The organism is Actinoplanes campanulatus, assembly GCF_014647795.1.
Lineage (GTDB): Bacteria > Actinomycetota > Actinomycetes > Mycobacteriales > Micromonosporaceae > Actinoplanes > Actinoplanes campanulatus.
In genome coordinates this window covers 1-57671 of record NZ_BMPW01000019.1, presented here as the reverse complement: position 1 = coordinate 57671, position 57671 = coordinate 1, and the positions used below count along the sequence as shown (strand labels likewise).

Annotated in this window: 39 protein-coding genes and 2 pseudogenes (1 of these 41 running past the window's edge); 9 read left to right on the top strand and 32 right to left on the bottom strand. The window is 67.0% G+C overall.

All coding sequences use genetic code 11. From position 1 onward, the window contains the following. The 14 genes and pseudogenes from IEZ13_RS31740 to IEZ13_RS31680 form a co-directional block, all read right to left on the bottom strand. Positions 1 to 800, bottom strand: partial view of a type IV secretory system conjugative DNA transfer family protein gene (locus IEZ13_RS31740; RefSeq protein WP_229795309.1) — the 5' portion only. 1063 nt of this gene lie to the left of the window's left edge; 800 of the gene's 1863 nt are visible here — the first part of the coding sequence; the start codon lies at positions 798 to 800; its stop codon lies beyond the left edge, outside the window. Then, positions 797 to 2371 (bottom strand): hypothetical protein, encoded by a 1575-nt coding sequence (locus IEZ13_RS31735; RefSeq protein WP_229795308.1) that lies wholly within the window; start codon positions 2369 to 2371, stop codon positions 797 to 799. The genes IEZ13_RS31740 and IEZ13_RS31735 overlap by 4 nt, the downstream gene beginning before the upstream one ends. Next, the gene (locus IEZ13_RS31730; RefSeq protein WP_183223084.1) at positions 2368 to 3882 is read right to left on the bottom strand and encodes an SCO6880 family protein; all 1515 of its coding nucleotides are present in this window, start codon (positions 3880 to 3882) and stop codon (positions 2368 to 2370) included. Before IEZ13_RS31730 ends, IEZ13_RS31735 begins: the two co-directional genes overlap by 4 nt. Positions 3883 to 3896: 14 nt before the next feature. Beyond that, positions 3897 to 6080 (bottom strand): hypothetical protein, encoded by a 2184-nt coding sequence (locus IEZ13_RS31725; protein ID WP_183223083.1) that lies wholly within the window; start codon positions 6078 to 6080, stop codon positions 3897 to 3899. An 8-nt stretch (positions 6081 to 6088) separates the two neighbouring features. After that, positions 6089 to 6457, bottom strand: a complete 369-nt coding sequence (locus tag IEZ13_RS31720; RefSeq protein ID WP_183223082.1) for a hypothetical protein — start codon at positions 6455 to 6457, stop codon at positions 6089 to 6091. Next, positions 6457 to 7527: a MinD/ParA family ATP-binding protein gene (locus IEZ13_RS31715; RefSeq protein WP_183223081.1), complete on the bottom strand. Its 1071-nt coding sequence runs from the start codon at positions 7525 to 7527 to the stop codon at positions 6457 to 6459. The genes IEZ13_RS31720 and IEZ13_RS31715 overlap by 1 nt, the downstream gene beginning before the upstream one ends. Positions 7528 to 8374: 847 nt before the next feature. Then, positions 8375 to 8475 (bottom strand): annotated as a pseudogene (locus IEZ13_RS47005) (IS5/IS1182 family transposase); the annotation flags it as partial. A 97-nt stretch (positions 8476 to 8572) separates the two neighbouring features. Beyond that, positions 8573 to 8926, bottom strand: a complete 354-nt coding sequence (locus IEZ13_RS31710; protein ID WP_183223080.1) for a hypothetical protein — start codon at positions 8924 to 8926, stop codon at positions 8573 to 8575. A 133-nt stretch (positions 8927 to 9059) separates the two neighbouring features. Continuing rightward, positions 9060 to 10223: a histidine decarboxylase gene (locus tag IEZ13_RS31705; RefSeq protein ID WP_183223079.1), complete on the bottom strand. Its 1164-nt coding sequence runs from the start codon at positions 10221 to 10223 to the stop codon at positions 9060 to 9062. Continuing rightward, on the bottom strand, positions 10220 to 11476 hold the full coding sequence (locus IEZ13_RS31700; RefSeq protein ID WP_183223078.1) for a cytochrome P450: 1257 nt from the start codon (positions 11474 to 11476) through the stop codon (positions 10220 to 10222). Before IEZ13_RS31700 ends, IEZ13_RS31705 begins: the two co-directional genes overlap by 4 nt. Positions 11477 to 11527: 51 nt before the next feature. Continuing rightward, positions 11528 to 13303, bottom strand: coding sequence for an asparagine synthetase B family protein (locus tag IEZ13_RS31695; RefSeq protein ID WP_183223077.1), 1776 nt, complete (start codon positions 13301 to 13303; stop codon positions 11528 to 11530). A gap of 57 nt (positions 13304 to 13360) precedes the next feature. Further along, a complete protein-coding gene (locus IEZ13_RS31690) occupies positions 13361 to 14050 on the bottom strand; it encodes a hypothetical protein (protein WP_183223076.1) in 690 nt (229 codons plus the stop codon). Between the two features lie 7 nt (positions 14051 to 14057). Next, a complete protein-coding gene (locus IEZ13_RS31685; RefSeq protein ID WP_183223075.1) occupies positions 14058 to 14711 on the bottom strand; it encodes a hypothetical protein in 654 nt (217 codons plus the stop codon). Between the two features lie 32 nt (positions 14712 to 14743). Next, positions 14744 to 15562 carry a L,D-transpeptidase gene (locus IEZ13_RS31680; RefSeq protein ID WP_189285761.1) on the bottom strand — a complete coding sequence of 273 codons (819 nt, stop codon included), beginning with the start codon at positions 15560 to 15562 and terminating at the stop codon, positions 14744 to 14746. Between the two features lie 490 nt (positions 15563 to 16052). On the opposite strand from IEZ13_RS31680, the gene IEZ13_RS31675 reads away from it, so the two are divergent. After that, the gene (locus tag IEZ13_RS31675; protein ID WP_183223073.1) at positions 16053 to 16748 is read left to right on the top strand and encodes a hypothetical protein; all 696 of its coding nucleotides are present in this window, start codon (positions 16053 to 16055) and stop codon (positions 16746 to 16748) included. 115 nt (positions 16749 to 16863) lie between these two features. On the opposite strand, the gene IEZ13_RS31670 is transcribed toward IEZ13_RS31675, so the two are convergent. Next, the gene (locus IEZ13_RS31670) at positions 16864 to 17268 is read right to left on the bottom strand and encodes a helix-turn-helix domain-containing protein (protein ID WP_183223072.1); all 405 of its coding nucleotides are present in this window, start codon (positions 17266 to 17268) and stop codon (positions 16864 to 16866) included. Between the two features lie 795 nt (positions 17269 to 18063). On the opposite strand from IEZ13_RS31670, the gene IEZ13_RS31665 reads away from it, so the two are divergent. Beyond that, the gene (locus IEZ13_RS31665) at positions 18064 to 18918 is read left to right on the top strand and encodes a helix-turn-helix transcriptional regulator (RefSeq protein ID WP_183223071.1); all 855 of its coding nucleotides are present in this window, start codon (positions 18064 to 18066) and stop codon (positions 18916 to 18918) included. Between the two features lie 251 nt (positions 18919 to 19169). On the opposite strand, the gene IEZ13_RS31660 is transcribed toward IEZ13_RS31665, so the two are convergent. Further along, complete coding sequence (locus IEZ13_RS31660) at positions 19170 to 21641, bottom strand: phage/plasmid primase, P4 family (RefSeq protein ID WP_183223070.1); 2472 nt, start codon at positions 21639 to 21641, stop codon at positions 19170 to 19172. A 261-nt stretch (positions 21642 to 21902) separates the two neighbouring features. On the opposite strand from IEZ13_RS31660, the gene IEZ13_RS48000 reads away from it, so the two are divergent. After that, a complete protein-coding gene (locus tag IEZ13_RS48000; protein ID WP_373293055.1) occupies positions 21903 to 22202 on the top strand; it encodes a helix-turn-helix transcriptional regulator in 300 nt (99 codons plus the stop codon). Positions 22203 to 23249: 1047 nt separating this feature from the next. Here IEZ13_RS48000 and IEZ13_RS31655 read toward each other — a convergent pair. The 11 genes from IEZ13_RS31655 to IEZ13_RS31605 form a co-directional block, all read right to left on the bottom strand. Next, positions 23250 to 25979, bottom strand: coding sequence for an RNaseH domain-containing protein (locus IEZ13_RS31655; RefSeq protein ID WP_203833978.1), 2730 nt, complete (start codon positions 25977 to 25979; stop codon positions 23250 to 23252). Positions 25980 to 26013: 34 nt separating this feature from the next. Beyond that, complete coding sequence (locus IEZ13_RS31650) at positions 26014 to 29280, bottom strand: DEAD/DEAH box helicase family protein (RefSeq protein ID WP_203833979.1); 3267 nt, start codon at positions 29278 to 29280, stop codon at positions 26014 to 26016. Continuing rightward, entirely contained in the window at positions 29277 to 30518 is a 1242-nt protein-coding gene (locus tag IEZ13_RS31645) for a restriction endonuclease-related protein (protein ID WP_203833980.1), read from the bottom strand. Before IEZ13_RS31645 ends, IEZ13_RS31650 begins: the two co-directional genes overlap by 4 nt. A gap of 52 nt (positions 30519 to 30570) precedes the next feature. Continuing rightward, a complete protein-coding gene (locus tag IEZ13_RS31640; RefSeq protein WP_183223068.1) occupies positions 30571 to 31341 on the bottom strand; it encodes a hypothetical protein in 771 nt (256 codons plus the stop codon). 421 nt (positions 31342 to 31762) lie between these two features. Further along, complete coding sequence (drmC, locus tag IEZ13_RS31635; RefSeq protein ID WP_183223067.1) at positions 31763 to 32482, bottom strand: DISARM system phospholipase D-like protein DrmC; 720 nt, start codon at positions 32480 to 32482, stop codon at positions 31763 to 31765. Further along, a complete protein-coding gene (gene drmB, locus IEZ13_RS31630; protein ID WP_229795307.1) occupies positions 32472 to 34532 on the bottom strand; it encodes a DUF1998 domain-containing protein in 2061 nt (686 codons plus the stop codon). Before drmB ends, drmC begins: the two co-directional genes overlap by 11 nt. After that, positions 34529 to 38191, bottom strand: a complete 3663-nt coding sequence (gene drmA, locus IEZ13_RS31625) for a DISARM system helicase DrmA (RefSeq protein ID WP_221245836.1) — start codon at positions 38189 to 38191, stop codon at positions 34529 to 34531. Before drmA ends, drmB begins: the two co-directional genes overlap by 4 nt. Before the next feature lie 23 nt (positions 38192 to 38214). Next, on the bottom strand, positions 38215 to 42294 hold the full coding sequence (locus tag IEZ13_RS31620) for an Eco57I restriction-modification methylase domain-containing protein (RefSeq protein ID WP_183223065.1): 4080 nt from the start codon (positions 42292 to 42294) through the stop codon (positions 38215 to 38217). Continuing rightward, a complete protein-coding gene (drmD, locus tag IEZ13_RS31615) occupies positions 42294 to 45416 on the bottom strand; it encodes a DISARM system SNF2-like helicase DrmD (protein ID WP_229795306.1) in 3123 nt (1040 codons plus the stop codon). Before drmD ends, IEZ13_RS31620 begins: the two co-directional genes overlap by 1 nt. Positions 45417 to 45696: 280 nt before the next feature. Then, positions 45697 to 46005, bottom strand: a complete 309-nt coding sequence (locus IEZ13_RS31610) for a MazG-like family protein (protein WP_183223064.1) — start codon at positions 46003 to 46005, stop codon at positions 45697 to 45699. 81 nt (positions 46006 to 46086) lie between these two features. Next, a complete protein-coding gene (locus tag IEZ13_RS31605; RefSeq protein ID WP_183223063.1) occupies positions 46087 to 46311 on the bottom strand; it encodes a KTI12 family protein in 225 nt (74 codons plus the stop codon). 484 nt (positions 46312 to 46795) lie between these two features. On the opposite strand from IEZ13_RS31605, the gene IEZ13_RS31600 reads away from it, so the two are divergent. After that, positions 46796 to 47932, top strand: a complete 1137-nt coding sequence (locus tag IEZ13_RS31600) for an HNH endonuclease (protein ID WP_183223062.1) — start codon at positions 46796 to 46798, stop codon at positions 47930 to 47932. A gap of 201 nt (positions 47933 to 48133) precedes the next feature. On the opposite strand, the gene IEZ13_RS31595 is transcribed toward IEZ13_RS31600, so the two are convergent. Further along, positions 48134 to 48532 carry a hypothetical protein gene (locus IEZ13_RS31595; protein ID WP_183223061.1) on the bottom strand — a complete coding sequence of 133 codons (399 nt, stop codon included), beginning with the start codon at positions 48530 to 48532 and terminating at the stop codon, positions 48134 to 48136. 241 nt (positions 48533 to 48773) lie between these two features. Between IEZ13_RS31595 and IEZ13_RS47995 the strand changes: the two are divergent. Continuing rightward, a pseudogene (locus IEZ13_RS47995) lies at positions 48774 to 49088 on the top strand (methyltransferase); the annotation flags it as partial. Positions 49089 to 49323: 235 nt separating this feature from the next. Here IEZ13_RS47995 and IEZ13_RS31585 read toward each other — a convergent pair. From IEZ13_RS31585 to IEZ13_RS31570, 4 genes are all read right to left on the bottom strand, one after another. Continuing rightward, a complete protein-coding gene (locus IEZ13_RS31585; protein WP_183223060.1) occupies positions 49324 to 49755 on the bottom strand; it encodes an ASCH domain-containing protein in 432 nt (143 codons plus the stop codon). Then, positions 49755 to 51824 carry a GNAT family N-acetyltransferase gene (locus IEZ13_RS31580; RefSeq protein WP_183223059.1) on the bottom strand — a complete coding sequence of 690 codons (2070 nt, stop codon included), beginning with the start codon at positions 51822 to 51824 and terminating at the stop codon, positions 49755 to 49757. Before IEZ13_RS31580 ends, IEZ13_RS31585 begins: the two co-directional genes overlap by 1 nt. 462 nt (positions 51825 to 52286) lie before the next feature. After that, on the bottom strand, positions 52287 to 53321 hold the full coding sequence (locus tag IEZ13_RS31575; protein ID WP_229795305.1) for a tyrosine-type recombinase/integrase: 1035 nt from the start codon (positions 53319 to 53321) through the stop codon (positions 52287 to 52289). Continuing rightward, on the bottom strand, positions 53318 to 53761 hold the full coding sequence (locus IEZ13_RS31570; RefSeq protein ID WP_183223058.1) for a hypothetical protein: 444 nt from the start codon (positions 53759 to 53761) through the stop codon (positions 53318 to 53320). Before IEZ13_RS31570 ends, IEZ13_RS31575 begins: the two co-directional genes overlap by 4 nt. Before the next feature lie 440 nt (positions 53762 to 54201). Between IEZ13_RS31570 and IEZ13_RS31565 the strand changes: the two genes are divergently transcribed. From IEZ13_RS31565 to IEZ13_RS31550, 4 genes are all read left to right on the top strand, one after another. After that, positions 54202 to 54588 carry a hypothetical protein gene (locus IEZ13_RS31565; protein ID WP_183223057.1) on the top strand — a complete coding sequence of 129 codons (387 nt, stop codon included), beginning with the start codon at positions 54202 to 54204 and terminating at the stop codon, positions 54586 to 54588. Further along, positions 54578 to 55594, top strand: coding sequence for a tyrosine-type recombinase/integrase (locus tag IEZ13_RS31560; protein ID WP_183223056.1), 1017 nt, complete (start codon positions 54578 to 54580; stop codon positions 55592 to 55594). The genes IEZ13_RS31565 and IEZ13_RS31560 overlap by 11 nt, the downstream gene beginning before the upstream one ends. A gap of 326 nt (positions 55595 to 55920) precedes the next feature. Next, positions 55921 to 57122 (top strand): IS3 family transposase gene (locus tag IEZ13_RS31555; RefSeq protein ID WP_372441906.1). Its coding sequence is split into 2 segments (ribosomal slippage): positions 55921 to 56212 and positions 56212 to 57122, totalling 1203 coding nucleotides; the frame shifts between segments, so codons are not numbered across the junction. Between the two features lie 67 nt (positions 57123 to 57189). Next, positions 57190 to 57534: a nucleoside/nucleotide kinase family protein gene (locus IEZ13_RS31550; protein ID WP_183223055.1), complete on the top strand. Its 345-nt coding sequence runs from the start codon at positions 57190 to 57192 to the stop codon at positions 57532 to 57534. Positions 57535 to 57671: the final 137 nt, after the last annotated feature.

Below are 57671 nucleotides of genomic sequence, written 5' to 3'. Positions count from 1 at the left end.
CGCGGAACGCCGGGGATCTCACCTTGCGGTTCGAAGATGTGCGTCGGGCCGATCGTCGACCGGTGCTGGTAGGTGATCGAGGCGACGTCGAGGCGGGTCGAGGTGGTCAGCACCGCGCCACGGGCGTCGACGACGGTCGGGATCACCAGCCGGGTGGTCTTGCCGCCGTAGCGCGGGACGGCGGCGGCGAACCTGGTGTATTCGTTCGCCAGATACAGCGGCTCACCGGAGACGGCATCGTTGCCGAGGAAGCGGGCGACCTCGAGAGGGTCGCTGCGCCGCTGCTCTTTGGCGGCACGGGTGGTGTCGTCGTCGGCGTCGGTGATGGTCAGGCCGGGCCGCACGATGTCGACCCGTGCCAGCACCGCCGGGGCAGTCAGCGACGCGTCGATGGTCTTCTTGCGGGCGAATCCGGCCCGCCGGACCCGGGGCCGGGCGATCCGGGCCAGGCCGAAGAACCAGCCGAGCAGCGTGCTCAGAAACAGCAGCAGCCACAGCGGGTAGAGCAGCCAGGTCGGTGCGACCTCCGCACGGGCCGGCGCCGGCCAGGCCTGGGCAGGATCGCCCAGGTGTACCAGGACGCGGAAGGCGATGCCGGGCGCATCACCGAGCCCGGAGTCCGGCCAGGCCAGGTGAGCCAGCAGACCGCCGATCTGCCCGGCCAGCCACAACGACAGGATCCCGGTGGTGGTGACGATGACGGTGATGACCAGCAGCACGACGCGGACCCAGATGTCGGCGCGCATGTGGCCTTGCTGTGGCGGGCGGTGCCCGGGCGCGGACAGCGGTGCTTTGCTCATCGGCCGGTCCGTTCGCCGGCGGCAACCGCTTCGAGGCGCTCGTCGAACTCCTGCGCGGTGAGGTCGTCGGCGGGCTCGGTGGCCTCCATGCGGCTGTCGGTGTGCACCATCGCCGTCTCGATCGACGACAGCTGGTGCTTGACCACGTAGGAGCGCACGCCGATCTTCCACAGGCCGACGCCTTGGCGCAGGTAGCGCAGCAGCCCGGTCTCGGTGTCGGAGGTGCCGAGGAATTCGCGGGCCTGTTCGAGGCTGCCGGTGGCCTGCCGGTAGGAGACCCGGACACCGCAGTCCTCGATCAGCCCGCGGGCGATGCGGACCTGTTCGGAGTCCGCGGCGCCGGAGGCGGCCAGGTCCGAGAACCGGTGGAAGGCGAGGATGTTGGCGATGCCGAAGGCGCGGGCGAGTTTGAGTTGCTCGCGCATCCGGCGGATCAGCGGTAGATGCCGGGCCACGAGGGCGAATTCGTCGTAGACGCACACCCTCGGTGGCGCGTCCGGCGCCGATAGCTCGGTCTCGAGCCACGACTGGGCACAGGTCATCGCCATCGCGGTCATCGCATCGGACGCGCGGATCGTGCGTAGGTCGAGCACCGCTCCGGGCTGGGCGAAGTCCAGCTTGGCCGACGATTCGGCCGGGCCGTCGAAGACGCCGCCGAGCGCGCCGCCGATTAGCCGCTCGAGGGCGAGGCGCACCCGGCGGGAATCGGCGACGAACACGTCTGTCGGGTAGTGCAGCTGGTCGAGGCGGTGCTGCCACAGCTGTGGGTTCCCGGCTGCGGCGAGCACGGTGCTCAAGGTGGGGGTGGCCATGCGGCTGGTGGTGGCGTCGCCTTCGCGGGTGACCGCGTCGACGGCGTACTCGATCAGGCTGCGTTCGGCTTCCTGCAATGGCCCGCCGAGCTGAATTTCGAGTAGCCCTTCCAACAGGAGAAGGCGCCGGGAGCGTTGCAGTTGCAGCCACTGCTGTTCGGTCTGCTCGGGGTGGCGGCGGATCCCGGCGAGGGGGTTCATGACCACCCCGAGGCCGGGCCCGAGCCGGACGGGGGTGATGCCCGCGGCGGCGGCGAGGTGTTCGTATTCGCCTTTGACGTCGCAGCAGTAGAACTTCGTGCCGAACGGGATCCCCCTGAACGCGAGGGTTTTGAGCAGGCTGCTCTTGGCCGTGCCGATCTCGCCGGTCACCGCCATGTTCGGCGCCGACAGGGCTTTGTGCCGGTACAGCTCGTGCAGGGAGAAGGTGAACGCGCTGCGGCTGTAGACCTCCATGCCGATCAGGGGGCCGTCGATCGGCAGGCCCGGATCGGTGACGAACGGATACACCGAGCACAGCTGAGCGCTGGTGGTGACCAGTGGCGGCAGGCGCAGCCGCCAGGCGACCCGGCCGGCCGCGCGGCCGCTCTGGCCGCGCCAGCCGGTGCGGGCCGGGCCGAGCAGTCGTTCGGTGTCGCGGTCGACGGCGCGTTGCTGGCGCTGGTATGCCTGTTCGGCGTGGGCCAGGTCGCGGGCTTCGGCGACCTGCTGGATCTGGTCGGTGAGCGATCCTTCGCGGCGCAGCCGGCGGGTGCTCATGCGAACCACCCCCGCATCGGCTTGAGTCCGCGGGCCAGCGGGAGTGCTCCGGCCAGGAAGGCCTGGTCCTGTTCCCCGGCCAGCGAGACGGCCTCGCAGCCGGAGCGCGACAGGATCCGTTTGACGGCGCGCACGTCGCGGTCGAGGTCCTTCTCGCTGGCGGCGGTGACGGTGACCAGCAGCGCGTACCGGTAGCGGACGTGGCCGCGGGCCTGTTCGGCGTCGATCTGCTCGACCGCGCGGGCCTCTTCACGTTCGGCGGCGGTCTGCACCAGCCGCAGCTTGCGTTTGGTGAGATCGTCACCGGCCTTGGCGACCTTCTCCCTGCGGGTCGCGAGCGCGGCGAGCTGCGCCGGGACCGGCTGGGCGACCAGCGTGACCGACCGCCGGCACGTGGTGCGCATATACAGAGGTGTCAGCCAGGTCGGTGGCACCTGCTGGCGCGGCATCTGCGCCACCCACAGCGTGCGCGAGTAGCCGGAGTCGTGCTGGTAGGTTTGCCAGCCCAGGGTGCGGGCGGCGACCGGGCCCGCCAGGCGTGGGGCCACCCCGGCCGGGGTGCGTCCGCCACCGGCGGGGGTGCTGCCGCGCAGGTCGACGACTTCTTGATCGTCGGGGTCGAACTGGGTGTGGATCACCGCGGCGTACCCGCGCGGTGATAGCCAGCCGCCGGTGGTGACACCGGCCTCGGCGACGGCAGCCTCGATGCCGGTGAGCCGGTCCAGGATGACCGTGGCGATGGCGGTGTCGGTGCCACCGGCATCAGTGATCTCACCGGACAGCCGGGCGACGTCGAACACCACGCTGAGATGGATCTCGTGGCGTTGCGCGGCCGGTGCGGCGGCCGCGGTCAGCTCGGCCAGCGACTCGTACGCGGCCGAGGTGGTATCCACAGCCCTGTGGATGAGGAATCGCTGGGCGCGGTTTCCGGAGTCCGGGACCGCGCGGGCGGTGACCGCCCACCGGATCAGGCCGGCATCGGCGTACTCGCTGCCGAGGATGTTGAGGACCTGCGCCCAGTCGGTCAGCCGCTGGGTCTGCACGTCGCTGTCGGCCAGGATCAGGTTGCTGCCGAAACACAGCAGCGCCGCGGTCACCGTCTTCTCCTTGCGGTGGTGCAGCAGCCCGATCTCGGTGGTGCCGTCCGCTGCGATCGCGGGCAGCCACCGGTAGGCGGCAGCCGGGCCGGGCAGTTCCAGGTGCTCGCCGACGGTGTTGGCCCCGTACGGGCCGCCGCGGAACTGGTGCTGGCGGGTCCAGCGCTGGATCAAGGCCGCGATCACGACGGGCGTCCACTCGGTGATCCGTCGGCCTTTGAACCGCAGCAGACCGAAGGTGATCAACAACAGGCCGAGGGCGAACATGCCGATCGCCGCCGGCTTGTTGAACGCGAGCAGATTCAGGCCGACGACGGTGGCGATCAGCCCGGCGACCACCATGCCGATCTGCGACCAGGTGAATCCCAGTACGGCGCCCCGCGACGAGCGCGGCGGAAACTCAAACTTCGTCATGGATGTCTCCCAGGTCAGAGGGGCACGATCGGGGCGTCCGCCACTGCGGAGGCACCCCGCGCACCGCCTGCTTTCGCCGCCCCACCACCGGACTCGCCGGACCCGGAGGCCTGCTCGTTGCTGTGCTCGCCACCGGAAGCCGGTGCTGACGTCTCGTCGTTGTGCCCGTGGGGTGCCGTCCCGGCCGGGTCGCCGCTGGCCGCAGCACCCGAGGACTGCCCGTCCGCCTGGCCACTGCCGCTGGCAGCCGCATCACCAGGGGTCGCAGTCGTGCCCGCATCGGTGCTGCCGTCCGCGCCGCTACCGCCGGAGCTCACACCCGCCGGGTCCGACCCGGCGGCTGCCTGCGGTGTCAGCGGAATCGATCCGCCACCGCCGTCACCAGGCGCAGTCAGCTGGCCGCTGGACAAGGTGTGCTGGGCGCTGCTGTTGGCGGCGCGGACGCCATCGGCTTCCTGAGCGTTCGGGTTCTGCTGGGACTCCGCGCCGGCCTGACCGTCTTGGCTGCCGGGTGCGTCGGTCACCGGTTCACCGACTCCGCCGCCGTCCTGGCCCTGACCGGCCGCCTGCGCCACATCGCGGCCGGGACCGGCGCCGATGCCGGTCATCTGCCCGGCCGGGTTGGTCGGCATGCTGGAGGCGTTCGCGTCCATCACACCGGCGGCGTCATCACCACCTCCGCCGCCACCGCCGCCGCTGTCATCGCCGCCGGCGCTCTGGGCCCCCTGCCGGAATCCGTCGATGGCGTTCGCGCCGATCATCAGCGGCCCTCCGAGCGCGGACAGCATCCCGTGGGCGTTGACGTCGGAAAGGTAGCCGTCCCACATCGACGTGAGCTTGAGCAGGATGAACGGCGCGAGAACCATCAGCCAGATCAGCAGCATCGACTGCAGGACGGTGCTGAGGTCGTCGGACTCGTAGGCCGAGCGGCCTCCGTAGATCCACAGCTGGACGATCCAGTATTTGCTGCTGGCCAGAGCGTTGACGGTCCAGAACCAGCGGCGTGGCCAGTGCCGGGTCTCGTCCATGACGAAGCCGGTCATCGCCATCGCTCCGAGCAGCGCGGCGCCGGTGGTGAGCACGCCGCGGAACAGCATGATGATGAACAGCAGGATCAGCCCGACGATGCCCAGCAGCCCGAACAGTCCGGCCAGCAGCAGCGTGCCCGTTCCGGCGGTCAGGTTGGTCAGGGCGGTGACCGGCTTGGAGGCGTCCCACGACTTGTTGGCGTTGGCCTCGAGGGCGGCCACCGCCGCCTGGTCCCAGGCCGCCACGATGACGTAGGCCAGACCGCCGGCGAAGGTGATGCCGAGTACGGCCTTGACCAGGCCGCCGAGTGTCGCCAAGGGTGTGGGTCCGCCGCGCAGCCGTAATCCGTTGACGATCGTCGCGATGATGAAGAACACGAAGATCAACATGACGAGGGTGCCGGCGACGGAGTTGTAGACGCCGTAGAAGGCCCGGTCCGGGCTGGCGATCGATGTTTCGGTGAAGACCAGCTCAGCCAGCTTGCTGAGCAGGTACACCTCGGCCTGCACGATCGCGTCGACCAGACCCTGGATGCCGGCGCGGATCCCGTTGGAGACCGCTTCCTTGGTGCCTTCGGTGATCTGGCAGCCGACTTCGACCTTCCCGCACTCCTTCGGCTGCGGGCTGGGGTCGTACGCTGCCGCCGTCCACGCGGCAACCTGCTGGGAACATTGCGTGTGTTTGTCGCGCCACAAACCGAAGCGGGTGGCGTCCTTCTCGTTCTTCATCTGCTCGCCGAACAACCCGCATTTGACGAGAGCGGCGAGACCGTCCTTGTCGCTGGGCCCGTCCATCAGTACCGACGCGGTGCCATCCGCCGGCGGCGAATCCACGGTGACCGACGCGGCAGCGCACGAGGCGCGCTCCTCGTCGTTGGTCGCTTTGCTGCACTCGGTCACCCAATGCGAGGTGCTTCCGGCCGGCGGCGTCTCGACACGCACCGCCCACGGCATGCACCAGGCGACCGATCCGGGGGCTTTCTGCGCACACGCGGCGTCCACAGGAGCCCGTGGTGCGGCATCGACGACCTGGGCCGACCCGAGAAGAACTGCCACACCGGCCAACACGGCGAGCAGCACACGCCACAGGCGTAGGCCCGCAACCACGGTCGTCGTGCCGGGCCGGCCGCTGCGCGGCGGCGGGCTCGACCGGCTCTGGAGAGTGGACATCGCGGCCATCACTTGGCCAGCAGCACGGCGACGATGGTGGTCGCCGAGCCCACGATCACCGCGACCAGCCCTGCCTTCCACATCATGCTTTTGCCGCGGTCGGAGATGATGTGGGCGCCGAAGATCGGCCCCACTCCGAAGGCAATGGCGCCCGCGAGCAGCCCCGATAGCGCCGCGATCACGCCCAGGAAAAGCAGGCTGTTGGCGAGGTCATAGAAGATCCCGGTCTTTGGTATCGCTCCCGGATCAGGCCGGATCTGGTCCCAGTCGAAGTCGAACGGCGTCCCCGTCGGTGTGGGCGTCGGGTCAGCCGGTGCCTGCACCACAGCCGTGTGCAGCCGGGCCGCAAGCTCGTAACCGATCGTCGTCAGCGGCATCAGGCACGCTCCTCGGAGAAAGGAGCCAATGCAGGGCGATCGGCGGTGCACCGTTGCAGCACGGCGTCAGCGACATGCACCAGCGCGGTACGCGTGCGTCGGCGCAGCAGCCGCGGATCGATCGGCTCCGGTTGGGCAAGGCGCGGGTCGTACGGCACAGTCAGCACCGCCCCCGCGACGTCATCGGCCTGCCGCGCCACCGCGCGCACCTGCCGCGGTACCGATGGTGAGGTGGCCATGATCACCAGCACGCTGTCGCGGGCGACGCGGGCGTTACCGGTAGCGGTCAGGTGGGTCAGCAGCCGCAGCGAATGCCGCAAACCGTCCGTGGTGGCCCGGCTGACCAGCACCGGCACCGTCGCCGCGGCGAGGCTGCGCCACACCGGACCCGTCGCCGCGGGGGCGAGATCCCAGATCGTCAGCGCGAACAGCTGCCGCAGCCGATCAGCCAGGGCGCTGGCCTCGTCCGGGTACGGAGGTCGCCGCTCCTTGCCTTCGATCTCACCGACCAAAGCCAGAAGCCCGGACGGACCGCGCTGGACCCATCGCTCGACGTCCGCACGGCTGGTGAGCGAGCCGAAGTCGCGCACGGTGTCCCAGACAGTGGCCCAGTTCTGACGGCCGACTCTGGCACCGAGGCCGTTCCACGGCGCAGGCACCATGTCCACGGCGAGCACCGGTTCCGGCACGGCCAAGGCAAGCAGCCCGCCCAGCGCCGCAGCCAGAGTGGAGCGGCCTACGCCGCCGTCGGCGGAAGAGATGGCGATCGCCGCGCCAGGACGCAGCGCCGCAGCATGACGCCAAGCCCGCTCGGTGACATCCGCGGGCCCGAACTGGTTCGGGACCGGTCGGGGCTCGTGCACCGTCGCTCGCTGCGCCGGAGCGCTCGAGGCACCGCCGTGAACCTCCGTAGCCTTGAAGGGAAACGGCGGTGCGGGAACAGCCGCGACGGCGCGGGCCGGCGGCACTGCCGTCGGAAGATGATGCGTGGTTGTTCCCGCGCCGGATTCAGCGCTGGTGTCGAGATTGCGGTCGCGGGTGAACTCAGACGGCGGGTCAGGCAAAGGCATGCGTTTTCCCCCCGGAAGCTGATCGATGACCGGTGGCGGGCCGGCAGCATTCCGATGGGGTCGAATGCCGCCGGCCAGCTCCCTGGCACGACCGCCTTCAGCGGCGGCCGGTGATCGGCTTTTCAGCACGCCCGAGGCGAACGTCCTCGCGTCATGGCGTCCCGTCAGGCAGCCCCGGCGCAGCTGCGCACCCTTACGGCACAGCTACCTGGCACACCGCCAGCGCGCCCCCCGCGCGTCCGGTGACCGCCATCAACGGGCGTTGATCACGTGATCGACGATGCCGCTCGGAACAGCTCGCGAATAGTTGTCTGCGGTTGTCTGTGGTTGTCCCGCACTCGTCCGTATTGCTTCTGACCTGCTCTTACGGCGGCTATCTGGCATTCATGGCGCGGGGCCGGTAAACGCCACCTTCGCCGAGTGGGCAGGAGCCGCCGGCCCTATGATTCGACTTATCAACGGCTTCGCCGTGGGCGCGATTCGCACTTCCCGGCGATGGATGATTTCCTCGCGCAGGGAACGGCCGGTGCACAGCCATTACACGAGCTCGGCGGCTTCCGCGGAAGCTAGCGAGGCGAAAAGATGTACCGGTGCAGAATCGAAGCAGCAGCGGTCGTCCCGTGCGCGCTGTCGGTGACGGCCAAGCCGACCACGGCGACCATCGCCGACGCCCACCGATACGCGACTGGCGGCTTCCGTTGGCCTCGACTGGTTGATTAATTTACCTGCCACGCACCGCCTTGTCGGTGCAAGCAATTCCACCTATTAGCGGGCAGTATGACCCCTCGTCGTGGGTATCGTGGCGACGCGGCGAATAGTCGATGTAAACCGAGCCTCTTCCTCCTGCTTAGCGGCTGTTTCCGACGTGGCACAGGACGATGATGACCCGCACGATTGCGGTCGCTTTGCGTGGGCAGCAACGCAGCTTGACCAGATCCTCCAGGTTTTACTGTTCAGCCTGGAGCCTCGCCTCATCGATCACTCACACTCCAGCGGCCAGGACTGCTTGCAAGATCAGATTGAGAAAGGCTCAACGATCGGGACGTCATTGTGTTGGTGTTGATTCCTCTATCCGGATGGCAAAACGGATTGCGCAAAGCAGCACTAACGACACCCACGACAGAACGGGCCGACCCCAATAGATCAACCATCCGCCCATATCCATGATGGCGTCAGAGGGAGGATCGTTCGCGAGAATGCTCCTGATACTTAGAACGACACAGATGGCAAGCGCGGCCAGTAGGGGCCAGGGGAGCATGACGAGGGCGGTTGCGGGCGGCCTGAGCATGCCGGGCAGCAGCAAGCTGATGAGCATGCTGCCGAGCACCCCACCTAACAGAACAGGAGTGAGCTTCCAGCCTTCCTCGGTAATGAAGCTGGCGACATCTCCGATCCCCATTTCAAGTCCCTTCGCAGTAGCCATCTGCGAGCGTGTCGGTCAATTCCGAAGGTGACGGTCTCATAGGTTCGGTCAGCTTGAAGGTGGGCTCCAGAAGCGGCACGTGGGTCAGCACTCCACTCATCGGACCCCTTCATGGTCTTGTGGCAGACCGGTGCTCGCCGAGCTCATCGGCGAACTCATCGATCTGGCGGATGGTGACTCCGGGCATGCAGATGAGGTGTGACCATCCAGCGGTGCTGGGCAGCCGCCATCGAGTGCGTACGGCGTCCGGCGGCTCGCGCAGCATCACGGTGAACGCGCCGGGGTTGCGCCAGTGGGACCAGCCGAGGTGTTGCAGGCGTCGGCAGGCGTAGGTGGCGACGTCTCTCGCACGGTGGGTGCGGTCCGACAACCCGGATGTACCTAGCGTATCTAGGGCGTAGGCCAGCATGACCGCGCCGAGACCGTTGCGAGATCCGCTGATGGAGGTGTCGGGTGCGCCGGTGTACCGGATCGCCGCGGGCAGGTCGTCGGGGCCTCGCCGGGTGAGGACGACACCGCAGACCAGCGGTGTGCCAAAGAACTTGTGGCCGCTGATGCTGATGCTGTCGGCGCCGTCAGCGAGGTCGAAGGCAGGGCGGTTGGCGGTGACTGCCAGCGGGACGCCGGCGAGGGCGGCGTCGCTGTGCACGTACCGGTGGGTTACCCCGGCAGCGTCGAGCGCCTGGTGGATGCGGCGCACGTCGTCGACGGCCTCGGTCATGGTGGTGCCGATGGTCGCCGTCACGATCGCCGGTCGGCTGCGCCACTGGCCGGCCTGGCGCTGCAGGTCGGCGTAGTCGATTTCCCCGTTGGGCAGGGTGGCGACGGTGACGCTGGGCAGGCCGAGCAAGTGTTCGGCCTTCGCGACGCTGTAGTGGGCGGCGGCGCTGTGGAAAGCGACGGCATTGGGCAGTCGGGTACGGCCGAGCCACAACCCGTAGTGGTTGCCTTCGGTTCCGCCGCTGGTGACGTATCCGGTCCAGCCCAGCGGGGCGCGGAACAGCTGTGCGAAGTAGTCGAGCAGGTCGCGTTCGATGCCCTTGGCGTGCATCGGCTGCAGGCCGTCAGTCCAGGGATCACCGAGGTTGTTGAGCAGTACGCCGAGCAGGGGTCCCAGAGGCCGGTAGTCGATGTCGGTGGCGGCGGGGAATCCGATGCTGGTCTTCGCGGCCGTGGTGAGCTGTTGCAGCAGCAGCTCGAAGCGGGGCGTCATCGTGGGCCGATGCGTGGCGGCCCGCAGCCACCGGCGGGGCCGGTTCAGGTTGATGGTCATGGCTGTCCTCCGGTAGCGGGGTCGTGGCTGAACGGGCAGACGGCGACGGCCGGCAGGCCCGCATGGCTGAGCAGGCGGATGTCCGGCGCGAACCGGTAGCGGCTGGCGGCGATCCGCTGGTACGGCAGCCGCCGGGCGAGGACACGCAGGGTGGCGCGCAGTTGCAGGCGTGCCAGGGCTGCGCCAAGGCAGTGATGTGGTCCGGCGCCGAAGCTCAGGTGCTGCGACAGCCTGGCCCGTCCGGGATCGAACTGGTGGGGGCCGGGGTAGATGCGCGGGTCGTGGTTGGCGCTGCCGATCAGCAGCAGGCAGCGGCTGCCGGCGGGGATGGTTATCTCGTCGAGGGTGACGTCGGTGGCGGTGACGCGCAGCAGGCCGGCGAGGGCGGACGTGTGTCGCAGGCTCTCTTCGACGTGGGTGGTTAGGTAGTGGTCGTTGTCGGCGAGCCGTGCCCACCGGTGCGGGTCGGCCTGCGCGTGGTCGATGGCGTAAGCGAGGGCGCTGCTGGTGGTGTGCCAGCCCGCGACGGTCAGGTGAAAGACCAGCGCGGCGATCGTGTCGACGTTCAGCCGGGTGTCGTCGCCGTCGCGGTGGCGCAGCAGCTCGCCGATCAGTCCAGGGCCCGGGTCGCCAAGGTCAGCGCGGGCGGTGACGACGGTCCGGCACCAGCCCAAGAACCCGCGTAGGGCGTGTTCCCTGCCCGGCGATGCCGCAGCTGCCAGACCATCGGCGGTCGGCTGCCGGAGCCAGTTAGCCCAGTCTGGAAGGCTGTCGGCGGTATCGCTGGGCAGCCCGAGAACATCGAGGATCACCAGAAGGGGCAGACAGGCGGCAACCCCCGACACCAGGTCGACGGGGTTGCCGGTGAGGGTGGCGGTGAGATGTTCGGCGTGGGCCGTAACTGTGGCGGCCCACTTCTGGCCGGCCCGCTCGGGGGTGCTCGGGAACATCTCGCGCAGCAGAGCGCGGATGCGGGTGTGCTGTGCCGGATCGGCGCCGCCGAACAGGGCGGGCACGTCGAGGCCGGCCCACACGGCGGCGGCGTCAGCCAGCGGGCGGATCGGTGCCAGGTGCGTGGCGGTGAAGAACAGTTGCGGTTCGGTCAGGGCGATCCTGACGTTGTCGTGACCGGCGATCAGCCACAGACCGAGCTCCGGATCGTGGAAGATGCGGCTGCTGGTGAAGCCGTCCAGCGCGTGCCGTATCTGATCGAACTCGGTGCTGCCGTGGGTGTCGCAGGGATCGAGGCGCATGGTGAGGTTTCCCGTGGATGATGAGCGCCCGCTGCTCGGGCGCAGGGCGGCTCAGTTGATGGTGATGTGGTGGCGGGCGAGCCACGCGTTGGTCTCGATGAGGTAGGCCAGGGTGGTGTGCCAGTCCCGGACCGGGGTGGTCGCGGCCGCTGTCAGCAGATGCTCGACGCGACCCCGGTGCAGCAGCCCGTGCAGAGGTGCAGCGTGGTCAGTGACGATCGCGTGCAGGCGCTCACGGTGGGTTTTCTCCCAGGCCGCCAGCAGATGCGCGCCCGGGAACGGGCGTTGCGGTGGCCAGCTGACCGACGGTGGCAGCAGGTCGGCGGTGGCGTGGCGCAGCAGCCCGTTGGGGATGCCGAGCAGGTGCCGTAGCGGCCATGGGGTGTTCCACAGCAGTTGAGCCAGCAGCCAGTCCGCGATCGGGGTGTGCACGGTGACGCCGACCCCTGCGGCGAGTTGGTCGAGGCGGACCAGCTGTGACGGCAGGTAGTGGGTGATGGCCAGGTGGTGCATGATCCGGCGCCGGCGGTCGATGACGTCTTCGCCGTCGGTGGCCGGGATTTCCTCGAGGGCCTGCTGGAAACGCATCGTTCGGTAGCCGCCGGGAATCAGGTGCCAGCGGGCGTCGTCGTTGAGCAGATCGGTGGCCGCAAGCCCCGACGGCAGCCACGGAAACTCGTCATGGGCTAGTGCCTGCGGGTCATGCAGCCAGCGGTAGCCGCCGACGACCGCATCGGCGCCCAGGCCGCAGACGGCGCTGGTGTGGCCACGGCTGGCGACATGCTGCAGCGCCGCCATCAGCGGGGCGTCGAGGTTCGTCGGGCCCGGGAAGTCGAGCGCCAGCCGGGCGCTCGCGGCGGCGTCGAGCAGCCGGTCTGTGCCCGTGGTGATGATGGTGTAGTCCATGCCGAGATGCGCTGCGGTACGTGCGGCCGCGGTGATGTCGGCGCCGGCACCCGGCGGTTGGTCGCCGGGTTCGGCGAGTGTGAGCGAGTAGCCGCTGCCACGGTTGGCGTCTGGTCGGGACTGGAACGCGGCGGTGACGGCGGAGGCGATACCGCCGGACAGCAGGACCGCACCGGCGGGGCGCTGCCGCAGCGGCAAGGTTTTGTCCGCCAGCGCCTGCCGCAGGCTGTGGGCGGTCCCGTCGAGGTCCTGGCCGTGCTCGTCGGCCTGCAACTGCCAATACCGGTGCAGCCGGATACCAGCCGGGGTGGCGCGCAGCAGCTGGCCGGGCAGCAGCTCGCGGACGTTGCGGATGATGCCGTGACCCGGCGTGCGGGTGGGGCCGAGGGTGAGCAGTTCGTTGAGGCCGTCGGCGTCGACGATCGCAGGCACGTCGGGGTGCGCTAGCAGGGCGGTGGCCGTGCTGGCGAACAGCAGGCCGTGAGGCTGGGGCATCCAGTAGAGGGTTTTGGTGCCGAGTGGGTCGCGGATCAGCAGTAGTTGCCGTGCCTGGTTGTCCCAGATCGCGATGGTGTAGGTGCCGTCGATGCGGTCGACCAGGGCGGCGCCCCACTGGCGGTAGGCGTGTAGCAGCACCTCGGCGTCGCTGCTCAACGGGCGGGCCCGCTGGTACAGCTGTTCCTCGAGGCGGATCCGGTTGGTCAGGTGGCCGTCGATGAGCAGCATCAGATCGGGGTCGCGGCGTTCCGGGTGGCGCCAGTCGGCGTAGCCGCTCGTGGGGCCGCGGCGGGCGAGGGCGGCATGCCGGGTCGCGTGAGCCAGCCCGTCGCTGGTGGGCGCGAGCGCGTCGGCGAGGGCGCGCAGGATCTTTTGCTGATCGCGCAGGTCTCGGGCGGTGTCGGTCCAGCCGGTGATGCCCATGCCAGAGTTCTCCTCGCGGTCCGGGGGTATCAGTGCAGGTGGTGTGAGGGCAGCAGGTCAGGCGGCGGCCGGGCGGCCGGCGACAGCAGGACGCTGAGCTGCGGGTCGCAGGGAGGGCCACAGCGGCGGCCCCGCCGGGAGCCGGACTGCTTCGCTCGGTTGGAATCCCTCGGCCATCAGCGCACCGAGCTGCACCTGGTTGGCGGCGTAGGCGAACGTGGCGACGCCTACGCGGTCCAGTCGCTGCTGGCGATGAGCCAGTAGGGCGACGGCGTCGGCCGGGTCGGGTGCGGCGAGTACGGCAAGGTGCAGGTGTGGGATCGGTGGCGTATGGCGGCCGGCGATGTCGGCGAGCAGCAGCACGGCGTCACTGTCGGGGCCGCACACCTCTTGTAGGCGCTGCAGTTGGTCAGGCGCTGCCGGTAGCGGCCGGGTCCGGTCGAGCCATATCGCCACTGCTCGGTCACCCGCGAGCAGGTCGACGAACCCGTTCTGCAGGGCCCGCTCGATGAGTAATACGAAGCAAGCGCGTAAGGCGGCTGGCCGACGGCGGCGGTCGGGTAGTAGCCAGCCGGCCACCGGCTCGTCCTGGGTGTAATGCGCCGCCACGGCGGCGACGGCAGGGATGTCGGCACGGTTGATGCAGGTGATCGCCGGGGCGGCAGCCGCCGGGTACTGCGGCGCGGGTCGGTGCCGCGGAGGGACGTGGCTGGTCAGGCACGTGGTGGCTTCGGTGCCGGGGTGCACGCCGAGCTCAGCTTCCGGCCGACAGGATGCCGGCCTGGGTGACGACGCCAATCTGGTGGGGTCGGGTGTTCGAGATCCGTCCGGGGAACCCTGGCCAGCCGGCGGTGTGGTCGGTCAGGTCGGGGGCCGTCGGTGGTGGCCGGTCCTGCTGTGGTGCGCAGGTTGCCGAGGCGATGTTGATGACGGTGCCGTCTCCGGAGTGAACCCGGATTTGCATGCCGACCACAGTGGTCGAACCATCCTGGTTCTTGGTGCGCACGTCGTAGGCGACGGTTGCCGTGCCGTTCACATCACCGGTGACGTCGACAGCTCGCGATGTCACGGCGCCCTGACGGCAGTGGGCGATGACGGCGGCTGCGCGGATGGCTCCGCCGAGCACGGTGATGTCGGTGGCGACAGCGTCGGCGTGCCCTTCGCCTGCGATGGCGTGGCCCCATCCGACTTCCAGCCGGCCGTCGGCCGATCGCGCGCCGCCGGTGTTCTCGCTGGTTCGGCTGGAGGAACTGTAGGCGTTCGGCCCGGCAGACAGTGGCTGATCGCCGTAGGCGAAGGCGACGAAGGCGGCGTCGTAGGGCGCCGGTGAAGGGGGGACGGTGGCCAGCAGGGCGCCGCCGCCGGTCAGGGCGGTGGCCGCGAGCAGGGCGTACGGGGACACAGTCATCGAGTGACTTCCTTCTCGTGAAGGTGGCGGGGTCAGCGGTAGACGCGCACGAGTGAGCCGAGCGGAAGACGGGTCAGTGCGTCCATGGCCTCGGGCGGTACGCGAATGCAGGTCCGGCAGTCTGGAGCGCGGGCGTCGGCCTGCACTACCGAGGAATGGATGGCTACGGTGCCGACGGAGCCGGTGCAGGCCGACGGGGTCGGACCGTGCATGCCGAGGGCGAGAACCCTGGCCGGCGCGCTGTGCGGTGTGCCGGCCAGAACGAAGGTGCGTCCGGCTGGTGTCGGTATCTCTGCGGTGCCTGGCCAGGCTTTCCAGCTGCGGGCCAGATTCCCGTTGGTGAACAGTTGGAGCCTGTGGGACCTCCGGTGCAGGCGCAGTTCGTACGGAGTCACCGTGAGATCGAGTTCGGCGGTGCGGATCCAGCCGCTGGCGTTGCCGGGGTGTGAGGGCAGCAGGACCTGCACCCAGCCGGGTTGCTGGGCGATGACGGGCAGCCAGGTGTCGATGCCGTTGTGCTGGGGCGCGAGCCAGGCGATTGCGGCAGTGGCCGGGGCCGCGTAGACGTGTACCGGCTGCCGGTTGTGGGCGATGACCCCCGCCGTGCCGTCGGCGGCGAGATCACGTGGCGCGGTGTCGAGCCGCTGCGACGGCGTCACCTCTGGCAGTGCCGCGAAGTCGCCGATCTCAGCCGTCGACAGTATCGACAGCGGCGCCGCCGAAGGCGTCCTGTGATACGGGTCGCTGCCAGTGAGGCGGTCGCTGATACCGCGGCGCAGTAGCAGGGGTGTGATGAGTGCGAGCCCGGAGGCAGCGCACACCACGGTTCGTGACCATCGGTTCTGCGGCACCAGGCGGTGGCGCAGGACGTGGGTCAGCGGATGGGCCCGCAGAGACCGAACCGGCGGCTCGAGCCGTCCGGAAGCAATTGCGGGTTTCATGCCCGTCGCGCCTCGTCGGCGCCGTAGGCTTGCCGCTCGGCCCGGCGGCACGCCACGACGAGCCGAATTCGGCACACCTGGCGTCGGGCCGGTGGCGGCAAGCGCCGAACACGGGCGTCGACGCGCCCGCCGGGCTGGTGTTCGAAATTTGGCACATCGGGTGCCGGGGGCGACGTCTGGCCCCTTCCGGTGGCCTCGTTTAGAGTTCGTTGAACTTTGATCACGTCTCGACCCTCGGCCACCGGCGGCGCGATCGATAGATGTCTCCGGTTGTCTGGGGTTGTCCCGCGAAGACAACGGACGTGATCTGAAGTGGCACGGGCATCGGTCGAGAAGCGGCCGACACGTGGTGTTGGCGTCGAACACAGACGCGACTGTGAGTACCCCGGGGGACGAGGACATGAGTGCGATTACGCACGACCTGTTGCAGCGCGACACCAGACTTCCGGAGCCGGTTCGGCAGGCTCTGAATGAGTACGGCAGGGCCTGCAATCTGGCCGCGATAGCCGTCAATCAGGCGTTCACCATTGCGGTGCAATACACCACCGCCCGGGAGATGCGGGCAGCGGACGATCCAGCCGATCCGCAGGCACCATCGGCGAGACCCTTACCTCAGGCGCAGGTCATCGCCGATCTGGAAGCGGTCGCTGACAACTTCCATGCGCAAACCTTGGTCGCGTTAGCGCGGGCAGCCGCCTCCTACGCTGCTTACGCAACGCAGGTCGCTGTTGCCGCCGTCGCCGGTCGACCTCTGCCGCTGCCGGGCTCGGAACAGATCAGGCCGTCCGATCTGATCTGCGCATTGGATCATTTCGTACCGCAGGTCCGGTTTCCCTCCCCAGCCGAAGATCCGCGGCTGGCGGAGCAGAATGATGCGGTTCGGAGCGCCCACGAGGCACTGCGCCAGGTGATCTCGCACCAACTGTGGGGCCACAACGCCCAGGCGTACGACGATCCGTCCGCTGTCAGGGCAGGTGCAGACCAGCCGCAGGGAATCGCTGAGGCGTTTCCCGAGACACTGCACCGCTATGCGGCGACAGTGGCGTGGGCACTCGGCGTCGTGCTGGGAACTCGTGAAGAAGGCGACGCCGGATAGACCGGCGCCGCCTCGATCATGTCGTGCGCGGGTGGGGAAAGCCCGCGCGTCGGATAGCGGGGGGACTCGCGCCGTTGAGGCGCCTATGGCTGTTGATGGACCGAAGGCAGACAGCTCACCAGAGGAAGTCGGGATCCTCCGCCAGACCGAGATCAGCAACGGTGGCACCTAGTGCTGCGGCGAGCAGCCGCCTGTTGAACTCGTCAGGCTCTTTGTGCCCGTTCTCCCACTTGCTGATCATCGCCTTGAGAGAGATCAGCTCGGCGGTACCGCCGTGATCTACGGCGATGTCTCGCATCCGTTGCGCGAGAACCAATTGCGTCCAACCCTGCCGCATGCGCAGCCGCCGCAGGCGGCGCCCGAAGCTGAGCCCGGAGAGCGCGCTGTTCTCCTCGCTTCGGGATACCTGCATCGCTGATTTGTCTCCCCCCGCTGGCACGACCCGTCTCGGGTCGTCGGCAGACTCTGTGTACCTTTCCGGATGGGCCGATTCGGCAGAATCGGCCATGAGCATGGTCACCACGGCATCCCCCATGGTCGTTAGTGGTCAATCAACCGCATTGCCGCGACCGTGCGTACACAACCTCCTTTCCGTCGTGCCCCAGTTATCGAACCGCTTCTCCCAGGTTGAAGAGCGCTCTCCACGCCAGGTCGAACCATCCCAGCCGCTAAACCCCCTGATAGCGGCTCGCGGCCGGCGGAACACCGGTCCAGGTGGAGCCACGCGCCGGCTCGACTCGACGAGGGGTCACAGCAGGCGTGACGGCGGGGGATCTTCCGTCCTCTGTGTGCCGAGACCACGGTAGGTGCCGAGAACCTCACCCGCAGCTGTAGCAGAGATCACATTCGCCGATTGCGTCGAGCCATCGACCGACGACCATGACACTGAGTCACTGGTCCGGAACGCCCCCTTGAGGCGCACCCACACCCGTCGATGCGTCGCCCAACGTGGCCTGGTCGCGTCGACATCCTGGCCTGCCACATCCCTCGCCTCCCGGAGCGAGCAGTGGGACAAGCCGAGTACAACCCGTCGCTGACCAGCACGAACAGCAGCAGCGCATCCCCCGCGTCAAGATCAAGCCAATATCCTGCACGGCGCCGGGCGCCGAAGCCAGCCATTGAGAATTCCGAAACTGGCAGTTGGTGAATTGTCAATCACACTGCGTGCACCGTTGCGGATCCGCAATACACAGCGAACACACAGGCGAGCCATCCCCGGATCGTTCCGCAACACAATTGACCACCCCCCTCATGATCGACACTGCTAAGTTAACGCGCCTAACAACAGCCACCTTCACCTTTGAGCCGACGCAGCATGCACCGCGAGGTCAAGATGACACCAGGTCCACGGGGGACCGGCGGGCCCACTCCCAGCGCGAACGAAGAACTGGCTGCGCTAGTTCGCTCCTGCCGGCTACGACTCAACATCGACGACATCCCGGGCCTCAGCGCCCACTCAGCTCGCCGGCCACGACGCCGGACCGTAAGCCAAGAACTCGTCGCCACCCTGGTCGGCTACAGCACCGCCTGGTACAGCAGCTTGGAACGCGGCGAACCGAAGAACTACTCCGGCGACTTCCTGGACCGCGTCGCCTACACCTTGCGGATGACACCCGACGAACGACGGCTGCTGTTCTGGTTCTCCACCGGCCACGAACCCACCTCGCCACGACTGCCCTCCGCCGTCAGCTCCGCTCCCACGTTCAAGCACGTCCTCGCCGCCCAGCCCTGGCCCGCCTACATCACCGATCCAGCGTGGGATGTCGTCGCCTACAACGACATCGCTCGTCAGTGGTTCCCCTGGGTCGACGGCCATGAGACCAACGTGATGCGGTGGGTCTTCACCTATCCCGAAGCCCGCACCCAACTGCACCAGTGGCGAACGGATTGGGCGCCGAAAATGCTCGGCCAAATGCGCGCCGCTCGCGCCCGCTTCCCGGACAACAAACGGCTCGAGCAAGTTCTCACTGAAATCCTCGACACCAATAGCGAAGCACGAAAAATCTGGGATCAACCGCTGACCTACCTTCATCCTGACGGCGACCAGCGCTGCCTCTACCTGCCGCACCATCGCAAGGTGACCCGGGTCGACATCGTCGGGCTCGAACCGATGCGTGCACCCGGCACCCGATTTATGCTGCTCATCCCCGCCGACGACCACCCCACCTAACCGTCACAGGCACCCACCATCGACGCCGCTTTGGTCGTCCCCGCCAAGTCACCGGCGAAGGGCGACCCGAACCCCAGGCGCAACAGCCCACCCGTCCTGCCACCGACACACCCCACGGGTGACAGGTGACAGATGAGGCACCAGAATCCGGCTCTTCGACTCCGTGCGCGCGTCACACGCAACGCGCGCACGCGCGCGTAAGGCCGTCAACCGGGAAATCCCGGCACACCTGTCACCTGTCACCCCGCCGCTCACGACGCACGCCCCAGCATGGCCTGCTGCCCGTCTTCGAAAACCAGCAGCGCGATCCCCTCATAGAAGCGGCGCCCTTTGCCACCCCGCGCGTCCGCTACCCGGAATCGACGCAGCTCCTGCGTCAGCCGTTTCGCCGAGACCGCTCGCTCACCGGCCTGCTCGCACCACTGCTCGTAGGCGTCACGCAGCACTGTCGTCGGCACCCGCAGCGTCTCCGCGGCCTCGCCGTGGCGGCACATCTCCTCCACGAAACGCCCTACCGTGTCCTGGTCACGCGCGTAGGCGGCGGTTGCCGCGGACACCGACGCCGGTTCCTGCAACCCGTCCGCGTGATAGGCCGCTGCTCCCGCCACGATCCAGGCCAGCACCGCCGGTGCGTCCTGCGCGAGGATCTCACCCAACTTCTTGATCTGCCGATCGGGCGGCACGATATTGACGAACGGAAGTACCCGGATCCGGCGCCAGAACGCCGGCCCACCAGCCCGCGCTGCAGGCAGATGGTTGGCCAGCAGCCACAGCGTGTGACTCGGCAAGAACGTGAAGAAGTCCCGGCGCATGAACCGTGCGTTGATCGAATCCCGGCCGGTCAGCTGTTTGACACGAGCCTCCGCGAAACGCTGACCCTCATCAAGCTCCGTACACACCACCAGCCGGGTGCCCGCGAGTTGCGCCAGCTCCGCCGGATGCTCGGCGTGCTTGCGCACCATCAGCATCTCCGCCGAAGCCGCAGACGCGTACCCACCTTCACCCCGGCCCAGCGCATGCATTCCCGCCTCCAGCAGCGTGCTCTTGCCATTCGCCCCCGGTCCCACCGCGAACGGCAGCAGTTGCTCCAGCACCACACCGATCGCAGAGACACCCACCAGCCGCTGCACATAGCCGGCCAACGCCGTGTCCTCGGCGAAGGTGTCCTCGAGGAACCGATCAAACGCTTCGGAACGCCGATCGAAGTCCGGAGCTGCAACCGTGCTCCTGGTGTGCAGCAGGGCCGGATCAGAGGGGGTGAGCGCAGCGGTACGCAGATCCACTACCCCACCTGGCGTGTTCAACTCGTATGGGCGCGCGTCCAGCCGATCGATCCCCACGGTGATCCCCGGATCCGACCGGGCCAGCCGGATCACCCCCGACACCCCGCCCGCCGACAGCGCCTGAGCCCGGAACCGGCGCCATGGCCCTACCGACGGCAGCTCTCGGGCCAGCGCTCGCACCAGCTCCCGATGCCACTCCTCGTCATCCCATGCCCAGCGATGCCCCACCCAGCGAAGCCACATCCCGCGCTGCGGGCAATACCGCAACTCGTGCCCATGATGAGCGACCAGAGCCCGAGCCAATCCATCCTCCGTCGGCCCCCAAGCCGCCACATGCGGCACCGCCTCCGCAACAACCTGGACGGCGCGACCAACACTGCCAGCGCTCTGTGCCGCACCGTCTGCGCTCGCCGCGGGCCCGGCCAGCCCCACTGGCCGGGAACCACCGAAGCCGCCCGCACGCAGCGCCCGCGCCGCAGCGCTGTGATCACCGCCGTGGTGCAGCACCGCGTAAGCCCGAAACTTGGTGATCGGACGCTCGACATCGAAGACCGTGCTGCTGGAGAAGACCCACAAGCGGTCGCGATCATCCGCGCGCCCGGTCGTCGCCGAAATCCCCACGGCTTTCCCCGGCCGCCGCCAGTACCGCGTTCGACCGAGCTGCGATACCAACGTCCACCCCGCCGGCTCCAAGATAGCCGTCCAGTCAGTACGGCTCTCGAAGTCATCACCAGGAGCCAGCCCAGAGCGGTCCGACGGCTTCGGCCTAGGCGACGGGACCGGCGCAGGAGGCGGCATAGCATCCAGCGACCGCACCACCGCGAGCAGCGCATCACGCTCGGCCATCATCAAAGTAGGAATGCGGCCAGGCGCCGCGTCACCGACCGCGACCCATGGCCGCCGGCTCTCATGGACCATCCCATGCGACGGCGCAACGATCGTGTAACCACCCTCGCCGCGCGTCTCGGCCAAGGTCTTGATCTTGTCGGCCGGATCGACAGCGAGTTCGCCCTCTGTAGCGGCCCGCCGGGCCAGCTTGAGGTTCCTACCGACCGGTCCACCGTCGACGCGGTAGAGCAAATGCACTCCGCCTGATGGCGTCCGTTCCGCATAGCCGTCGACCGCGATCCGCCGCCAGAGCTCGCTGAGCCCGGCTGCCTCCATCAGCACGACCAGCTGACGCGCCAATCCTTCGGTGACAGCCCGGCCTTCCAGCTCCAACATCTCCAGGTTGCCGGAAACAGCACCGCACAGCACGGCTATGCCTGGCGGACTGCCGGCGAACCAGGCTTGGACCTCCTCGCGGCTAGCGCCTTCGTTCTGGTAACGGCGCCAGGGCACGAGAGGTGCCTTGCTGCCGTCGGCTCTAATCGGAATGACTGCGCAGCCGGCATCGTGCCAGGCAAGCGCGGCGGTCTGCGTATCTGGTTGTCGATTCACCCGTTCCCCATCGCGATATCGGGAACAGAATGCAAAGCTCCAGCCCGATCCCTTGAGACAAATAGCCTTTATGGGCTTTCGGGACCCGAGCTGTCACGCGCCGCACTCTGTTCGTCCTTGCGCGACCTTGAGCCTTGCCGATCCGTAGTCCTCATTGGAAGTGGTCTGCGGTTGTCTGTGGGTGTCTGTCGTTGTCCCAGCCTCGAAGGCTTGGTGGCAATCTCACGCGGGACAACCGGAGACAACTATCCAGGCGCTCGTATGACACCGCACGATGGGCAACACAGACACACTCGCACCACCAACGAATCGGACCGAACAGTAGAGCAACCCTCCGGAGATGCGATGCCGGCTCAGAACAAAAAGCACCTCGCGGACGAACTCCTCACATTCGATGAGGTCGTCGGACTGCTGAAGACCACCCCTGGAACACTTAGGAAATGGCGAACACAGGGAACCGGACCCAAGGGCTTCCGCATGGGCAAGACTCTGCGCTTTCGGCTATCTGCTGTCGAGGAGTTCGTTCGGGAGATGGAAAGGGAGTCAGAGCTGAATGACTGACCAAAAGACCGGAGCCGCTGGCTGAGCAAAGGCTGCACGCAGCATGTAGAGGTTCGCGGCCCGCCTCGGCCGGAAGATCGATTCCTGGCGCAGCGACGGAACTACCGGACGGCACCTGGCGCGTCATTGGTTCCATCGCGCCAGGAGTCACGAGATCGAGAGGATGCACGGCGAGGGGCCGGGCACCTCATCTTTGCCGTCTGCGATTGTCTGCGACACTGCCCTACGCGACCAGACGCTGGCAGAGGTCTGACGCCTCGGACGTCGTCCGAACAGACTGGATGGGTCGCACCTGGGCAACCGACGCCGGGCACGAGAAGGCTGGCATCCAGGGACCATCGCCGCCAAGTGGCGCAAGTCACACCCGGAGCCGCATGAGCACGTTCTTGCTGCTCAACGGGGCCTGAACGTGATCCAGATAAACAAGGAGTAAAACGGGGAACGAAGATCATCTTCATCCCCATCCCAGGGTGTTTGCCCTGGTAGATGGCTCCCCGAATAGGACTCGAACCTATAACCTGCCGGGTTTCAAGTTCATTCTCACTTGCCCAATGCGCAACTTTTCCCATCCGACTAAACGTCGGAACGCTCTGCCAGCCAGCTCAAATCTACCGTATCACCGAACCGATGAGCCGTACCCAACACCATTTTGTGAGCAACCGTCGAGAAACGGTTTGGGGCCACACGGGGGCGGGGCGACTCGGGGCCGGCTTTACGCCATTCCGGTGGACGAAGGGCAAAAGGATCGGATGATCACCACGTTCGGCATGCGAGAACACCGGCCTCCGGCCGCGGGCCGGCCGGAGGCGGTTGCGTGATCGGTGACTCAGCATCCGCGGCTGCCGCCACGTCCGCTTGCGGTGCCAGCCGCAGCTGCAGGGCGGGTGCTGCGGCGCCGATGTAGCCATCGAGCGCCCAGCGCGGTGCCTGGAGGACCCCGGCGATGACGACCACGGTCTGAGGGCACTGCGCTGACACCGGTGAGGACCCAGCGGTGGGAAGCGCTGGGAGGGCGCTGCCCCAGGTACCTGCCCCGCTTCTCCCGGATCAGTCCTCGGACAAGTCGTCGGTCACCGGAGCTTCGCCGAGTGTTTCGGCTTCGGGGTCTTCGCCGAGCGCGGATCTGCGGAACTGGGGGTGGTCGAGATCCATCTGGTTCGCGGCGTGAAGGTGGACCGGGTAGCGGGTTCGCCTGGTCCAGCCGAGCGACTGGGTACATAGGCGGGCGGTCATGCGCGCCAGTGCGGAGGTGTCGACGTCTGGTGTTGAGGGGATGACGTAGATCTCGGTGGTGTTCATGGCGTACCAGTTGGCTTTGGCTTCGTTTTTGCGTAGTTCGCCCTTGACGTTGGAGCCGAAGTCGGCTGTCCAGCGAGTTTTTGTGGCGCCGAGGCGGCCGGCTCCGGCGCCGTCGTATTGCAGGGGAACCGTGGTGAGGAGCCAGACCGGGTCTGCGAAGTCGACGTCGATGCGGCATAGCGCATTCGAGGTGTCGTTACCCTTGGTGATCTCACCATCGGCTGCGATCTTGGTGGTGCGGATGGGGATGGGGAGTTCTGCGGCGTTCTTGTTGACGCGGATGACCGCGATGGGGCGTTCTTTGAGCGGCAGAGTGTGCCCGGGCAGCCATGTAGTGCCGGCCCTTCCGGTCATGCCTTGTTTGTTGTTGTGCAGGCCGTCCCAGAGCCGGCGGGTGGCGAAGCCGTCGACGGTGACGGTGTAGGGCATGTAGTCGATTTCGGCGACGAGTTTGCCGAGCGCGTCGTCGATCAGTTTGGCGACGGCCTTACCGCCTTGGTCGGTGTCGACGAGTTCCTCGGTGAGCCTGCCAGTCGGATAGTCCTGGGCATGGAATTGGGCTTGGGCTTGGTGGTAGGGCTTCCACTTGCGGTCGGTGTAGCTCCATCCGAGCAGCGTCCATGAACGGCCTGGTGCTGTCGGCGGTTTCAGGGCTGTTGCGGTGATACAGATTCGTGGTGACCGTTCGCCCTTGCGTTTACTCTGGCGCCGTACGTGGATGCCGCAGTGGACGACGTCGGAGGCGGTGAGGCCGGGCGCGATGGTGTCGATCATGACGTCGTCGATGCGGTCGTCGATGATGCCGAGGCTTCGGTAGAGGTCGAGTTGTGCCAGCTGCGCGGGGTGGTCGGTGCCGCTGTCGCTGGTGCTCTCCTTGATGAATTGGGAGACGATGTCGCGCTCGGCAAGCGTTCGTCGGCTGCGGTGTTTCGCGTCGTGGTCTTCGGGGAGTTGCTGAGCGGCGGTGGAGGTCGGGGTGGCTTCGGCGTCTTCGTCGATTTCGTCGTCGTGGCTGGCGTAGGCGGTTTCGGCCCAGACGCCGACGAGGACACCCGGTTCGGGTTTGAGCGCCGCGATGTGAGCGATGTCGGCGGCGGATCCGGATGCGGGACCGTGTTCCAGGAACTGGGGTACTTGGTGGAAAACCGTGCTGATGGTGGAGCCGTGCAGGGCGATAGGTACGCCCTCGATGGGGTCGAGGGCGTCGAGGGGTAGGCCGTAGGCATCGGCCAACCCGCGGATCATGCGCACTCTGTTCTCGTCTCGGTACCAGAGACAGACCAGACGCAGATGGCTCATACCCATGGAGATGAGGGAGCGTTCGACGTCGACGGGCTTGGGTAGCAGCCCTTCTTCTTTGATCTTGCGCTTCTTGAAGGCGTTGAGGTCGACGTAGATGCCGGGTTGCTGTGCGGTGTCTCCGAATACCTCACGGAACTTTCGGTCGAGCTCGCGGAGGAAGTGCATGCCGACGCCACGGCCGACGGAGAACTTGTAGTTCTTGCTCTGGATGGGGCGGAGGTTGCCCGGTTCGGTGTCGAGAGGGCGCGGCTTGCGTTTCTGCGCGGTGGCGGCTTCGAGTTCTGCGCGCTCGTCGTCGACTCGTTGCTGGATGGCGTGCAGGATCGATTGATCCATGCCGAGTCGGGCGAGTACCTCCAGGGACATGCGGCTGATCGATCGGATGCGGCCGCGGCCGGCCATTTCGACCTCGACGATCGGGCGGCCCGGCTCGGCTTGGGCGGCCAGTACGGTTCGGGCGAAGGCCATGTTCTTCTTCAGTCGGGTGGCGGAGGCCGATAGCAGGATGAGGGGGTCCTTGATGTTCGGATGGGTCTTCATCACCATGCGGCCGCGCGCGAAGGCGAACGCGGTTCGGGACTTGTTGGGCCAGGGGTGGTCCCAGGCGATGAACCCGCCGTCGCTGTCGGGGTGCAGTGTGATGTCGTGGCCGTCGACGGTCCACGGGGTTTCGGTCAGCCGGCGGGATAGCAGCCAGGTGGCGGACTTGTAGACCCATGGCGGTGCGTCGGGTTGGTCAGCGTCGGTTCTGGTGAGGTAGTCAGCCAGCGTTCTTGTTTCTTGTGGTGTCTCGGCGATGCGTCGGGCGAGGGCGGCGGGGTTGGTGAGGTCGATGTTGTCGATGTGCTCGCCGGCGGTCAGGCCGCAGAACAGGGTGAAGGTGTCCTGCAGCAGGTCGTCGTCGATCGGTTCGCCGGTGACGAGGAACAGCTTCTTGGGGTCGAAGTAGGCATAGCCGCCGGTGAGGCAGCGCAGGGCGTTGGTGATGACGGAGTAGGGCGCTTGTGCCTGGTCGGTGTGCTTGGTGCGCTCGAGGTAGGTGCGTTCGAGGATCTTCCACATCGATCGGACGCCCGGCTCGAATTCGCGCAGGTGTACGGCTGCGCCGTCGAGTAGTGCGGGGGTGCACCGGTAGGCGAGGACGTCCAGTCGGGTGAGGGTCTTGGCTGCTGCCACGGGGGTTGTTCTCCTTGCCGGACGGTGGTCGGGGTCAGTCGCGGGTGGTGTCGATGCCCGCGTACGCCATGAAGGCACCGAGGGCTTCGCGGTAGATGGCGTTCATCTGGCGGCGTTGGGCGGGGTGCCACTTGGCGTGCATGCGGCGCAGGATGTTGCCGAGGTCTGCTTGCCAGGAGTCCTCGTGGAAGGCGTGATCGACCAGGTGCAGGGTCATGTTGGTGCCGCCGCGGCGGGCGCGGCCGGCGAGTTGGATCATGTCGATGACCATGCCGGCGACGATCTCTTCTTGCAGTTCCGGTGCGGCAGCGACGAATCCTGGGGCTGATCGCATGATCATGCCGAGGCGTTCCCAGGCTGCTTGGCGGGCGGCGTGCAGGACGGGCAGAGGATCTTGTGCGGCGTTGATGGTGTTGATGCCGGCAGCGTTGATGCTGGCGTACATCTCGGGTGGGTCGGTCATCAGCGCCAGCGGCCGGGTGCACAGGTAGACCGGGGTGATGGCCGACTTGGTGCCGACGACGATGTTGAGACCGCGGGCGATCCGGGCCATGGGCACGACCAGGATCGTTCCGCGCTGGGGGAAGGCCTCGAACTCTTCCGGGGTCAGTTCGGTGACTCCGGGCGGTAGTGCGGGGAGTTTGTCGCGGCGGTCGGCGTCCGGTGGTGAGGCCACGCAGAGGCCGCCGGTGTATTTGCCGGCGCCGTGGATGCCCATGGCGATGTATCGGCAGTGTTCGTAGGAGTTGACGACGACAGCGGCGCGGGCCCGGTCGGGGTCGCGGGCGGTGATGCGGGCGAGTTCGTCGTGGATCTCGTTGTCGTAGAGCTGTTCGCCGAGCGCGATCAGGGCACGGCGTTTGTGGGCTTGGGGCAGGCCGGAGATGGTGATCGCCTGGTTGGTGACGGCGTCGGTGATCAGCTGGCGTCGGGCGCGGATGGTGTCGGGTTCGGCGTCGGTCATCCACCATTTCACGGTGCTGTGGATGTGTTCGCGGACTGCCTGGGGGAAGTAGGCGGTGGCGGACAGGCCGATGACGGGTCGTTCGGTGCCGGCCAGGGCGAGCGCGACGATGCTGCCGAGTTGGGCGGTGTAGGTGTGCGGGTCGCCGGTGATGTATTGGACGGTGAGTTCGGCGTTCTTGTTGGCGTCGTCGAGGCCGGTGACGCGGTAGCCGACGATCGCTTTGCCGAGCATGCCGTGCGGCAGGATGGTCCCGCCGATGCTCGATTCGAGGCGTTCGGCGACTTGGCGTGCGGATTGCAGCCCGACGGAGCGCAGCTGGGCGGCTTTGTTGCGCAGGGAGCCGAGGGCGTTGTCGAGTTCGTGGAGCCAGGCGCGCACGATCAGGAGCTCGATCGCCTCACTGCGGTCGTGGGCGTCGGCGATGACGGGTTGCAGGATGTCACCGAGCTCGATTTTCACCTGGGTGAGAAGGTCTTCGCCGCGGGGCGCGAGCAAGCGGGCGAGCGCGGTCCTGACGGGGACGAGCGCTGAGGGTAGTGGCGGTGCGTTGTCGTGGGGCCCGTCGTCGTCGGCGCCCGGGTGGGCGGGCCACAGGGTGTTGAGGGTGGTGAACAATTCCGCGGGCACGTCGCGTTCGTCGGTGATGTTGGCGTCGGGGAACAGCAGCATGATGAGTCTGCGGTCGCGTCCGTGGGCCAAGTGCCAGCCGGTGGACGTGTTCGCTCTGTCGGTGGCCGGGTTCTGGCCCTGGTAGTAGCGAAGGTTGATCTCGTTGGAGCAGATGCTGCTGAGGAGGAACTCGGCGAGATAGCGGACGTGGCTGATCGTGGGGCACAGGTCTTTTTGTGACTCGATCGGCAGCCGGGCGGCGTCGGCGTCGAGGGCACGCAGCGGGGGCGGGTTGGTGTTGCGGCGGGTATCGAGGACGAGTTCGCTGGCGCACATGTCGAGCGCGGTGGATTGGAACTGGTCGACTTCGTCGATCATGACGGTGTGGAATCCGCGCAGCAGGAACTCGGCGATGCTGAGGTCTGCGGTGGGGGTGCCGTCGAGGGTGACGTCGAGGTGGAAGCGGCCGACCATGAAGTTGTGGTGGTTGGTGACCACGACCGCGGCGGTGCAGGCCTGCCGGGGCTGGGTGTATTTGTCGCAGGCTGACGGCATCCACGGGCAGGCGCGTGCCGGGCCTTTGGCCGGCGGTAGTGGGGTGAGTGAGCGGCAGGTCTCTCGGCCACGAGGAATGGGATGCGCGACCTCGGTGAGATGATCGAGTGCGCATCCGTAGGACAGCTGGTCGAGGCGCCAGAGAGTCTTCGGGGGTTGCTCGAGAAGGGTTCCTTCGATGCGGGCGACGGCTTTGATGGCCCGGTCGAACAGGCCGTTGGGCGACATCAGCGGTGTGCAGGTCGGCGCGTCGTCGAGTTTGTAGATTTCTGCCAGGTGCTGCAGGTCGCCGATGATGTCCCAGGCTGTCGAGAGGGTGGCGTCGACGTTGGGCATGACTAGGGCGACGCGCATCTTGTTGAGGGCGAACCAGGACGCGGCGACCCGGACGAAGACGCTCTTTCCGGTGCCGGTGGGCGCGTTGAAGATCTCCATCGGACCGGACATGAGGCGGATCGCCTCGGATACCGAGATGGAGTCCTTGGTGTTGACCTGTTTCAGCAAGCCGTGCAGAACGCGGTGCAGGTAGGCGTCGCCTTGCGGATAGCGGGTGTCGATGTCAGCGGCGATCTTGAGCAGCGCGTCGGTGTCGATGCGGATGTGCTCGGTGCGGGGCACCGTGTTGACGTGCGGGTGTTCCGCTGGTGGTGCCGGGGCGGCGGCCAGCGGAATGGTCGTGCGGCCTTGGACGAGTCCGTGCCCTGATGCGTAGTGGGTCTTGGTCAGGTACTGGCCGGGTTGAGCGACGTCTTGAGGGCGACGTCGGCGATGGTCGCGGCGTAGCCGATCAAGGAGCCGGTCGACGTAGCCGAGGGGGTCGCCTCCGAGCATGCCGATAGCGGCGTCGGCCTTGTCGGGGTCGTTGCCGGCGAGCCGGAAAGGGTGGTCGCCGGGGTCTTTCAGGAGGTTGCGGGCCCGGCGGGTGAAGACGGCTGCGGTGGCGAGTTCCTCTGGGGCTGCGGCGAGCACTGCGGCGATGCGCTGTTTCTCGGTGTGCGGCAGGTCGGGCCAGGTGCTCCAGGCGGTGTAGTGGCCGCCGAGAAAGAAGGAGGCGTGCGTGAAGCCGGCCGCGGTCTGGTCGTCGGGTGTCGGGGTCGGGAAGTAGTGGGCGGCCAGCGCCAGGGCGGCCAGGATGGTTCCGTCGGAGAGCCGCAGTCGTGTGGTCGTCACCAGGTCACCCCGGCGGCGGTGCAGATGGTCTGGCCGATCTGTCCTGCGGTGGCCACGTGCAGGCCGTAGGGTTCGCAGACGGTACGCAGCAGCGGCAGTGAGTTGTCGCGGTAGTCGGGTACGACCAGCCAGTTCGCGCCTCCGGCGTCGCCGCCGTCGGCTTGGATCTTTTGGGCGAGCAACAGCGGGCTGGTGTAGTCCTTGACGTCGATACGGAAGACGGTTCGGCTTGCTCCGGTTCCGATGGTCACCTCAAGGTCGTAGGCGTCGAGGTCCGGCCACATAACCGGGTTGAGACCACGGACGCTGAGGGCGTTGAAAAGGTCGACTTCGACACGGCCGGGAATGGTCGTCCACCTCCAGACTCCACGGATCAGAGCCTTGTGACCTTCGGCGAGACAGGCTGCCGGGACGCCTTTCGATGTGTCGGTGAACAGCACTGAGGCGTTTCCGCTGGGCCGGATCGGGGGCGATCCGGTCGGCTGCAATGTGGGCGCGGCACCGGGTTTGGGGATCTTGAAGTGGTAGGTGGCTCCCCTGCCGGCGTGTGGCGCGTGGAAGCAGCGGACGTGGCCGGTCTTGCGGCCGCGTACGGACTTCATCATGATTTTCATGGGCCAGCGGCAGATCGGGCAGCCGAACCACCATCGGTCGTAGATCGCCGTATGGGAGATCGGGGCGTAGAAGCCGGCGGCGGCGCTGGACAGGCCGAGCTTGCGCAGCGTTTTCTCGTCGCCAGCGGGGTGTTCGATGTAGGCGCGGCGGCCGGCGACGTAGCGGCCTTGATCCATGCTTTTCTTCAGAGCCATGTAGGCGCGTTCTTGGTCCATGTCGTCGTCGAGCCATTCGCCGACGAGGGGCGCCCGCCCGCGGGATGCCTTGGCGAGCGACTTCATGACCAGCCGTTGCTCGTCTTGCAGGTCGAGCAGGTCGTCGTCGAAGGTCCCCTCGGCGGTGATCAGGCGGACGCCCTGCATCTCCTCGGCGTCGACGTCGGCGGGCAGGAGCGTCTCGAGTCCGCTGGCGAGCCGGTCGCGGAAGTCGGAGAAGGTGACCGGGTCGGCGGGGCCGCGGGCCGCTTGGACTCTGCCGTGGGCTTCCATCAGGGTCCGCAGCCGCTCGTCCGGCGGCCTTTCGGTGTCGGTGAGCGCGCGGGCAGCCATTGCGGCAGCGGTGAGGACCTTGAAACGCAACGTGGCGTCGTGGATGACGCTCGTGGATTCAGTCACGGCCAGCACAGTAGAGCGGGGGTCTGACATATTCGGGTCCGCGTCACCCGAAAGAATGACTTTATCGGTCTACGTCAGCGATCTGATTGACAGCGATCTCGGGATATCGAAGCCGGTAGTCGGCGAGATGATCATTCATGTGTCGGCGCCCTTCTTCGGTCAGACGCCAGCGAAATTCCTTGACGTATGAGGTGCCGTCCACGTCCTCCTCGACGGGCACCAAATCGACAAGGCCGCGGCTGTCGACCCCCTGCGGGCGGAATCCGACACCGAGATAGAACTTGGAGCGACCCCATAGGTCAGTCTCGGGCAAGCCCTCCGTGCCCGCGGCGGCGACCTTGAGCAGGCTGCGCCAGAGCCATGGCGACAGCAACTCGCCGGAGCCTGACGGCGCGGCCGGCGGCTCCCCGAGCCCGGCACGTGCGCAGGCTCGCCCACGCCTGGTCAGCGTCACCAGCAGGCGGGGCACCAGGCCCAGGGGGAATACTTCGACTTGATCCTCGGTAAGAAGGAGAAGACCACGATCAGAAAGGGCGCGCAGCGTTGCGCCGGTACCCGAGTCGTGAATGCCCAGTGACCGAAGCTGCTCCTGAATCGGCGTGTAACCGGCGAACGCCGGGTCAGCTCGCACCGAGAAGGGCAGCTCTCGGCGCTGGACGGTGGCACTCTTGCGCAAGGGACGGCCACGGGTTGCAGCCGAGATTTCTTGATCATGCTGATAGCAGACGACCAGGTACGAGCGCTGCCGAGGGTTGAGCTCTTCCCACAGCTCCCCGGATTTGCCCGACCCCACGATCACCGCCCCCATATCCTCGTCCGAGGTTGCCCTCACGCCAGCGTTTCGATCGACTCTCGCAGCAGCCTCCAGTCCATGATCCGCGACGCGGCTGGAAGCTACTCAATCAGCCCACCTCCATGTTAGTACAAATGTTCTAACCATGTCTGCGGGCGCTCCACAGGTCAGCGCAGACCCATGGCATGACGGGTCTCGACCATTCCCTCATTGAACCCAGAGCCGCACTGGGTCTCCATCGCGAAACGCCGCCGTGGCAGAACGTGACTCAACGCGACGGCCACCGGCGTGCGCCCTTGGGGCCGACGTTGCAAACATGGAGCGCGACCGCATGACCACACTGCTACGACCGATCTCCTGAGCTGTGGGCCCGCGGCGGCAAAGCTATTCAGCCACGTGGGATGCCTGTGCCGGCGCGCTACTGGAAGCACCCGCTACAGGCATAGGCATATGCCTGGTCTCAACCGCCGCTGCTGATGGGTTCGTAGAGCAGGCCGTGTTTACGGCGCATGAGCGACTCGATCGATTCCGCAAGGACGGTGTCGTGGATCAGCAGGCCGAGCTCGATGTTGGCGTTCTCCGCACTCCAGGAAAAGTTTGCGCTGGTCAGCAACGTCAGAGTGTGATCGACGACGATGAACTTGGCGTGACTGACGAGCGGTTTCGTCGCGCCGGGGACGGTCAGGGTCCGCAGCACGGTGGCTTTCGGGAGGTGCGCCGCCACGGCCGCGGGGGATCCGGCGGTCGCGTCGAGGTAGACGGTGACGGCAATACCGGGGCGGGTCGTTGCGGCGTGCAGGGATCGCCACATCGCGGAGCTCGGGGTGAAGTTGTAGCTGGAGCAGGTGATCGACATGCGGGCGTCGTCGATGATGCGTTGGGCTTCGCTGGTGAGGCGGCCGATGGTGGCGTGTGGGCCGGGCATGGTCCAGACCGGGGTGATCGCGGTCTGGACCGATCGGGCGCCGGCGATGGCGCGCAGCACGGCGACGGACGCTTTCCGCTGGTCCGGGCCGATGCCCGCTGCGGCGAGCAGCTGTCTCGCCTCGCTGCGGCGAGAGGCGTGGATCTCTTTCAGGGCCTGGGTGGTGGTTGCTCCGGCGTGCAGGAGCGTGGCGAGGCGGCTGGCTTCGTAGGCGGTGAGATAGGCGCCGAGCGCCTCGTGAGGGTCAGTAGCCATCGACGGAGCCGAAGAAGCCGGGTACTCGCTCGTCGTCGATGGTGGGCAGGGTGAGCAGGAAACGTCGGTCGAGGAATCGGTTGGCGCGTTCGCAGGAGGTCTCGGAAGCAAAGCTGCAGCAGTGGCAAGCCGCGCCGTGCAGGAAGTCTTCGCCGTGGCGTGGGGTTCGCTGGCCGCACACCGGATCGGACGAACACCTGGCGGCCCGCTGCAACGCGTCGGCGACGAGGCCGCGGAGCCGTTCGGGTTGGCTGAGCGCCACAAGACCGCCGAGCGTGCCGTCACTGTCGGAAGAGGTGGTGCAGATGAGCAGACCGGCGGCGGCCGGGCGGTCGGGGGTAGCAGGCCAGGCGTAGAGGCGTTCGCTGAGGCTGGCGGCGCCGTAGCCGCAGGACATGGCCATCTCACGGATGAGGATGTGCGAGAGAGTGTGGATCAGCCAGTAGCGCGGTGCGGGAAACCGGGTGTCCGGGTCGATGTCGGCGGCGGTGGCGGAGAACCGGCGGGAAAAGTTGTGCCTGTGTGCCTGCCGGTGGGCTTTCCACAGACCGGTGTTCACGATCTTGGTCTCCCAGTCGGCGACCTTGTTCTCATCCAGTTGCAGGAAGATGCCTTCGCCGCGGTCCTCGGTTGCCGGGACCCAGGTGGGACGGCCGTCGCGAGTGAGTTTCACCAGCCGGGTCGCCAGATCGTTGACCCGATCCATCTCGTCGATGCGGGTGAACCCGAGGACCGCGTTGACCTTCTTCATCCGGTTGACGGCGATGACCCGGTGGATCTGGTCCGGCAGGTCAGGGCTGGTCGCTGTTTCGGTGACCATGAGGCCACTGGCGTCCTGCTGCTGCGCGAACAGCGCAGGTTTCTGCAGGTAGCCCCATTCCGGGACCAGCAGTTCCACCGGATCCCACTGACGCAGCTTCTCCTTGCGCTCCTCCTCCGACGGCGGCGGCGCGAGCGCCTCGGCCGCCGCGGCGAGCAGTTCCTCGTCGGTGACATCGGTGAGGTCGCACTTGTGGGCGTTGAGCAAGGATCGGAGGATCTTCGCCACAGAGCCGTAGTCGGTCAGTTCTTCCTCGGTGAGCAGCGTGCGCATTCGGGTGGCGAGGGCGGTCTTGTCCTGTTCGGCGGTACGCGGCATGACGATGATCGACTGGGTGGAGGCAAACCACAGGTTCGACGCGCCCATCATCATCAGCGTGGTCGGCTGCTGGTCGCAGCTGCTGTCGAAGGCGTTCAGGTGCGGGTGCCGGCCCCGGCAGCCGGGCAGTTTCCGCTTGCCAGCCGCGCCTTGGGCTTCGCTCATGCTGCGCCGTTGCCGGCAGCGTTCGCAGACGATGACCGCGCCGGCGCCCTGGCCGATGTTGCTGTCGATCAGTTTCAGGTCCGGCTGCGGCGCTGCCGGGCATGGCTTGCCGCGATGTGCCCACAGGGCGTACGGGAACTCGTCGAGGTGGCCGTTGACGCAAGCCAGCAGGTAGCGGGCGGGCACTGCCGGGCTGCGCCGGGTCTTGCCCTTCGTTCCCGGGGTCTTGTTCTTGTTCAGGCCGCGGCCGGGGCAGCTGACGTGCTCGAAGGTGGCCAGGTCGGGCCGGAACGGATGCGTGTTGGTGTAACTGAATCGCGACAGCGGTCCCAGGTAGTCGCAGCCGGTGCAGCGCAGCCATTGCGGGAACACCCGGGCCGGGATGCCGAGGTCAGAGCCCTCCTGCGACATCGCCCGGGCCTTCGGCTGCCACGGGAACGGCCGCAACTGCTGCACCCGCGGCCCGAGATGCAGCTGCACGACCTTCAGCAGCCGGGGCTCCTCAATGACCGGAATGGTTTCCCGGCGCCGCCAGATCGGTTCCCAGTCGTCGAGGCCGGCCGGCATGACCGAGAACTGAGGCAGGTCCATGATCGAGCCGACGCCGAAGGTGTAGAGCAGTGATGACGGCCGGGCCGAACCGACTTTCGCCCGGTTCTTGACCTGCGCGTCCTCGCTCTCGGCCAACGGGTCCATCGGCTCCGACGACTCGAAGATCATCCGGTCGGGGTCGTCGACGGCGGTCACGCGTCATCTCCTTCAGGCAGCTCCCAGCCCGGCGCGTTGTCGGGTTCGACGACGACCAACCGGTCCGGCAGCGGACTCACCAACAGGTTGATCTCCGGCTGCACCTCGCGCATCGAATGCGCCACCACGAACGGAGCCCGATCCGGCTGCGCCTGATGCGCTTTGGCGTTCTCCGGGCTGATCAGCAACGGCAGATACGCATCGTTGTCCCCGGTCCGCTCGTACACCAGTGTCTTGTGCAGCTTCGCCGCGTACTTCCCGCGCGCGTTCCACTGGTCAAGACGGTTGATGAGCCGCTCGTACGCCTGCCCCATCAGCTCGTCCATCTGCGCGGCCGGTTTGATCCGGTCATACAGCCGGCCGATCAGCGCGTGGAGAGCGGCCTCCTCGTCCCGGACCCGCCAGGCGCCGCGTTCCGGGGACAGCCCGTCGGCGCGGTGGGCTTGAATCACCCGGGCCGCGCTGACCAGCACCGCGTCGATCCCCCGGTCGAGGGCAGTCGGCGAGAACGGCGTGACCGACAGAGCTTCCACCTGGGAGTAGAACGTCTCGTGGTAGTGCCGGAACTGCTCGTAATGCGCAAGGTCGCGAGGGCGTGCCCAGTTCCCCAGAGACACAACCAGACCGGGCCGTTTCACGTCCCGGCCAACCCGGGAGGACGCCTGGATGTATTCGGCGGTGTTCTTCGGCTGACCGACGACCAGCATCAGGCCTAGCCGCTGCACGTCGACGCCGACCTGCAGCATCGAGGTGGCCAACACCACGTCGAACGGGTCGGCCTTCGGCCGATCGGTCTTCTCCCCCGCCGCCTGCTGCTCGATCCTGCGGCGCATCGCCGCGGTGGTGGCGTAGTCCGGGTCGAACTCCAGCGACAGGTTGTCCAGGGTGCGACCGATGTCCACCGACGCGATCCGGGACGTGAGCTCCCCGGTGACCAGACGACCATACGAGCCGACACGCCGGGGGAAACCCGATCCTGGGCGGGGCTGACGGACCCGGTTCTGCACGTCGTCGGCGACATAACGGGCCATACCGGCCAGTTCCCGGGTGGCATTGAAATAGCCCACCAGCGTCATGTACGGGTCGGCGGCAGCTCCGCTGCGGTCGAACAGCAGCTGCCCGGCCTGCAGCAACACTTCGGCGACTCGAATCTCCGCGCTGGACAGACGTACGCCCTGGGCACTGACCCCGATATACCGGCGGCCAGGGGTATCCGGGCCGATCGGCACCTCTTGGGAGAAGTACGTGTCGGCCACGTCCAGCACCTGGGGCGGGAAGATCTCCACACCCCGCCCGTACAGGCCGCGAACCTGATCCTCAGCTCGGCGCACTGTGGCGGTCGATGCCACGATCATCGGTCGGACCGGGACACCGTCCGCGGTCTCCCACGACGCGAGCGTCTCGACAGCTACCTCGAACAACCCGACAGCGGTGCCGAGGGCGCCGGTGATCAGATGCAACTCGTCCTGAATGATCAGATCCGGCGGCCGTAGCCGGCCGATCGGCCGGACTGTCGCCGCGGGGAGACCGGGTTCGGCCTTGTGCCCGGTGGTGATGTCGCAGCCAGCGTAGTCGGGGTGCACGTAGCCGTGTCGGCCGCAGTAGCGGCCGACGTAGCCGAATAGTGATGCCGCCTCGCCTTCTCGGGCCAGCCGGGCGAACTTGTCGACGGTAGCGATGACGAATGCCGGTGGCATCCGGTAGATCTCCTCGTCGACCGTCAGCATCGGCAGGCCTTCGTCGACCTCGCCGCCCTGCGCGAACGGGCACCGGCCGAGGTCGTCGCCGCAAAACACCAGCACCCGCCGGGTCGCCTTGATCGGCTTGACGTTCGCGGCGCTGATCGGGCTACCGCACCACGGGCACCGCTGCACCTGCAACACCGTCAGCCGGTGCCCGCCGTACGCGTGCGCCTTTCGTAGTTGCTCGTCAGCCTCGTCCCACCGTTTCGGGCTCACATCTGTGCCGACCCACAGCCCGATCCGGAACGGTGTACTCCCCCACGTCGCCACATCACGGCGGCGTGCCAGCTCAGCAGCACACACCAGTGCGGTGGCACGCTGGAACTGCTGCGCGGTCAGCAGCCGCAGCGTGTACCGCATCAACACGGCCACCCCGTCACGGCCATCCAACGGACCGTCCGACGACGACACCACCTGCTGCCGGCGCCGCATCGCGAACGTGTACGCGGCCAGCCCCAGATACGCCTCGGTCTTACCACCACCGGTCGGGAAGAACAGCAACTCAACCCGGGCCAGGTCACCGCTGCGGAACTCCGCGGTCGGGTTGGTCAACGCCGGCAACTGCATCAGGATGAACGCAAGCTGGAACGGCCGCCACGCCGACGGCTCCATCCTCTCGTCCTCGTCCACCAGATCCTTGGCGGCATCGAACGACAGGTTCGGATCGGAGCTGCGCTTCGCCGAGATTTGAGAGTGAATCCGCTGGTCCCGCATCACCTCGTTCATAAACCGGAAGCATGCGAAAGCCTCGGGATCGGCGACGACGTGTTCGAGGCCGTCCGCGAGTCGCTGCCGCACAGCCCGAGCTTCCTCGATGACCTCATCGGCCAACTCCCGCAGGTGCTCCGGGAGGCCAGCGGCCGTCTGCGATTGCCCCCCTTTGCCGTCCAGCCAGTCCGCATATCCGTCCACCAGCGGGCGAAGCCCTTCACGAACCTGCTCCGGATTTGCCTTGGCGAGCTCGTCCATCCCGAGCAGCGCGCCCTTGACGGACCGTGCCCGGGTCTGCGGCGTCTCCGCCACCGGCAACCAGGTCGTCCACACCGCGGTGGCCCGCCGGGCCCCATCCTCGGCCTTCCAATCCACCGAGCAGGTACGGCCGACCGCGAACTCCAGCCGATTGCGGTACTGCAAATACAGCCGCGCCACCTCGTCGTCCTGCTCCGGCCACTCATGCTCCAGCACGTCACGCACCGGCAGGAATACCGCCGCACCACCGGCGTCGACGTGCAGCTTCGTCTGGAACAGCCACTCGTTCACCGGAATCGTCGGCGGCGTCTCCCGATCATTGACCAACGCGATCTCGATCAACAGCCGACCCCGCGGCGCATCGTCGTAGGCATCAATCCGCAGACAGATATCACCACTCAACAGCCGGGTGTATGTCCGCCCAGGCGTCAAATCCGACACCGCGATCTTCTCGACGATCCCCACCGGAGTTCGTCGATACCGGCGCACCGGCCGACCCCGCTTGTCGACCTCATCGGTCTTCACACTCTCGTAGGTGCCCCACGACGCCGTCACCGTGAACTCAGCCAGACCATTCGGCACCTGGAACCGCAACCCCATCGACGACGGGATCATCAACCCCTGCTTCGGCGCCTTGTCATCGACGTCGTCTTCCTCACCGTCAATGTCGGCACCGTCAGCGGCCTCCGCCGGAATCCCCCGCTGAGCATGTCCCGCCGCCGCATCCGACCGGACACCCACCAACCCGTACCCGTCCTCGGACCCGTCGGGGTCAGCCTCCGGCTCTGTCAACTTCACCGGCGCGATGTGCCCCACCAGGTACAACTGCCGCGGACTCACCGGCAGTAACTCCTCCGGCCCACCAGCCGGCCCAAGAATCTCCCGCTCGATGATGTCGACAAGGTTCTCCCGAACCGTGAACGACGCACCGTCCGGCTCGAACGCCAACTGAAATCCTGGCACCGGCTCCGTCACAGCAGCGTCCCCTGATCCTCGTTTACAACCGGCCGGCGGCTACTTCCTCGCGTATTTCTCGTCGCAGCCTTCTCAGGCTTTGCCGTCTTTCCCTGAGCCGCTGCGCGACGCAGGTTTTCCGCCAGCAAGCGATCCAAGATATCCACCCGCGCCACCGGGCTAACCGTCCACCGGGTCATCTGACGGTACGTGTGAAAGCCGTGATCCAACTCGATGTCCGTCCAGCCGTACGCGGCCATTACCGCTTCATCCAACTGGACATGCAACTGGCGGATATATGCGATGTCCAGATCGCTGCCATCGTCCAGCCCGGGATCGTTCACCAAGTTGTACAGTCTAGTGATTCCCAGCTCACGGCTCAGCATTATGTTACGGCGCTCTCGATCTAAGCGCCCACCAATGTCATCGAGCTGCGGAGTCGCTGCTGGTCGCGGGAAGGTCATAAAAACATCAGACGGTGAATAGTTGACGTCAGCCCGCATCGTGGAGCCGTATTTGATCGCCCACATCTGGTGCGCGGTGGAGGACAGCACTGCTTGGTCTGCGAACGAGCTGGTTGCGAAAACTGCCAACTTGTGACTGAACACCTGTCCGGTCGGAACCCTGACAGGCATTACCGACTTGCTAACCAAGGCGATTACGAGCACCTCGTGTAGATCCGCGATGGCCCGTCTAACGCCGGTGCCGACACGGCCAAAGCGCCACCAGTTCTCTCGCCGATCCTTCGCGGGGTTGTTCGCGCGTTCCGGTTGCACAAGACGCCGGACTCGGTCGAAGGGCTCGGCGTACAAGGCTGCCCGTTGCTCAGTCCAGTCGTTGAAGTCGATGACCCAGCGTGAGGGTGAGTTGTCCGGCCGGGAGTTCAGATCCTCGCCGTTGAGGTACGGGTACAGCACGTCACGGTTCCGTTCGTCGGCCGCGATGAAGGCTTGCGCGTCCTCGGGTTCAAGAACGAAGCCCATCCCCAAGACGTAACAGCCGATAAAGGCGAGTTCTTCGTTCTCCTTCAACTGAACAGGGGGTCCGGCGACCTGTCCTTCGGCTTCGAGAAGGGTCGAGATGCGCGGCACGAGGACGTCGTCCGCGACTCGATGCGCCTCGTCCGCGACCGGGCCGCGGCTGCCCCAAACTGCTGCGTACTCAAGGTGGGCGCTCGCAGACGGCCATGAGGCGCTCTGGATGGCTCGGGTGATCGTGAATCCGTCGGCGACAGTTCGGTCAAGGCCGACTTGGCGGGTGTCGCCCTGGGCCACGGTGTTGGTGGCGATCACGCCGAGCGTTCCGGTGCTGCGTAGCAGGGTGGCAGCGCGCAGCAGGAAGTAGGCGACCAAGTCGGCGCTGCCTCGGGTGCCGCCGGCGACCTGGTTGACGAACCAGTCGCGGATGTTGGTGCCCATGGCGCCGGTGAGTTTCTGGCCGCCTAGGAAGGGCGGGTTGCCGATGATGGCGTCGAAGCCGCCGTGGTCGACGACCACGTCGGGAACTTCGAGGACCCAGTGCAGCGGTTTCCAACGCTCATAGTCGGTGGCGACCGTCGGCTTCAGGCCAGCCTCAATGATTTCCTCAAGCGGGGTGGAGTCGGCTTCGTCCGTACCTCTGGGGAACGCTACACGGACAGCCTCGGCTAGGTTCTCGAAGCTCTCATCAAGGGCTCCGCCGGGTTTTCCGCCGTGCCGGAGGCCGGCGGCAATGACGCCGTCGGCGGCCTTGGTGAGCATTGCCGTGGTGGTGTGCTGTTGGTCGAGGAGACGGCGTTTCGCGCTGGCGCTGCGTTGAGGGTCGTTCTCCTTGACTTCGCTGGCAAGTTCGCGGCGGATGGCCACGGCCGAGTCGATAATGCTCTTGATGTTGACGATGCCGGTCAGTGGTGCTTGCCGGTAGGTGGGTGCGTCGATGTGGAGTTGTTCGAGTTGGCGGAGGTTCGTGAGGCCGAGCAGAGTGTTGCCGTGCAGGATCTTGTCGTCGACGAAGGAGAATGGGAGGTCCCGGTCGAGGGAGACCAGCCAGAGGGAGAGTTTGCACATTTCGACGGCCATCGGGTTGATGTCGGCGCCGTAGAGGCATCGGGCGACGACTTCGCGGATGGCGTGCTGCTTGAGGTCGCGGTGGCCGGCTTGGATTGAGCCGTACTGGTCCCACGCTTCGACGAGCTTGTCAGCAAGGTAGCGAGCGGCGGCGACCAGGAAGGCTCCGGAGCCGGCGGCGATGTCGGCGACCTTGAGATTCAAAATCTCGTAGCCCTGGCGGATCTGCCATTCTTTACGGTTGGGCGTCTGGTGGGGACCCGGGGAGTAGCAGAGCGGTTCAAGGGCGTGCCGGGCGACTCGTTCGGCGAGGTCCTTGGGTGTGTAGTGGGCACCGGCGTTCTTGCGGGATGGGGTTTCAGTCACGAGCAGTCCGTCGGTGAGGATCACGGTTGGTCGGCCCCGGAGGTCTGGTCGGGTGACGGTGGCCCACCGTCGTAGCCGGTCGCGGAGTTCCTCGTCGTCGGTGACGGCACGCAGGTGGCGGTCGGCGTCCTCGCCGGGAGTGGTGGTGAGGAGTTTTGTGAGAGCGTTGGCGCTGGGTGCGACGGCTCCGGGCTGGTGCTCCTTGAGCCACGCGATGATCGCCTTCGCGAGGGCGGCCGGTGTGCCGTGCTGCTCGGCGAGCTGTTCGAGGAGGGTGAGGGAGACTTCGGGTTCGGAGCCGGCGGTGCCGACCAGCCCCAGGTGGATCTCGTCGACGCGGGTGCAGGTGTAGCCGAGTAGGCCTTCGTAGATGTAGCCGATCTGTTCGACGTCGATGTCGCGGAACGAGATGCGGCGGGCGTCGCCGCCCTTGAGCTGGGCGATTTGCACGGAGCGCAGGACGTGCAGCATGACCCGGTCGGAGACTGGCAGGGCCAGGGTGCTGTTCTCGTTCGAGGCGGTCAGGAACGGGTGCCGGTCGGGGTCGAACAGCGAACCGCCGTAGGCGGGCATTCGCATGTTCTCGAAGCTGGCACCGCGGTAGAGCGCTTGGCTGGTGGCGAGCAGCCGGTGCCAGGTGAGGTAGGTGCTGTCCAGGGACTCTTCGCCGTCGCCGATGTTGCGGTGTTCGAGGGCGTCCAGGTCGCCGCTGATGCCGTACCCCTGAAGGAACAGCTCGCTCTGCGGCAGCAGGCCGCGTTCCTCGGCGAAGAGCAGGAAGACGACGCGCATCATGACCGTGACCGCGGCGGAGTAGGTTTCGTGCGGGTCGGCCGGCAGCGGATCGGGCAGGCCCCTGCGCCGGTGGTCGGTGGAGACCTCGTCGAAGGCCTGGATCAGGAGTTCGACGGCGCGGCGGACCTGCGCGCCGAGAGCTTCGGTGATCTCCTCGGCGGCGGCGACGGACTCCTCGAACAGTTTCGGGAGGCGTTCGTTCGGGTCGCCGCCGATGATGTATTGCCGGGCGATGACGGTGAGGAACGCGTTGCGGGTCAGCGGCTCTTCGACCCAGGTCTGGGCGTCGACGATGCCGGAGGCGACCATCGCGTCCGGGCGGGCGCATACCAGGGCCCACCAGCGCCCGTCGGTGACGATGCCGATGGTGACGCCGGAGGCGCGCAGCATCGCCTCCATGCGGTCGATGGCGGTGGCGGCCCAGCCGTCGGTGCCGGTGGCGTGCAGGCTGTCGGTCTTGTCGACGACGCTGATCAGCGCCCCGATCCCGTTCGGGCCGCGTAGCGACCCGTCCGGGACAACCGCCAGCCTGCGGTCCGGTGAGTACCCGGTCACGCCTGGCGCGGACTCGGGGCCCCAGGCCAACAGCTCGCGCCAGCCGACCACGTCACGCAGCACGGCCTGCACCCAGACGTCACGGGCGTCGGCATACTTCGCCTGACGAGTTTGGTCCTCGGGTTCGATGTCGAGGGCTTCCCAGGCGTGGTCGAACGCCGGTTTGGCCTGCCGCAGCGCGTCGAGCCGGTCCGGGCCGAGGGCGGGGATGCCTTGCGGCCACACGCGCTTCAATGGCGGGATGGCAAGGAACGGGCCGTCGGTCTCGACGAGTTCCAGCCATGCCCGGTGCAGTTCGGCAGCAGTCTTCGGGCGGAAGGTACGGGCGGGGGGCATCAGCGTGCTCCTCCTCGCTGGGCGTCGGCCGGGGTGAGCGCGAAGACGACCGCGGCGGCGGTGGTATGGGGCTTGATGTCGCGGTAGCGCTCGGTGATCGCCGCGATCTCGCGGGTCTCCTCGTCGCCGAGTTCGTCCAGGCGGCGGCGCATCGCTTCCATGTCCCTCTGTCGTTGCCGCTGCTGGTCGTCGGGCAGCAGGGTGGCCGCCTCCTGCGCCTCCTTGGCAGCCAGGGCGTCCAGTGATTCGTTCAGGTTGCGGCGGAACGCGGCGAAGATCTCGTGTGCCCGGTTGACGTCCGCCTGTTCCCGCTTGGTCAGCTGGTCGCTGACGCGCTGCTGCCGGGTCTCGGCGCGGCGGCTCATCGAGTCGAACAGCCGGGCCCGCAACGGGGAATCCGGTTCGTTCCATTCCTGGACCAGGCCGTCGCGGACGTCAGTGGCGGCCAGGGTCAGGTTGCCGGCGTCGAGGGCCTGGTCCAGGAGGTGTTCGGCGCGTTCCTCGGCGATCGCGCGGCGGCCCCGCAGTCGTACGCCGGCCAAGAAGATCTCCTCGTGCAGCCGTAGGCCGCCGCGGCCGACCAGCACCATGCGGGTGACGGCGGCGACGAACGACTCCTCCAGATCGTCGACGACGACGGCGGTGACCCGGTGCAGCGGGGCGTCGGCGCTCCACAGCGACCGGCGCAGCAGGCGTTGGGCTTTCTTGACCAGCGGGTGCCCGAGGTGTACGTAGACGACGTCCTTGCCGCCGGCGGCGGCCTGGTCGTTGAAGGTGATCGGCCGCCACACGCCGGGCTTCGAGCGAGTATCCAGACCTCTCAGCGTCGACTGCCAGGCCGGGCCGAGTGCCGGCACCACGTAGACGCCGTCGTCGGCGGGGTGGTCGCCGGAGACGGCCAAGGGCGGCTGGTGGCTGATCCGCAGTGCGGTGTCCACCACCCGGCGCAGGTTGTCCGGTTCCAGGTGCAGTTGGGCCTTGCTCTCGGCGTACCCCTGCTCGAGTTGGGTGAGCTGGCTGTTGAGGTCCATGCCGCCGGCCAAGGCGCGGGTGATGACGGCGTTGCCGTCGAGGGCGACCTTCTTGCCGCGGCGCGTGGTGGTCGCACGGGTGAAGTGGTCCTGGATCTCCTCGGCGATCACCTGGTTGACCGAGCCGAGGTCCCGGGCGACCGTCACGACCTTCCGCGCGATCCGGCCCATGAACTGCATGTCCGCGGCATAGATCGTCGCCGACCGGTCCGGCATGAACTGGTACACCAGAGGCGTCTGCTGCTGGCCGTACCGGTCGATGCGGCCGATCCGCTGCTCCAGCCGCGACGGGTTGAACGGGATGTCGAGGTTGATCAGCCGGTGGCAGTAGTCCTGAAGGTCGATGCCCTCACCGGCCGCGTCGGTGGCCAGCAGCACCCGGACCGGGTTACGTGCGGGGTCGGTGGTGAAGTGCTCGCGGATCAGCTCCCGTTCCTCGGTCGGGGTTTGGCCCTGGATCACTTCCAGGACGTCGCCGTAATCCTGCTGCACCAGGACCCGCTGGACCCATTCGAGGGTGTGCGCGTACTCGGTGAAGATTACGACCCGCTCGTTGGACCAGAAGCCTGACGGCCGGCAGATCGCCTCCAGCTCGCTGACCAGCTTCTCGAGCCTGGAGTCCGGGCGGCTCGCAAACCCGAGGCCCCATTCTGCCAGCTGCTCCAGCTCGCCGGTTCCGGCCGCCACCAGCGGGTCGCTGGATTTGCTGTTACGCAGGACGGTCGCCTCGTCCTGCTCCCAGAGGCCTTCTTCCTCGTCGGATTGGCCTTCGCCGAGGATGTCGTCGTAGTCCCAGTCCGATGGCTCCTGTCCTACCGCGCGGGCTTCGAGGTACGACTGCAAGGTCATGCCGAACGCCCACGGGCTGGACAGGAACCTCTTCTTGAACAGCATCGCGGTGATGTCGCCGGACGGCCCGGTCCGGTTCGCTTTCGCGCTGTCCGTCAGGATCCGGTCGAGCAGCGAGAACATCTCCTGTTCCTCGGCGCTGGGCGTGAACGCGATGCCTTTCAGCTCCCGGGGCCGGAAGTTCTTGTACGCCAGCGCCGGATCCGACTTCAGCCGGCGAACCGTCACCTCTTTCAGCGCCTTCTCGTCCAGGATCGCGCCGCGGCTGAAGCGGCGTGAGTCGATCATCTCCATCAGCGCGGTGAACGACTCCGGGTGCCCGTTGTGCGGGGTCGCGCTGAGGAACAGCCGATGCTCGCACTTGTCCGCCAGCTCCCGCACCGCGATCGTGCGCTGCGTGTCGACCGCGTACCCGCGTCCGCCGCCGATCGCTGACGGGCTGGCCGGCGCCACATGGTGCGCCTCGTCCACGATCATGATGTCGAACGCGTACCGCCGGGCCGTCTTCGTGCTCGCGGCCTGCGCGTACACGTCGCGCAGCATCCGCTGGGCCCGCACGCTCGGCAGCCACGCCATACTCACGATCACCCGCGGGAACAGTTGGAACGGGTTCGCGTGCAGCCCATACCGACGCCGAACCTCGCGCATCATGTCGCTGTTGATGATGGTGAAGTCAAGGCCGAACTTGTCGCGCATCTCGTCCTGCCACTTCAGCGCGAGGCTGGGCGGGCAGACCACGACCGCGGTCCGCGCCCGGTGCCGCAGCAGCAACTCCTGAACCACCAGACCGGCCTCGATCGTCTTGCCGAGGCCAACGTCGTCGGCCAGCAGCAGGTTGGTACGAGGAGACGACAACGCTCGCCGCAGCGGTTCCAGCTGGTATGCCTCGACCGCGACGCCGGAGTGGAAAGGCGCTTGCACACTGCGGTCGTCGGCGGAGGTGACGGCTCCCCATCGCATCGCGTCGACAAACCCGGCGAGGGTGTTCGGGTCATCGAAGGCGTCCCGGTTGATTTGCGTGGGGAGGCCTTGGGCGGGGGTGACCGTGTGGCCGACTTCCAGTTCCCAGACGACCGTCAGTTCCTCGCCGAGGCGATCTTCGTCCAGGGCTTGCAGGGTGACGGCGTGGTTCAGGGTTGCGACCGCCTCATCGGCGGGGCTGCGCGGTAGTCCTTGCTTCTCGACCTTCGCTACCGCCCAGGTCGAGCCACGAACCTCCACCACCTGGCCCGGTTCCGGCACGGGGCTCCGCGGATTTCCCGGAGTCATCGACGACGTGTCCACCGCTGCCATAGCCACCGTCGAACATTAACGGATCGTGCCTCATCCCCTTACATGGAGTCTCATCCGACTCGGAGTGGAGACAGGCTTGACCATGTCCGTTTAATAAACTTTTGCCGGATAGGGTGGGTCACTCGTGCGCCGATACGGGAACCAACGAAAGCGGCCCACCGGTTCCGGGGAGGGCTCGTCCGGTATTCCGGGCGGCCTACCCGTCTGCGGAATGGGCTGTGTTCAGCGGCTATGCGGGATCGACCTTGACGAGGGTTCCGGAGGTCTCGTCTTTGACGTAGGTGCGCTTGGCGTTCTTGGCGAGCTTCTGCTCAACCGCCGATTGCAGGTCAACGCCGGTCATTTCAGCCAGTGACATGACGTAGATGGCGATGTCGGCGAGTTCTTCGCCGAGGTTGTCGCGAGTGCGGCGCCATGCGTCGAAGGCCTCGGCGACCTCGCCTTGCAGGAGGCAGAACTCTAGGGGCACTTCGCTGGTGTTGAAACCCTTGGCCAGCTTGTTTTCCCAGGTCAGCTTCTGGGCGGACCTGATCTCCAAGGTGTGCCTCCGGAGGTCAGCGGGCTACAGCCGGGGAATCTTATCGGGCTCGGGCGGCGCGGGTAACCCGCTGCCGGCGTGTCAGGCGTCCTCGTCTGGGTGATCGGACGTGATGAGCAGGACATCTGCCATGGTGCGGACGGCTCGGAAGAGTTCGTCGTAGCGGTGGCAGACCAGCGCTATCTCGTCGGGCGCGGGGAGTTGTTCGCCGCGGGCAGCGAGTCGCCTGCGGATCACGGTGGCGGGTGCGGTGACGTGGACGAAGATGCCGTTTCGGGACACGACACGTCTGACCAGGGTCGCCATGTGCTGGTAGGTGAGCCGGGTTCGACCGCGATACAGCGGTCCGTAGAAGAGTTCGCTGAGGAAGCATCGATCGAAGACGAGCCAGCCGGTTCGGTCGAGAAAGCAGTTGTAGGTGGTACGAGGTCGATGCCCGGCGGGGTGAGCGTCGAATGAATGAGCGCGGCGTTGGTGTACCGGACGGTGGCCTCAGCGAGGGTGGTTGCACCGGCGCCGTCGCAGCCTTCGAACACAATGGTGTCGTGGCGGGTAGCGGGTGGCCGGAGCGCACCGGGCCCGGCGCCTCGCGTTCTCTCTGCGCGGAACCTCGAGCCGGCTCGGCTAGGGTCGTCGGCATACGACGGGGCACCCCACGGTGGGGCGGATCCCGTTCGATTCTTCCAACCGGGCTTGTCCACGGGGAAGGCGCCCAATAGCAGGAGGAATGCCTGTGAGCTTCGCAAACCCTCGCGACCTCGGCAGACCGGACGGATCCAGCATCACAACGGTGAGGTACATCCCGCACGCTGACAACGGCGTGCTGCGTGACGCGTTATACGAGGTGTGGGGGCTTAAGTGCTACCTCTGTGGGCGGCCGAAGCTGTTCCAGGACATCCAGATCGACCATTTGATCGCGCACACCATCGCTGCCGCCGATTTTCGGGTGCTCAGGTATGAACACGGTCTGCCTGAACACTTCGATCTCCATGCGCCGGCGAATCTCGCTCCGGCGTGTTCCGATTGCAACCGACGCAAGGGTTTCCACGTTCTCGGAGCCGGCCTGCTCGGCATCCACCTTCGTGAGGCCGCCAAACGTGAGGCCGCGGTAACCGCGATGGTCCGGGGGTTGGCCACTACGCAGTCGATCGGTCGTGCCCTACGTACGCTACGCAACCTGGATCTCAACGACTCCGCGGCCAGGACCGCATTCGAGCAGCATGCGCCCGGGGTAGTGCAACAGCTGGCGCTGTTGGACGAGAGCAAGGCGGACTTCCTCGTCACCCGGGCCCTCAACATCGTCCCCGGCATCGCGACTGGCCTCCAGCGCCCCGACGTCGCGGTCGACATCGTTCTCGATGCACGTGGGCGTGCCGCCGAGGCCACTGTCGAGAAGGTCGGCGGCTGCACGCTGGAGACGGTCCTCGGCGCCGCCGTCGATGATCTGGGCCGGCAGATTCATCGCCACGCCTGCACCAGTCTTGAGGATCCCGAGGTCGAAACCGTCTCTCCCAACGAACAGGCTTCCTGGACCGGATCGTCGCGGGTGGCGGATCTGGACTGCATCGAGTTCCGCGTGATCGTCGAAGCGATCACCATCGAACGTGACGCGGCGATGCTGTACGCCGGTTTCACCGGTCGTTTCCGGTGCGGGTTCCGAGGATCGGTGCTGCGATGCGCCGACGATCCCGCGACCGCCGAGTCGTGGAACGGAGAGGTCGGCATGGACGGCCGATTCCGCGTCACCGGAGGCTGGGATCTGACCGATTCACCGGGGACCCCGCAAGCCCGGACCGCTGAGATCCTCGGCTGGGATCACTTCAAGGCCATTCTCTGGACGTTTCGACACAGGCCGACGCAATCGCGGACGGCGGACGGGACCTCGACGTGCGGGGACAGCCAGCTGACGCGTTGCACGAGTCAGTAAAGCGGCAATGGCCCGCCCGAATCGGGGCCGCCGCACGCAGACATCTCAGCGACCGGCCGATCGCCTCGCCGCAACCAGCATGTCGCGTTCCGGCCCAGGCAGGCCCCTGGCCGATGTCCCCGCCAAGGTGTGGCCGGGTAATCACGGTCGGTGCGGATGGTTCCGGCGCCGTACATGCCGGGACCATCCGGGCCATGCTCGTCAAAGACCGGCAACGGATCCTTGAACTGCCGGGTGGAAAAGGCCCGCTCGAACTCGCCCACCACGATCGCGTCGAATGGCCACCCCGGTTCGGCGACCGTGGCCAACAGGGCAGCCGCCTGCGGCCGCCGCGACCATGGCAGACTGCGCGAAGCATCCGGCGTCGAAGTAGCTGGAGACGATCACGCCATGACCGGCGATCAGGTGCAGGGCGCTGTCACGCTGCCAGCCCCTCGACGACAGATCATCCTGATACTCGACGGTCGACATCCGGCCGTAGAACGCGAACCGCAACAACCCGACCGGCGCTGCCTCCGGATGGCCACGCACCCGGGAGGACGTCGGCGTGGTGCTCAGCCAGGTAGACATCAGATCTGTGGCATCGACGGGCGACGTCATCGCGACCACCTCATCCGGTTCGAATGTAGGTGTGACCGTGACGTCTACGGTCGGTTACGCGACATCGACGGCGATCACCTGATGGAGCGACTACGTTGATCAGCCGCCGAGGTCGTGCTTGAGCCTGCGGATGGCGACGGACGGCGAGGGCTGCGAAACGTGGCGGGCGGCAACATCGAGGGCGAAGAGCCACTAACGGGCGAGGGCGGCGGGATACTTCAGCTCGCGCGCCGAGGCGGGCCTCTCCGACCGGATCACCGTCCGCGAAGGCGACTACTACCAGGACCACTTCGGCACCGACGTCGACGCCGTCCTGCTGCCCAACATCCTGCACCAGGAAAGTCCCATCGCCTGCACCGACATCCTGAGCCGCGCCCGTACCGCACTGGCACTCGGCGGCCAAGTCCTCGTACGCGGACACGTTCTCGAGCCAAGCTGCCGCGCCCGTCTTCATCACCCTGCACAACCTGTCGGCGCTCGTGCTGTGGGACGGCGGCGGAAGCCAGACCTCAGACGAACTGACAGCCCTGATTTAGCAGGCCGGACTGACAAGTGAGGTGATCAAAGCCCCGGAACAATCGGCGAAGCTCATCATCGGCTACCTGAAGCACGACTCCGCGCCCGGGGAGTATGCGCAGACCCGCCGATAACCCGCAGCCGACACGTCGGCTGGTCTGGTGTCGCAACCGGACCCGTTACAACACCGGGAACGGTTCGAGTGAACCTGCTACTTGGGCAGCCTCAAGTCGTAAAGACGGATGCCTGCCACGAACGGACGGCCCGAAGCGACGTCACCGGACGACAAGATCACGAAGGCCTTCGGGGTCACCCGCAGCCACGTAGCGGAAGCTCTGCGGAGGCTGAAACGGTGCCTGCTCGCGAAGGTGCCTCAGGGGCAGGGGCTCGTTGAGCCGGTTGACCGCAGTGACGTGCAGCAGGTGGGCATTGACGGCACCGTCGAGGTACTCGTTGTATTCATCACGGCCAAGGCCAAACTCGTGGTGAAAGCGACGCCAGCCGTCGTCCGGTGGGCAGACGGTGATGTGCGCGAGCCTCGCTGTGCCGACCACGGCCATCTGCGGGGAGCTGGCGTAGAGGATGATCGCGGTGCCCGGTGCGGCGTTCACCGGCCGGCGGCGGATCTCGATGGTCTTTGTGCCGGCCAGAATGGCGGCGGCGAAACGAGGACGCAGCGAAAGCAGCAGTGTCCGCTGGGCAGGCATCAGGATCGGCCTTCCTGGTAGAGGGCAGCGAACATGGCCGCGGGGATGTGGGTGGGTTGTTGTGGTGCATTGCCCGGTCGGCCGTGTTCTGTCGCGATGCGGCGGAGGGCGTGTCGAGGGACAGCGCGTGGGAAGATTTCGGTGTTGGTGAACCGCAGGGCCTGTGCGATGCCTTCGCGAGCTGCTTGCTGCACGGTGTTGCGGTCCCAGACGCCGAGATGCTGGAACCGGTCGTAGAGCTCGTCGACCGGCGCGGTGACGACTGCGTCGAGTTGGGAGCACGCGATGATGCCGGCAGGCTGCTGAGTGATATGCCCGCCCTCGCTCATGTACCAGAGCAGCCGCGCTGGTGCTTGCGGCCTGGTGCCGCCTGGGCTGCGGTAGTAAACGTGTTCGCGGCTGAGACCGAGGACTTCATGACGGGGCAGAATGCTGCCAGGGACACCGAGAAGCTGCGTCGAGTAGGACTGCTGGATGGGGATGAGGTACGTCGGAAGTTCGCTGTCGGTAATCTTGGCCGGCCACCAGATTCGTTCGAGTTCGGCGGCAGCGACGGTAGGCATACCAGATCTTAACGGGACGGGCTCGGGTATTCCGGCCACCCTGGCGGCTGAATTCGCCACGCGCTCCACGTCGGATGCCGGACCGACGAAGTCGATGACGTAGCAGAAGAAGCCGTCGTCGGATTCGTGAAACCCGTCGTTCATCGCCGCGAGCCGAATCTGGGAGGAAAGGTGGGAATCCGCGATTCGGATAACGGCCAGCCTGCTCTGGCGTGCCTGCTGACGCAGCCGGAAGAGCAGCTGTCTCGCGAGGGTGTCGGCCAGCGGCCGGTTCGCCACCCGCAGCAACGGCACTCGGAGCACCCCGGCTTCATCGAGCGTGGCGTACGCGGCGACGAGATCGCCTGTCGGCTGATAGATCCCGAACCGCTGCGCGCGGCTGAGGGCGAGACTTTTCAGCGAGGCCTGTAGGTCCTTCGGTCGCTCGTTGGTGGTGCTGTTGCGCAACGCCTCAACGCTCTGATTCTCCCCACTGCGAAGGCGCCGTTCGACATAGCCGGTGTCCTGCAGGCTGGCGGGTCGGTACGCCTCGGCGTGCGCCAACTCGTCGATGTGAACGACAACATCGGCCGGCCGCAGAATGCGTAGCCCATGCCGCTCGGCGACGCTCCCGTAGATGCGGGTCAACTCACGGTCATTGGTCACCAGGACGTTCAGCCCAGCGGCGATCGCGTCGGCGACGTGGTGAAGGTCAAGCCAATCTCGCCCGTCCTTTGGATCTCGAGGATCGAGCGGCCGGGTATGTTGCCGCAGTTCGTCGACGATCCTGCCGCGCAGGCCATGATCGGAACGTACGGTCGGGAAGCTTTGCGCCCGGTCGGTGCACCGGGCCCGCAGATCACTGTCCATGCGGTCGATTTCGGTGTTCAACGCCGCTGTACGCACGATCTCCAGCAAGCCCACGAGATGCGGCGCGAGAAGCGCTTGTGACTCGTCAGCATTGGTCCGACCGTCCTCAGTCAGATCGCGGAGCACGTTCATGTCGATCGCTGCGCGTACCAGGACGGTCTCAGCGTCCGCGGACAGCAGGTTGGGATGGCCGTGATCACGCCACCAGTCGATAAGCGGCTCCCCCGACGTGCTCCGGCCCGGCCGCTCACCGCGCTGAGAAAAGTCGAGACTGATCCACATCTCACCAAGCCCGTAGTCCCGTCGGCAGCGTGCCGCGATCCCGAGATGGTCGTGGTGACGATGGCTGATCTCCTCGACGAGCAGCCGCGCAATGCCCTGACCGCGCCAAACCGGATCGACACACAGATGACTGAGCCGCACACGACGGCGAGCCAGTGCATACAGCGCATAGCCCACCACCAGATCATCGCAATAGGCCAGCAACAGCACACCCTTGTCGGCCGCACTGTCATAGGCGGAGAACGGCATGTGCCCGAGCGTTGAGCGAGCCGCATTCCCCAGCTGGATCGCCGCCCCGATGGCATCGCGGTCCTGCGAGTCAGGCCTTCCTAATCTGATCGATTCGGAGATTCCGTCATCCTGCTTCGCCGACATGTACGCAGTGTGCACGATCCATTGTACTCAGTGAAGACATTGAGGTCCTCGGAGTTACGTTCCCGGTATCGGTACTCAGCAGCATTGATGGCTCTACCGCTACCCGAACATACCTCCGGCGGACGGACACCACGACAGCAACCAGCCTCTGCCGCAGCGTCCACCAGCGTCGCTCTATTCGACATCCTCCTCTGACAATGCGAGTGGATACCGTGCAGTCGCTGGAGACCGACAAGCGCCAACGGTGAGCAGCGCCAGCCCCGGGCCGGAGCGGTGAGGACATGGTGGCCGTCAAACTCGGTCAAGGACGAGGAGCGGCCGGGCCACGTCCCGTATAGGCCGTCAAACGGTCCGGAGCGGCACCCGCGGTCCGGCCTCCGCGGGTTCACCCGGGCCGCTGCATCTTCAGGGCATCTGGTGCGGGCGGGGATCGCCTATCACTCCCCACCCGCACCATTGCCCCTACTCTTCCTGCTCCGATAAAGCCAACGGGTGCGGCTCTCCGGTCAGACCGGCCAGTGCCGTAGCCACCTCCTGCAAGGTCGCCTTCACGTAGCGGGCCGTCGTGCCGGTGTCGTTAGGTGACTCGGCATGCCCGGCATAAGCCAAGGCGACGCCGTAGCCGTACACCCGCTCCACCCACGTCAACGTGGTATGCCGCAGCCAGTGCGCCGACACCCCCTGCGAAGCCACCCACGGCAGGTCACAGGCGATCCGTTTGAACAGGCCGTCATAACGGCGCGCACCGATCGGACGCCCATCCCGATAGCGCACCAACCGCTGATCCGGGGCAGCGCTGCGCTGATCGACATGGTGCAGCAGGAACGTCATCAGCGTCGGCGACACCGGCTGCCACCGAAACGTCCCACCCTTCTCCCGCAACATGACCAGGCACTGCTGCACGTCCAAGTCCATGGGGCGCAACCCGAGCAACCCACCACGTCGGCACGCCGTCTCGATGTGGAAACGGACGATCAACGCGTCCAGCTCCGGATCCCGGCCACCCGCTGCCGCCACCACCAGCTCGCTGAGTCGCTCGTCCGGCAACGCGATCCGCTGCGAGGTCGGCCGGCGCGGCTTGGCCACCTTCCGCGCCGGATCATCGGCGTCTGCGATCAGCCGATCCGCGACCGCCCGCCGATACACACACCGCAACGCAGCGATCACATGCTCACCGGTACTCGACCCGCCCCGCGAGTTACGCCGCTGGACCGCCTCACCCTGCAACTGACGCATCAGCGTCTCGATCTCGGTGGGCGTGACCTCGTCCAGGCGCCGCTCACCCCACCGGTCGACGACCTTGTGCAGATAGTTGCCGTACGTGCGCCGCGCGCCGTCCCCGACCGCGGCAAGCACCACCGGGACGTACTCGGCGAACGTCGGCACCTGCGACGGCGAACCCGGAGCCTGCAAGAGGTCCTCGGCGGTGATGCCCATCTGATCCAGCAGCGTCCGCGCCGCCTCGACGACCTCTGGCCGCACCCGCGCCGACGTCACGACTCACCGCCCAGCACCGCCACGTGTACCGGCAGCGACCATCGATCCAGCTGCACCATCGGATGCACCACCAGCCGGCGCGGCTCCAGCAGCGCGGCCAGCAGCACCCGTTCCTTCAACCCGATACCGACTGCACGGCGCAGACCGACCGGTAGCCGCAGGCACCCGCGGCCGCAGACCGCCTGGCCGCCGGCGTCGTCGGCGTCGATCACGATCACTCCATGCGCGGCGGTGAAGGTCACCCGCTGCCCGGCCTCCCAGTCCAGCGCCGCCATGACCCTGGCATCAGAGATGCGGCCCTTGTCGTCCAGCGCGCACATCCCGAAGACCGCATCCCGGCGCGGAGGTGGCGGCGCCTCCGGCAACGGCAACGGGCTCCGGCTCGCCGCCGTCCGCCGGACCGATTCCCGGCGCTGGCCTTCGCGGTCCCCCTCCTTCATCCGCGGCACCAGCGCGGGTAGCGGAATGGCCCTCACCACGCCGATCGCCTACTACGGTCAGCGGCGCGAGACTGCCGCACCGATGCGACGAAATGCCTGCTCAAGCGCACTTGAACCCCTCATCATCAGATGAGGCACGGCTGCGACGCGTGGGGGTTCAATCCCCCCTCGGACACAATTATCGGCGGAAATTCACGCTATGCGTGGATTTCCGCCGTTTGTGTTCGGGTCTGGGTTGACGGCATCATATGCCGGTCGATCAGTCCGACCTTGCTGTTTTCGGCGTTTCCAGGCGCCACGACGCGGATCCTGGCAGCGTGACTACTTCCTTACGCAGGCTGCCTGACAGCTTGGTCCAGTCCGGCCACACCGAGCAACTGATCGGCGCGCTCATCCCGCCCGCGACACGACGACGGCCGAATACGTCCGCACCGATAGTGGTGCCTCGACTGCCTCAGGTCCGGCCGCCGGCAGGCGAGGATCCGCAGGCGCTTCGGCTCGACACGGCACGACCCGACCCTTCCGGGCGACTCTCGATCCGTTACCTGCTCCGGACTCTCGGATGGTCCGCCGGCGACCGCGTCGACCACACGGCGATCGGCGAGATCGTCGTCATCACCCGCTCCCCCACCGGCCGGGCGACAATCGGCTGCCGCGGCGAGCTCGTGATCCCGGCGGCCACCCGCACCCTCGCTGGCCTAGGCAACGGGCCGTTCCTGCTCGTGGCCGTGCCCGCGCAGAACATCCTGGTCGTCCACAGCGAAGCATCCGTCACCGGCCTGCTCACCGACTACTACGCACACCTGGAGGCCGTCGATGACGGCTGACCCGCAGCAGACCGCCCGCGCCATGCTCGCCAGATTCGGTCTCAACCTCACCGGACCGCCGACCCGCTCGCCAACCGTCCGCGAGTACCTGCCCCACGTCTACGCCGCAGCGAGCCCGGGCTGCACCAGAACCTACGGCACCTACTGGACCCGCATGGTCGAACTCTGGGGCGACCGCCGCGTCGACAGCATCCGCGCCACCGACGTCGAAGCACTCCAGCGCGACTGCATCGCCCACTCCACCCGCCGACGCCGCAACTACCGCGGCGGACGGCACGCAGGCGAGACCTGCAACGCCGCAGCCCGCGCCTTCTTCCGACGCGCCGAAGCCGACGGCCTCATCCCCACCGGCTCCAGCCCCGCACACCAAGTCCTCAAACCACGCCGCCTACCCACCACCAGACGCGCACTACTGCCCTGGGAAATGCAGGCCATCACCGAAGTAGCCCGAACCACCGGCAACGACGTCATCCTCGACAGCCTGATCCTGCGCCTGCACACCGAAACCGCCTGCCGCCGCGGCGGAGCACTCGGCCTTCGCCTGGCAGACCTCGACACCGCCAACGGCCTCGTCCTGCTCCGCGAAAAAGGCGACACCGTACGGTGGCAGCCCATCACCCTCAGCCTGGCCACCAGACTCGCCGAACACGCCCACACCCGCGGCGCCATCCTCGGCGAAGACACCCTGCTGCGCTACCGCAACCAGCAACCCATCAGCTCCCGCCGCTACGACCAGCTATGGAAACGCATCGGCGAACACCTACCCTGGGCCGCCGCCCAAGGCATCTCCACCCACTGGCTACGACACACCACCCTCACCTGGGTCGAACGCAACTTCAGCTACGGCATCGCCCGCGCCTACGCCGGCCACACCGACAACACCGGCCCCGCCACCACCACCTACATCAAAGCCGACCTCCACGCCGTCGCCACCGCCCTCGCCACCCTCACCGGCGAACCCCACCCACTCGCCCTCGACCCCAACGACCTCGGCTTCCTCACCTGACGCGGCAGCCACAGTGTTCAAGGCGACGCATCGCCGCCGACAGAACCGGCTAAACAGGCCGTACCAAAGGGCGCGGACCGGAACACCGAGGCAGCAGGTCAGCAAGCACGGCTGACCGGGCGCTAACTGCCGCTGGCGTCAGACCCGTGCCATCAGACTCCGTCGGCCAGCGGAGCGAGAGGCTCTGTCCGATAGGGGATTCTGGTCTTACGCTGACGGCAATCAGCCATCCACTGTCTCAGATGTGGAAGGGGCCTTCCCCCTTGATCTTGGACACTTGAACCTTGGATCGTGAGGTCCGGGGAGATCAGGAGTCCTGGAACACCATGGCGAACAAGCACTATCCGGCGCAGTTCAAGGCCGATGCGGTGGCGTTGTACCGGTCCCGGCCGGGTACGACGATCGCGCAGGTCGCCGATGATCTCGGCGTCAACCGGGAGACGTTGCGTAGCTGGGTCCGCGCCGACGACCGGCGTCGCGACGGGACCGGCCGGCCGGCAGCACCGGTCGCGACCGCGGAGGCGGGCTCGGTCGAGGCGGAGAACGCCGAGTTACGGCGGCGGGTGCGTGAGCTGGAGGAGGAACGCGACATCCTGCGCAAGGCGGCCCGGTATTTCGCCGGGGAGACGCGCTGGTGACCCGCTTCCAGTTCGTCGCCGACCACCAGCAACGCTACGGCGTGAAGCGGTTGTGCCAGATCCTCGGCGTGGCCCGGTCCAGCTACTACTACTGGCAGGCCGGCGCACCGGCCCGGGCGGCCCGGCAGGCCGCCGACACCATGCTGGCCGCCCAGATCCGGACGATCCACACCGCCGACACCACCTACGGAGCGCCGCGAATCACCGCCGAACTCCGTGACCAGGGCACACCGGTCAACCACAAGCGTGTCGAGCGGGTGATGCGCGGAATCGGCCTGCAAGGCCTACGGTTACGCCGCCGCCACCGCACCACCGTGCCGGATCCGGCCGCGGCTAAAGCGGCGGACCTGATCCGCCGCGACTTCACCGCCCCGGCCGTCAACCAGCGCTACGTCGGCGACATCACCTACCTACCGGTCGGTGACCGCGGGTTCCTCTACCTGGCCACCGTCATCGACCTGCACTCGCGCCGCCTCGCCGGCTGGGCGATCGCCGACCACATGCGCACCGAACTCGTCACCGACGCCCTGCACGCCGCCCAGCGCACCCGCGGCAGTCTGGACGGAGCGATCTTCCACAGCGATCACGGAGCCCAATACACCTCGAAAGACTTCGCCGCCGCCTGCAAGGCTGCCGGCGTCCGGCAATCCATGAGCAAGGTCGGCAGCTCCGCCGACAACGCCCTCGCCGAGTCGTTCAACGCCACCTTCAAACGCGAAACCCTGCAAGGCCGCCGCGCGTTCACCGACGAACACGACGCCCGACTCACCAGCTTCCGCTGGCTGCACCGCTACAACACCGTCCGCCGCCACTCCCGGCTCGGGCAGCAGTCGCCGATCACCTACGAGCGGACCACCGCAACATCAACTACGATCCCCCAAGCCGCATAAACCCCGCCGTGTCCAAGTTCCGGGGGTAAGGCCCGAAGATTCGTGGCTGAGATTGGTGCCGGGCTCCGTGATCGTCTTCGAGGGTCTGGACCGTGCCGGTAAAAGCACCCAGCTGGACATGCTGACCCAGGTCGTCGAGCCGGCTTCTGCGGATCTGGTTCACATGCCCTCGGGATCTACCCCGTTCACGCGAGGCGTCTATTCGCTGCTCGAGCACGAGGGACCTGTGTCGGGGCTTGCTCGGCAGCTGGCGCATCTCGCCTGCCACGCCGAGACCCACGACACGCTCGTTGCTGCGGCCGAGGTCAAAGCGCTGGTGCTGGATCGCTGGTGGTGGTCCACCGTTGCGTACGGCTGGTACGGCGGCGCGGTCCAGCGAGCGGGTCTCTCCGAGGCCGATTTCGCCGACTGATCGAGGTCGTATGGATGCCGATCACCGCGGCTGTGGTCTTCGTTTTCCTGGATCCCCACCGAGACGACGAGAACAACACTTGTCAAGCCCCGGGTTTGATGGAGAGTTGGTTAGCTGGTTTTCAGGGGTGCGGTGAC

Excerpts from the sequence above, each read along its gene's own strand:
- IEZ13_RS31585 (WP_183223060.1), bottom strand. The coding sequence starts at position 49,755 with ATGCCTGCCCAGCGGACACTGCTGCTTTCGCTGCGTCCTCGTTTCGCC.
- IEZ13_RS31685 (WP_183223075.1), bottom strand. The coding sequence starts at position 14,711 with ATGACTGTGTCCCCGTACGCCCTGCTCGCGGCCACCGCCCTGACCGGC.
- IEZ13_RS31570 (WP_183223058.1), bottom strand. The coding sequence starts at position 53,761 with ATGAAGGAGGGGGACCGCGAAGGCCAGCGCCGGGAATCGGTCCGGCGG.
- IEZ13_RS31715 (WP_183223081.1), bottom strand. The coding sequence starts at position 7,527 with ATGCCTTTGCCTGACCCGCCGTCTGAGTTCACCCGCGACCGCAATCTC.
- IEZ13_RS31730 (WP_183223084.1), bottom strand. The coding sequence starts at position 3,882 with ATGACGAAGTTTGAGTTTCCGCCGCGCTCGTCGCGGGGCGCCGTACTG.
- IEZ13_RS31605 (WP_183223063.1), bottom strand. The coding sequence starts at position 46,311 with ATGGCGACCCTGGTCAGACGTGTCGTGTCCCGAAACGGCATCTTCGTC.
- IEZ13_RS31595 (WP_183223061.1), bottom strand. The coding sequence starts at position 48,532 with ATGACGTCGCCCGTCGATGCCACAGATCTGATGTCTACCTGGCTGAGC.
- IEZ13_RS31700 (WP_183223078.1), bottom strand. The coding sequence starts at position 11,476 with ATGCGCCTCGATCCCTGCGACACCCACGGCAGCACCGAGTTCGATCAG.
- IEZ13_RS31705 (WP_183223079.1), bottom strand. The coding sequence starts at position 10,223 with ATGACCATCAACCTGAACCGGCCCCGCCGGTGGCTGCGGGCCGCCACG.
- IEZ13_RS31725 (WP_183223083.1), bottom strand. The coding sequence starts at position 6,080 with ATGTCCACTCTCCAGAGCCGGTCGAGCCCGCCGCCGCGCAGCGGCCGG.
- drmC (WP_183223067.1), bottom strand. The coding sequence starts at position 32,482 with ATGGCTACTGACCCTCACGAGGCGCTCGGCGCCTATCTCACCGCCTAC.
- IEZ13_RS31580 (WP_183223059.1), bottom strand. The coding sequence starts at position 51,824 with ATGTCGGCGAAGCAGGATGACGGAATCTCCGAATCGATCAGATTAGGA.
- IEZ13_RS48000 (WP_373293055.1), top strand. The coding sequence starts at position 21,903 with ATGACACCGCACGATGGGCAACACAGACACACTCGCACCACCAACGAA.
- IEZ13_RS31695 (WP_183223077.1), bottom strand. The coding sequence starts at position 13,303 with ATGGGCATCACCGGCTGGACCGACACCGCCCGAGACCTGCGCGATCAG.
- IEZ13_RS31720 (WP_183223082.1), bottom strand. The coding sequence starts at position 6,457 with ATGCCGCTGACGACGATCGGTTACGAGCTTGCGGCCCGGCTGCACACG.
- IEZ13_RS31735 (WP_229795308.1), bottom strand. The coding sequence starts at position 2,371 with ATGAGCACCCGCCGGCTGCGCCGCGAAGGATCGCTCACCGACCAGATC.
- IEZ13_RS31560 (WP_183223056.1), top strand. The coding sequence starts at position 54,578 with ATGACGGCTGACCCGCAGCAGACCGCCCGCGCCATGCTCGCCAGATTC.
- IEZ13_RS31620 (WP_183223065.1), bottom strand. The coding sequence starts at position 42,294 with ATGCCCCCCGCCCGTACCTTCCGCCCGAAGACTGCTGCCGAACTGCAC.
- IEZ13_RS31675 (WP_183223073.1), top strand. The coding sequence starts at position 16,053 with ATGAGTGCGATTACGCACGACCTGTTGCAGCGCGACACCAGACTTCCG.
- IEZ13_RS31710 (WP_183223080.1), bottom strand. The coding sequence starts at position 8,926 with ATGGGGATCGGAGATGTCGCCAGCTTCATTACCGAGGAAGGCTGGAAG.
- IEZ13_RS31665 (WP_183223071.1), top strand. The coding sequence starts at position 18,064 with ATGCACCGCGAGGTCAAGATGACACCAGGTCCACGGGGGACCGGCGGG.